The organism is Streptomyces sp. NPDC090127, from assembly GCF_044746945.1.
In the GTDB taxonomy this organism is placed as follows: Bacteria; Actinomycetota; Actinomycetes; order Streptomycetales; family Streptomycetaceae; genus Streptomyces.
The window spans coordinates 1085793-1143463 of the sequence record NZ_JBIVDE010000001.1; the positions used below are offsets into that span (position 1 = coordinate 1085793).

Sequence of the window (57671 nt, forward strand, 5' to 3'; positions counted from 1 at the left end):
AAGCCGTCGGCGGCCTGGTCGGCGAAGGTCTCCTCGTCGATCAGCTCGTTCTTCAGGTTCGAGATCTTGGCGTTGAAGGACTTCGGGGGGAACTTCTTCGGGTCGAGGTCCAGATCGCGGCAGACCAGCGCCATCAGGCGCTTGGAGTCGGCGGCGTCGTAGATCGAGAAGGACGACGTGAAGCCGAGCCGCTTGCTCTCGCGACGCAGGATGCGGACGCACGCGCTGTGGAAGGTCATGACCCACATGGCGTTGGCGCGCGGGCCGACGAGCTGCTCGACGCGCTCCTTCATCTCGCCGGCGGCCTTGTTGGTGAAGGTGATCGCCAGTATCTGGCCGGGGTGGACGTGCCGGGTGGCCAGGAGGTGGGCGATGCGGTGGGTGAGCACCCGGGTCTTGCCGGAGCCGGCGCCCGCGACGATGAGCAGCGGGGCGCCGCTGTGGACGACGGCGGCGCGCTGCTCTTCGTTCAGCCCGTCCAGGAGCGCGGCGGCGTCCACGACGGGGCGGGCCGCTCCGTCGCGGTAGTACGCGTCACGGGCCGGCGGCGCGTCGAAGCGCCCCTCGAAGAGGTCGTGCGGGACCTCCTCCGCGGCCGGATCGCCGTGGGGGTGGTGCCCGTCGTCCTCGGGCGGGGGCGGAGGCTCCTCCGAGGAGTGGTTCTGGAGGCTCGCCAGGAAGCTGTCGTCAAAGAGGCTGCTCATCGCCTATCGAGTCTAGGCCGCCGCACTGACAGCCCGCTGCCACCTCCGGAAGTGAGGCGATACTTACGGAGGGTGATATTCCGCTTCAGGTCACGAAAATGTATCGGGCATATCGAACATCGGCCTTCCCACCCGCACCGTGGGTTGGCTAGCGTGCTCGCCCAGGCAGCCCGTCCTCTCCGGCGGCGAAACGCGCCGAGCGGGCCGCCCACGCCGAACCCGGCCCTGCCTCACGGTGGTTGACGCCGGTCGCCCCCTCGGTGGCCACGGAAGGAGATGCCGGTCTTGGCGTCCCATCGCAAGCCGCGCACCACACGTCCGCACTCCCCCGCCGTCGGGGTCACGACGGCCGCCCTCGCCGGGGTCACCCTGCTGACCACGCAGAGCGCCCAGGCCGCGCCCGCCGCCCCGCCGAAGCCCACGGTGGAGGAGGTCCAGAAGAAGGTGGACGACCTCTACCGGCAGGCCGGCACGGCGACGCAGCAGTACAACCGGGCCAAGGAGTCCACCGACGAGCAGCGCCGCGAGGTGGACCGGCTGCTCGACGACGTGGCCCGGCGCACGGACGACATCAACGAGTCGCGGCGGGCGCTCGGCTCCTACGCGGCGGCGCAGTACCGGGCGGGGGCCGTCGGCCCGACCGCCGCACTGATCTTCGCGGACAGCCCGCAGGCGTACTTCGACCAGACGCATCTCATGGACCGGCTCACCGACCGCCAGCGCAGCGCGGTGGCGGAGTACGAGGGCAAGCGGGTCGCGGCGGCGAAGCAGCGGGCGGAGGCGACGAGGAGCCTGGACTCCCTGACCGAGTCGCAGGCCACGCTGCGCACCACCAAGCAGACCGTCCAGCGGAAGCTGGGCGAGGCGCGGACGCTGCTGGCCCGGCTGACGGCCGAGGAGAAGCGGCGGCTCGCGGAGCTGGAGCGCCGGCGGGAGGCCGAGGCGCGGCGCAAGGCGGAGGCGCGGGCCAAGGTGGAGGCCGAGGCCAGGGCCGAGGCCGCGGAGGCCGAGCGGCGGAGGCAGGAGGAGGCCCGGCAGAAGCAGCCGGCCGAGCCGGTCCAGCCGCCGGCCGAGGGTGGCTCGGGCAGCGGCTCGACGTACGCGGCGAAGGCGGAGAAGGCGCTGGCCTTCGCCCGGGCCCAGATCGGCAAGCCGTACGTGTGGGGCGCGACGGGGCCGTCGTCCTACGACTGCTCGGGCCTGACCCAGGGCGCCTGGAAGGCCGCGGGCGTCGACCTGCCCCGCACCACCTGGGACCAGGTGGAGGTGGGGACCCGGGTCGCCACGGCCGATCTGCTCCCCGGCGACCTCGTCTTCTTCTACGACGACATCAGCCACGTCGGCCTGTACATCGGCGGCGGAAAGATGATCCACGCGCCGAAGCCGGGCGCGAACGTGCGCGAGGAGTCGATCTACTACATGCCGATCTACGGCAGCGTGCGCCCGGCGTAGCGTCCGTGGGTCCCGCCGTACGGGCGGGAGCAGGTCGTCCACCTGGAAGCCGGAGCCACAGGTCGCCGTTCGGCTCGCGGGCGACGATGTCGGCCGTGCCGTCGCCGCCCGGATCACCCGGGCCGGCGAGCTGCGTGTCGGAGCCGGCGGTGCTCAGGTCCAGAGGGTCGCGATGAAGATGTTCGCGATCGTCAGGCCGCCGACGGCGCCGAAGAGGCCCTTGTCGACCGTCTCCTCGTCCCGCTTCACGTAGACGAGCGCGAGGATGACGACGAGGACGGCCAGCTTGATGCCGACCTTCACGTTGTTGACCGTCTGGTCGTCCGCCTGGTTGAGGCCGACCAGCGCGACGCCGGTGACCAGCATCGTGAGCGCGCCGTGCAGCATGGCGGGGCTGAAGCGGGCCGTACCCGCGCCCATGGCCTTCATCTGGGTGAGGAACCCGCCGAGCAGCGAGGCGATCCCGATGATGTGCAGGGCGACGAAGACATTGATGAGTACGTCCATGGGGCGGAGCCTAACCGGGGCATAGCACCCGCGTTCGGCCGGGTCCAGCGCATCGGGTCCTTCGGTCAGGCCCGCGCCGCAATGCGGCGTCCTCCCGTCCCCGCGGCCGGACGGGAACGGTCCTCAAGCGTCAACTGACGCCAATAGCGGTCAACTCCCCGCCGCCGCGTGACGGTCAGGTTTAGCGTCCTCCCCCAGGTGGCCGGCTCCCCACCACCGTCGGTCCGTCCGGCGGCAGTCGGTCGCCCCCGCCGAGAATCCGGCGGCGGGCCGTCTCCCCTGTGCGGCCCGTCGCCGGACCCGGTGGGCATCGACCCCTCAGGGAGAGGATGTGACCCGCCCTCGTGGCAGCGCACCGGAAGCCCAAGCACGTACCCCTCGGCGGCCAGGCGGCACGGACCGCCGCCACGCTCGCCCTCGCCTCCGCGGCGACGGCGACCGTCTTCGAGGGCTCCGGGCACGCCGAGCCCCGGCTCACGCCGGCGCAGGTGAAGGCGAAGGTGGACCGGCTGTACCAGGAGGCCGAGGTGGCCACCGAGAAGTACAACGGCGCCAAGGTGAAGGCGGACGCGGAGCGGAGCGCGCTCGACCGGCTGCGGGACGAGTCGGCGCGCAGGACCGACCGGCTCAACACCGCGCGCAACGGGCTCGGCTCCATCGCCACCGCGCAGTACCGGGCCGGCGGTCTGGACCCCGCCGTGCGGCTCGCGCTCACCTCCGACCCGGAGCAGTACCTGGCGCGCGCCGCGATCGCCGAGAAGGCCGGGGAGCGACAGGCCGCGACGATCGCCTCGGTACGGCGTGAGCTGACCGGGATCAGGCAGCTGCGGGCCGAGGCTGACGGGCGGCTGACGCAACTGCGCGGGCACGAGGCCGATCTGCGGGAGCAGAAGGCGGCCGTGCAGGGCAAGCTCGCCGAGGCGCGCTCGCTCCTTGCCCGGCTGACCGCGGCGGAGCGGGCGCGGTACGAGGCGGCGGCGGCCGGCTCGGGGCGGAGCGGCTCCGGCGCCTCCGGGGCCGTCACCGGGGCCGCCACCGGCGCGAGCGGGGCCGGGAGCCGTGCCGACCGGGCATCGGTGCCGCGCGGCCCGGTCTCGGCGCCGAACAGCCGCGCCGCGCAGGCGATCTCCTTCGCCCGGGACCAGATCGGCAAGCCGTACGTATGGGGCGCCACGGGGCCGTCGTCCTACGACTGCTCCGGGCTGACGCAGGCCGCCTGGCGCGCGGCCGGGGTGGCGCTGCCCCGGACGACGTACACGCAGATCAACGCCGGGCAGCGGGTCTCCCGCTCTCAACTGGCCCCGGGTGACCTGGTGTTCTTCTACTCCGAGATCAGCCATGTCGGGCTGTACATCGGCGGCGGCCAGATGATCCACGCGCCCCGGCCGGGAGCTCCGGTGCGGGTCGCGCCGATCGACGAGATGCCCTTCGCGGGGGCGACCCGGGTGGGATGACGCCCGCGGAGGGTTGACCTTTGGATAGTGGCGCTATCTACTATAGGTAGCGCCACTATCCATGCGTGGAGAGGACAAGCCGTGCCCACCCTCCCCTGGACCGTTCCGCAACAGGCCCACCCCGGCACGGAGGCCCAGGTCATGGCCTCCCGCTTCGAGGTGCGCTCCCTGGCGGACGTCCCCCGGTTCTTCCTGAAGTCCCTCGCCGCCTGGCGGCAGGTGCGGTCGGCGCCCGGTGCGCTGGGCGCCTCGCTCATCGCCCAGCCCCTGAAGCGGACCTTCTACACCCTCTCGGCGTGGGAGGACCGCGACGCCCTCTACGCCTACGCCCGCACCGAGCCGCACCGCTCGATCATGGCCGGACTGCGCTCCACCATGCGCGACTCCACCTTCACCTTCTGGGAGGTGCCGGTGGAGCGGCTGCCGATCGGCTGGGACGAGGCCAAACGCCGCCTCGCGACCGAGGCGGCGGCGAACCCCGGCCACCAGGACTAGCGCGCCTGGGGACGGGGCGTCGGCGCTGAGCCCGGTCCGGCCTCGGCCGCATCGGTCCTCAGCCCCGTCGGTCCTCAGCCCGGTCGGGCCTCAGCCGCGTCGGTCCTCGGCCCGGTCAGGCCTCAACCGCGTCGATCCTCAGCCCCGTCGGCCCTCAGCCCGATCGGGCCTCAGCCGCGTCGGTCCTCGGCCCGCGGCCTCAGACCAGTCGGCGGGCGGTCGCCCAGCGCGTCAGCTCGTGCCGGTTGGACAGCTGGAGCTTCCGCAGCACCGCCGACACATGGGACTCGACCGTCTTCACCGAGATGTAGAGCTGCTTGGCGATCTCCTTGTACGCGTATCCACGGGCGATCAGCCGCAGCACCTCGCGCTCGCGCTGGGTCAGCCGGTCCAGGTCCTCGTCCACCGGCGGCGCGTCGGTGGAGGCGAAGGCGTCGAGCACGAAACCGGCCAGCCGGGGCGAGAACACCGCGTCGCCCTCCTGGACGCGGAAGATCGAGTCGACCAGATCGGTGCCCGTGATCGTCTTCGTGACGTACCCGCGGGCGCCGCCCCGGATCACGCCGATCACGTCCTCCGCGGCGTCCGAGACCGAGAGGGCCAGGAACCGGACCGGGTCCTCGCTCGCCGACATCAGGTTCGTACAGCGCCGCAGCACCTCCACCCCGCCGCCGCCCGGCAGGTGCACGTCGAGCAGGACGACCTCGGGCCGGGTCGCGGTGATCACCGTGACCGCCTGGTCGACATCGGCGGCCTCGCCGACCACCTCCACCCCGGTGACATCGGTCCGCCCGATCTCGGCCTGCACTCCCGTACGGAACATGCGGTGGTCGTCGACGAGCACGACCCGCACCCGACGCTCCGCACTCGGTTCCGCCGTCGTCCCGGTACCGGTCTCGTCGCTCATCCGTCCGCCCTCTCCATCTCAAGCTCCACTTCGGTGCCCCCGCCCGGCACGGACCGCAGCCGGGCCGAACCGCCGTTGCGCTGCATCCGGCCGATGATCGATTCTCGTACGCCCATCCGGTCGTCGGGCACCGCGTCGAGGTCGAAGCCGGGGCCGCGGTCCCGCACGGAGACGAAGACCGTACGGCCCTCGACCTCCGCGTACACCTGAACGGCCCCTCCCTCGCCACCGTACTTGGCGGCGTTGACCATCGCCTCGCGTGCGGCCTGCATCTGTGCGGCCAGTTTCTCGTCGAGCGGGCAGTCGCCCACGACCACGACCTCCAGGGGGACGCCGTGCTTGTCCTCGACCTCGGCGGCGGCCCGCTTGACGGCCTCCGCGAGGGTCTCGGGTTCCTCCCCCTCGTCCTTGCCGGTGCCCTCCGGCCGGTACAGCCAGTTCCGCAGCTCCCGCTCCTGTGCGCGGGCGAGCCGGCGCACCTCGCCCGGCTCCTCCGCGTTGCGCTGGATCAGCGTGAGCGTGTGCAGGACGGAGTCGTGGACATGGGCCGCGACCTCGGCGCGCTCCTGGGCGCGGATGCGCATGGTCCGCTCCTCGGAGAGGTCCTGCGACATCCGGACCAGCCACGGTCCGGCGAGCAGCGCTATGCCGGTGAGCACGGCTATCGCGGCGGTCAGCGCCGTGCCCAGCTGGGCCGCCGAGCCCCGGACGACCATGAAGACCGTCAGTCCCATGCCGACGAGAGCGACGCCCGCGAAGCCGCGGGCGAGTTGCAGGGTGCGCCGGCGGCGGCCGGCCTCGGTCCAGCTGGCTCGGCGGGCGTTGTCCGCCTGGCGCCAGACGAGGACCACGCCGACGCCGATGAGGAGGGTGGGCCAGACATAGCGGTCCGTCCGGTTGCCCCAGTCGATGTTGGCCGCGAAGACCACGGCGCCGAGGGCGAGCGCGATGAGCGCGAAGACCTGGCCCCGGTCGGGCTTGCGCAGTCGGCGCCTGCCGTCCGCGGTGGTCTCGAAGACCGGGCGGGGGGCGCCTCGGCCGCCGACGCCGAGCGGGACGACGATCCAGAACACCGCGTACAGCAGGGCGCCGAGACCGTCGGCGAGAAGCAGGCCCACGAACAGCACGCGGACCCAGACCACGGGCAGTCCGAGATGTCCGGCCAGGCCGCGCGCGACACCGCCGAGCCACCGTCCGTCGGCGCTCCGGTAGAGCTTGCGCACGGGCGGTTCGTCGGTGTCGGCGACACGGGCGGCTGCTGGCATGCACCGATCGTCACACGTCCGGCCCGGGCGGCACATCAGGGTCGGTCCCTGAGATCGCCCCTAGGAAGCGGCCCCTAGGAGGCTCTCGGGGTGGAGCGCCCCCGGAATATCAGGGTCGGGCCAGGGTCGATCCCGGTGCCGTGGCGGGGCGGCGCCGGTCACCATGGACGCATGACGAGTTCGACGCCTTCCTCGCACGAGGCCCCGCCGCCGGCGGAGGCCCCACCGGTCCCGCCCCTGCGCCGCTCGCGGCAGCAACGGGTGGTGGCCGGTGTGTGCGGCGGCCTCGGCCGGCACTTCGACCTCGATCCGGTGATCTTCCGGATCGCGATCGGCGTGCTGTCCGTGACCGGCGGCCTCGGGCTGATCTTCTACGGCTTCGCGTGGCTGCTCGTCCCGGCCGTGGGCGAGGAGGAGAACGAAGGCCGCAGGCTGCTCTCCGGCCGTGTCGATGGGGCCGCGCTCGCGGCGGTGCTGATGGCCCTGGTGGGCTGCGGCATCTTCCTGTCGATGCTGCACAACGGCGGGATGCTCGCGTTCGCGATGATGCTGTCGATAGCGGTGTGCGGCGCGGCGGTCTGGTCCCAGCGGCGCGCGCAGGTCACCTCCGGCGACACGGAGGGGCGTGCGGACGCGGCGACGGCGGCCACCGTCGCGGACGCCCCGCCCGAGGCGAAGGCTCCGCCGCTGGTGGAGTTCCCGTCCTGGTGGAAGGACCCCATAGTCAAGGACGGCTCGACGGGCAGGATCGCCGTCGGCTATCTCTGGGGCCCGCACGGCGCGGACGCGGAGGGCCGGCTGCCGAGCGGCGAGGTCCCGGTGCCCGGCAGCCAGTGGGGCACGGGCGGGGAGGCGGCCGAGCGGCCGGCGGCGTCGACGGTCCGGCGCGGCCCGCGCTCCATCGGCGGCCCGGTCTTCCTCCTCGCGCTGCTCGCGGGCGGCCTCGGCACGGGACTGTCCTGGGAGACCCAGCCGTTCGGCACGAGCCTGCAGATCGGTCTTGTCGCCGCGCTGGTGGTGTTGGGCCTCGGGCTGGTGGTGAGCAGCTTCCTCGGCCGGACCGGGTTCGGCACGATCTTCCTGACCGTGGTCACGGCGGGGCTGCTCGCGGTGGCGGCGGCGCTGCCCAAGGAGATCTCGACGGAGTGGGCCCGTACGACCTGGAATCCGGCGTCGGTCGCCGCCGTCCAGCCCCGGTACGAACTGGGGACGGGCGTCGGCACGCTCGACCTGTCCGGGCTCGCGGTCCCCGCGGGGACGACGGTCGGCACGGAGGCGGAGGTCGGGGCGGGAAAGCTGGAGGTGATCGTGCCGAAGAACGTGACGGTGAAGCTGCGGGCCCAGGTGGGTCTGGGAGATGTGCAGCTGCCGCAGCAGCGCCCGGAGGACATCGACATCGCTCCCGACCTCGACGAGAGCCGGACGCTGCTCCCCGTTCCTGGCACCACGCCCGGCGGGACGGTGGAGCTCTCACTGGAGATCGGACTCGGACAGGTGGAGGTCACGCGTGCTGCTTCATGAGTTCCGACCGGGCCGGCTGATCGCCGGGGCGACCGCCCTCGCGCTCGCCGTGCTGTACGCGGGGGACGCCGCGAAGGCCTGGGAGACCCCCTGGTTCGAGGTCCTCCCGATCCTCTTCGGTGGACTGCTCGTGGCCGCCGTCGCGACGTGGGTGGCCTATCGGGTGCGCCGTCGCGCGGCACGGAGAGCGTCGAGCGAGAAGAGCGAGGCGCCGGCGAGTACGAGCGGGAGCCAGGCCATGAGATAGGCGAGATCGTTCCCGTAGTAGTACGGGGTGGCCTGCCAGCTCACCGTCAGCCAGAGGCTCAGCGAGATCAGCGCCCCACCGAGCGCGGCCAGCCGGGCGAACAGGCCGACCAGGGTCCCGATGCCGACGGCCAGTTCGCCGAGGGCGATGGCGTAGCCGAAGCCGACGGGGTTCTTCAGGGCCAGGTCGACGAGGGCGGGGACGGCCGAGCTGTCCCGGACGCCGCGCATCATCTCGCCGATCGACCCGCTGCCGGTGTCGGACATGAAGGCGGAGTCGGTGAGCTTGTCGAGACCGGCGTAGATGAAGGTGATGCCGAGGAAGAGGCGCAGCGGCAGCAGCGCGTACCGCGTCCCGGCCTCCTTCCACGCGGCGAACGGACCGGTCGTGCCCGAAGCCGCGGGGCTCCAGGCGGCCCTCGTCGTTCTCCTGTTGCGCTGTGACATCGTCGGCCTGCCTCTCCACGCCACTGTCCGCAGGAACCGATTGTCTCCGGACACCCGTGATGTGGATACGTGGAGGACGCCGCGCGTGTTCAGTCGACGACGTCGATGGTGACCCGATTGGTCTCCACGCCCGAGGCGGTCACCACCCACACCTCGACCCGCCCCGGCTCCACGTCGACCGGGAGCGGAACGGTCAGGACCGAATCCGTGGGATTGGCGAAACCGCCCGGGACAGGGACCAGCGGGACGTGGGCGTGGACGGCGCCGACGCGCACGACCAGTCGGGTCAACGGGTCCGGGCCGGAAGCCCCGGGCGGGACGAAGCCCGCGCCCCGGATCTCGATGTCGTCGCCCAGGCGGATCGGGGCGTCCAGGTCGCCGGCCTCGCGGGAGCGGACGACGGAGAGGATCGTGGGCCGGCCGCCCTGGGTGCAGGTGGCGGCGAGGTAGCCGGCCGCCGCGACGGCGACGAGGAGCACCAGGGTCCAGGGGACCTCGGGCAGCCTCTCCGGGGCGCGCCCGAGGCGCACGGCGGCGAGGACGAGGACGGCGGCGGAGACCAGGACGTAGGCGACGTCGGTGAGGGCGGCGCGGCCGTTGTCGTCGCACAGCAGGTCGGCGGCGCGGGGCCGGTCGGCGCGCACCTTCTGCAGCCGCTGCCCGAGAACCCGGCCCCACACGATCCGACGGGCGGCGACGGCGACCGCCGCGGTCAGCGCGAAGACCGTCAGCAGCCCGGCGCCCTGCCCGAGTCCGAACGCGGCCCCGGACCCGAGTCCGAACGCGGACCCCAACCCGGACCCGGCCCCGGCCCCGGCCCCCGACCCGAACCCCGATCCCGACCCGAACCCCGACCCGAACCCCGACCCGAACCCCGATCCCGACCCGGCCCCCGACCCCGACGCCGACCCGAACCCCGATCCCGCACCCGCCCCCGCGCCGGACGCCGGCCCGAGGCCAGCCAGGCGTAGGGCGAGGAAGAGCACGGTGTAGACGGCGAAGAGCAGCCAGCCGGCGGCCACGGCGCGGGAGGTGGAGAGGCGGTTGTCCTCCCCGATCAGCGGGGCGAGGACCCCGCCCCGTGCCCGGTGCGCGTGGGCGGCCCAGGTGAGCGGGACCGCGAGGGCGAGCGCGGCGACCAGTCCCGCGGTGCGCGCGCCCGACCAGCCGGAGCCGATCGCGGTGAGCGCCTGCCCGAGCAGCAGCGCGACGACCCCGCCCCAGACGATCCCCAGGGTCGCCCACCGGACCCGCCGCAGCCAGGACTCGCCCGCGCCCCGCCCACGGGCCGCGACCGCCCGGGCCGACTGGGCGAGCGCGTCCGAGACCCACTGCCGGGAGGCGCCGGGCGAATGCGCGACGGCGGCCGGCACGCCCTCGCCGACGGCGAGTTCGTCGCGACGGGCGAGGAAGGCGGCGACCGCACGCCGGTGACCCGCCCGACCGCTCTCCGCGCACCCCGCGTGGTCATGGCACTGTCTCGCCTCTTGCACCGCCACGGCGTTCACTTCCCGATCCGTCCGTCGACCATCCGTCAACTGACCGTTGAGTCCTGGGAATTGTGTCGCACCCAGAAGCGTCCCGTGCGCCTCGTGCGCCCCGCGCGGGGGTGATTGAACCGTCATCACATTGACGTAAAGACAGCTGAGGACACCGTGTTACGACAGAAGTTCGGGCTCCGTGCGGCTGATCCTGCGCCACAGCGGCTGGTAGTTGACCCAGGCGGCGAGGTCGGTGCCGAGCTGCTCACGGGTGGCGACCGCGTCCTTGTGCCCGATCGGCACCGGCTTGCCCGCCGCCCGCGCGGTCAGCTGCACCTGCGCGCACCGCTCCATGGCGATGAACCACCAGGCGGCCGCGTCGACCGAGGTCCCGACGGTCAGCAGTCCGTGGTTGCGCAGCACGATCCCCTTGTACGGGCCGAGGGCGGTGGCGATCCGCCGCCCCTCCTCGCGGTCGACGGCGACACCGGTGTACGCGTCGTAGAGCGCGTGATCCTGGTAGAAGGCGCAGGCCTCCTGCGTGATCGGCTCGATCAGCTCGCCGAGCGCGGCCAGCGCCCGCCCGTGGAGGGAGTGGCTGTGCGCGACGGCGACGACGTCCGGCCGGGCCCGGTGCACCTCGGCGTGGACGGCGAAGGCGGCCTGGTTGACGTGTTCGCCGCCCTGGACCACCTGCCCGTCGCCGTTGACGAGGACGAGGTCGCTCGCGGTCAGCTCGGCGAAGGGGGCGCCGAAGGGGTTGACCCAGAAACAGTCGGCGTACTGGGGGTCCCGCGCGGTCACATGACCGGCGACACCCTCCTCGTACCCGAACCGGCCGAAGAGCCGGAGCGCGCCCGCGAGCCTGCGCTTGCGGTACGCCCGCTCCTCCTCGACGGCCCCGTGCACGGGAGGCATCGCGACGTGCAACCGCTCGACGGGTACCGGCGCGGGCGCGGAGGCGGGTACGGGTACGGACGCGGGCGCGGACGCGGGTACGGGTACGGGCGCGGGGGTGGACGCGGGTACGGGTACGGGCGTGGGGACGAGGTCAGGTACGGGTGCGGGTGTCTCGCTCATGCGCGGGAAGGTAACGCCGGGCCCCGCAACTGACCAGACCGATCACACGCCGAGCCGCCGAAGACGACGAAACCGCCGCCCCGGACGCCGAAGACGACGAAACCGCCGCCCCCGGAGTGCGGGGGCGGCGGTCTCACACGCCGACGGGAGCGACTACTCCCACTCGATGGTGCCCGGCGGCTTGCTCGTCACGTCGAGCACCACGCGGTTCACGTCGGCGACCTCGTTGGTGATCCGCGTCGAGATCTTCGCGAGCACGTCGTACGGCATACGCGTCCAGTCCGCCGTCATCGCGTCCTCGGAGGAGACCGGGCGCAGGACGATCGGGTGGCCGTAGGTCCGGCCGTCGCCCTGCACGCCCACGGAGCGCACGTCGGCGAGCAGGACCACCGGGCACTGCCAGATCTCGCGGTCGAGACCGGCGGCCGTCAGCTCCTCGCGGGCGATGGCGTCGGCGTCGCGCAGCAGGTCCAGGCGCTCCTTGGTGACCTCGCCGACGATACGGATGCCAAGGCCGGGGCCGGGGAACGGCTGGCGCTGGACGATCTCCTCCGGCAGGCCGAGCTCCTGGCCGACCATCCGGACCTCGTCCTTGAACAGTTGGCGCAGCGGCTCGACGAGCTCGAACTCCAGGTCCTCGGGGAGGCCGCCCACGTTGTGGTGGGACTTGATGTTCGCCGTGCCGGTGCCGCCGCCGGACTCGACGATGTCCGGGTAGAGCGTGCCCTGGACGAGGAACGCGACGTCCTCGCCGGCGCCCGCCGACTCCGCGACGATCTCGGCCTGCGCCTGCTCGAAGACGCGGATGAACTCGCGCCCGATGATCTTCCGCTTCTCCTCGGGGTCGGAGACCCCGGCGAGGGCGCCGAGGAAGCGCTCCTGCGCGTCGACGACCTTCAGCTGCACGCCGGTCGCGGCGACGAAGTCCTTCTCGACCTGCTCGGTCTCGCCCTTGCGCATCAGACCGTGGTCGACGTACACGCAGGTCAGCTGCGAGCCGATGGCCTTCTGCACGAGCGCGGCGGCCACGGCGGAGTCGACGCCGCCGGACAGACCGCAGATGGCGCGCTTGTCGCCGACCTGCTCGCGGATGGCCGCCACCTGCTCGTCGATGACGTTGCCGGTGGTCCAGGACGGCTCGATGCCGGCGCCCCGGTAGAGGAAGTGCTCCAGGATCTGCTGGCCGTGCGTGGAGTGCAGCACCTCGGGGTGGTACTGGACGCCGTACAGCTTCTTCTCGTCGTTCTCGAAGGCGGCGACCGGCACGACGTCCGTGGACGCGGTGACGGCGAAGCCCTCGGGGGCGGCGGAGCAGGCGTCGCCGTGCGACATCCACACGGACTGCTCGGTCGGGGTGCCCTCGAAGAGGGTCGATCCGGCCTTGGAGACGTGCAGCGGCGTACGGCCGTACTCGCGGGCGCCCGTGTTGTCGACGGTGCCACCGAGGGTGGTCGCCATCAGCTGGAAGCCGTAACACATGCCGAAGACGGGCACGCCGGCCTCGAAGAGCGCGCGGTCGAGGCGCGGTGCGTTCTCCGCGTACACGGAGGACGGGCCGCCGGAGAGGATGATCGCCTTGGGCTTCTTGGCCAGCATCTCGGCCACCGGCATGGTGGACGGGACGATCTCGCTGTAGACCCGCGCCTCACGGACGCGACGGGCGATGAGCTGGGCGTACTGAGCGCCGAAGTCGACAACGAGGACTACGTCCGGGTTGGAGACGTCGGGCGCGGCAGCGGGAGTCGCTGATGACACTACGGCGGCCTTCCGGCGGTAGGGAGGGGGTTCCCCCGAAGGGGCTATTTGTCGATTCTACCGGCGCGCCGGTAGCACTTTTCGTCTCACCATCCGAACCCGGTTTGTCCGGGGCCCCGTGGCAGGGGCCATACTGTCCGCATGCGCAAGCTCACGACCTTCGTCTTTACCTATGGCACCGGCCCGTCCGGCTGCCATGGTCGTGCTGCTTGAGCTACTGACAAGCGACTTCCCAGGCGCCCCGGGCCGACAAGGCCCGGGGCGTTCTGTCGTTTCCGGGCCAGGTCGGTCCAGGGCGTCCCACCCCCGCAGAGGAGCCCACCGTGACCACCACCACCCCGACCGAGAAGACCGGCGCCCGCACCGACGAGGCCGCCACGCTCATCGGCGGCGCGCGCGAGCGGATCGACGCGCTCGACGACCGGATCATCGGCCTGATCCAGGAACGGATGGCCGTCTCGGCCGTGATCCAGGAGGCCAGGATCGGCTCGGGCGGTCGCCGGGTGAACCTCGCGCGCGAGATGGAGGTGCTCGGCCACTACCGGGACGCGCTGGGCAAGCCGGGCACGGCGCTGGCGATGACGATGCTGGAGCTCTGCCGGGGCCGGATCTGAGGGGCCCTGCGGAGGGCGGCGGTACGGACCTGAGTTCGGGCCCGCTCTCACCCGTACGGCGCGTGACCGGCTCCCGCACCCCTTCGTTGGTCCCGGTGTCCGTGCCAGCCAGGGGCGGGCCCGAAAAAACCACGCGTGGCTTCGTTGGGGCGTGTGACGTACCGCAAGTACGTCGTGGGACCTCGCCCCAGCGCGCGTGACCGGACGGCAGGGGACAGCAGCCCGGTCACCCGAAAGGGCGGTCGGCCCCGGGGACGCCCGGGGCCGACCGCAACCGGTCCAGAGTCCAGAGTCCAGACGTATCCCCGCCCCGCCGTCCCGCTCGCCTCCCCACCCCACATGCCCCTCGCGGCGCACCCCCCGGCGCCGCTTCCCCTCGGCACCGCCGCTGCCCTGACACCGGTGCCGACCGCCAAGGGCCCCGCGCCGCGACCGGAATCGCGCCGCGGGGCCCTTGCGCATGCCCGGCGCCGGGCCATCCACCCCTCATGTGACGCGCGTCACACGACAATTCCGCTTCCGCCCTACAACCAATCCCCCCGGCCGCCGGTCATGTATGCGGCACCACCCAGAAGCTGGGGAGGCGCTGCACTCGGAGGGGGGTGCAGCGCCTCTTCCGTTTCTCCGGACGGCGGCCGGCTCACACCTTCTTCGGCGGGACCGTCGGGATCCCCAGGAACGGCAGCTTCAGCGCGCCGAAGGCGTCCGCCGGGACCGTCGGGGACTTCGGGGCGACGGCCGGGAGGCGGACGTACGCCTCCCCCTGGGCGGGGCGCTGGTCCTCCTCCCCCTTGTTCGGCCAGAAGGACATCGCCCGCTCGGCCTGCGCCGTGATCGTCAGCGACGGGTTGACGCCGAGGTTGGCGGAGACCGCCGCACCGTCGACGACCGAGATGCCCGGGTGGCCGAAGAGCCGGTGGTACGGGTCGATCACGCCGGACTCCGCGTCCGCGCCGATCGGGCAGCCGCCGAGGAAGTGTGCGGTGAGCGGGGTGCCCATCAGCTCGCCGATGTTGGAGCCGGCGAACCCGTTGATCTCCTCGGCGAGCAGGGACGCCGCCCGGGTCGCCTCGGGGATCTGGTTCGGGTTCGGCGCGCCGTGCCCCTGCCGGGCCGTGAGCAGGCCCTTCCCGACGCCCCCGGGCTTGCGGTAGGTGGTCAGGGAGTTGTCCAGGGACTGCATGACCAGACCGATGATCGTCCGCTCGGACCAGCGGCGGTTGGAGAGCGCCCGCAGGGCGAGGGCGGGGTGCTTGACCATCTCCAGGAGCCAGTTCCGTACGCGATGGGCGCCGTACGGCACCTGGAGGACCGTCATGCCGCCCATGGCGTTCGAGCCCTTGCCGTAACGGACCGGCTCGATGTGGGTGTTCGCGTCCGGGTGGATCGAGGAGGTGATCGCGACCCCGCGCGTGAAGTCGACCTTCGCCGCGCCGTGCTTCTTGCGGTAGCGCCGGTCGGTGGTCTGCGAGCCGACCAGGGCCTCCGAATTGGTCCGGGTCAGCTCGCCGAGCCGGGCCGAGAGGTGGGGCAGCAGGCCGGAGTCCTTCATCCGGTGAAGCAGGGTCTGTGTGCCGTACGTACCGGCCGCGACGACCACCCGCCGGGCCGTGAACGTACGGCCCTTGCCCTTCTTCCTGTTGTCCGTGGGGAGCGTCCTGACGGCGTACCCGCCTCGCGAGTCCTCCGTCAGGGCGACGACCGAGGTCATGGGGTGGACGACGGCGCCGGCCTGCTCGGCGAGGTGGAGGTAGTTCTCGTTGAGGGTGTTCTTGGCGCCGTGGCGACAGCCCGTCATGCACTCGCCGCACTCGCTGCACGCCCTGCGGGAGGGCCCCACGCCGCCGAAGTACGGGTCCGCGACCTCCGCGCCCGGCTTGGCCTTCACCGTCCCGTCGGCGTCCTGACCGTCGCCGAAGAAGACCCCGACCGGCGCCATGTGGAAGGTGTCGCCGATGCCCATGGCCTGCGCGGTCGCCTTGAGGTGGACGTCCGAAGGGGTCATCGTCGGGTTGATGCGGACTCCCAACATCCGCTTGGCCTGGTCGTAGTACGGCGCCAACTCCTCCTGCCAGTCCGTGATGTCCTTCCACTGCGGGTCGTCGAAGAACGGCGCGGGCGGTACGTAGAGGGTGTTGGCGTAGTTCAGCGAGCCGCCGCCCACGCCCGCGCCGGCCAGGACCATGACGTTGCCCAGCAGGTGGATGCGCTGGATGCCGTAGAGGCCGAGGGCGGGGGCCCAGAGGAAGTTCTTCAGATCCCAGGAGTTCTTGGGCAGATCGGCGCGGGTGAAGCGGCGGCCGGCCTCCAGGACGCCGACCCGGTAGCCCTTCTCGGTCAGGCGCAGGGCCGTGACCGAGCCGCCGAAGCCGGAGCCGACGACGACGACGTCGTAGTCGTACGCGTCGGAGACGTCCTGATTCTGGGCAGGGGGTACCGCGGTCATGGCTCTCCTCGTACGAACGGGGACGGAAGCGGGAAGGGACGGACGGGCGGGCGGGCCGGCGGGTGAGGCCGGCTCTCGGGCGGGTGGACCGGCGGGTGAGGCCGGTTCTCGGGCGGGCGGGGTGTCAGCGCAGGCGCAGGGCCTTCATCGCCTTCAGGGACAGGCTCATGAACGCGGCGTACTTCTCGTCGTCCATGCCGAAGGACGGCGCGAGCGGCATCAGCCGCTGCTGGGCCACGGTCTGGGCCTCGGTGAACTTGAGGATGCCCTCCGAGCCGTGGCGCCGACCGAGCCCGGAGTCCTTCATGCCGCCCATCGGCGCCTGGACGCTGCCGTACGCCGGGGCGTACCCCTCGTTGATGTTGACGGTGCCGGTGCGCAGCCGGGCGGCGACGGCGTGACCGCGCCGGGAGTCCTTCGTCCAGACCGAGGAGTTGAGGCCGTACGGCGTGCCGTTGGCGAGCTCGACGACCTCGTCCTCGTCCTGGAAGCGGTAGATCGAGACGACCGGGCCGAAGGTCTCCTCGGTGCAGACGGCCATCGGGGCCTCGACGCCGTCGAGGATGGTCGGCTCGTAGAAGAGCGGGCCGATGTCGGGGCGGGCGACACCGCCCGCCACGAGCCTGGCGCCCTTGGCGACGGCCTCGTCGACGTGCTGGGTGACCGTCTCCAGCTGGCGCGCGCCGACGAGGGAGCCCATGTCGGCGCCGTAGGAGAGGGAGTTGCCGAGTCGCATCGCCTTCGTACGGGCGGCGAAGCGGGCGACGAAGTCGTCGGCGATCGACTCGTGGACGTACAGCCGCTCGATGGAGATGCAGAGCTGCCCGGCACTGGAGAAGCAGGCGCGGACGGCTCCGGCGGCCGCCTTCTCGACGTCGGCGTCCTTCAGGACCAGCATGGCGTTCTTGCCGCCGAGTTCGAGGGAGACGCCGACGAGCCGGGCGGCGGCGCCCTGGGCGACCTCGCGGCCGGTGCGGGTGGAGCCGGTGAAGGAGACGTAGTCGGCGTGCTTGACGACCTCGGGGCCGACGACCGGGCCCTCGCCGATGACGACCTGGAAGACCTCGGCGGGCAGCCCGGCCTCGATGAGCAGGTCACGGGCCCAGAGCGCGGTGAGGGCGGTCTCGGTGTCCGGCTTCATGACGACCGCGTTGCCCGCGACGAAGGCCGGCAGCGCGTCGCCGACCGACAGCTCCAGGGGGTAGTTCCAGGGCGCGATCTGACCGACGACCCCGCGCGGCTGGCGCAGCTCGGTGACCTTGGTGAGGGTCGGTACCACGCCGGTGTGGTGCTTGGGGCGCAGGTAGGAGGGGGCCTTGCGGCCGTAGTGGCGGGCGGCGACGGCGACCGCCAGGACCTCCTCGTGGGCGTGCAGCCGGGCCTTGCCGGTCTCCAGCTGGATGAGGTCGAGGACCTCGCCCTGGCGCTGGAGGACCAGGTCGTGGAAGCGGAGCAGCACGGCGGCGCGGGCCTTGGCGGGGGTCGCGGCCCAGGCTCCCTGGGCGGCGCGGGCGCGCGCGAAGGCCTCGGCGACGTCCTCGGGGGTGGACTCGGGCAGGTCCGCCAGCTTCTCCCCGGTGAAGGGGGTGTGGTTCGCGGTCCGGCCGGAGCCGGCGACGCCACGGGTGAGCTGGGCGACCACCTCGGGCGTGACCACGTCGGCGGCGGTGCGGGCACCGGCCGGCGAGGGCGCGAGGGGGTTCGTGCCGGCGGCGTGGGCGGCCGGGGCGGTGCGTGCCTGCGAGTCCGTCATGAGGGCGAGGGTAGGCCGCGAAACGGCCTTTGGGTACCCGTCGGTAACGCGTTTTCACCGGGTACGCACAATCACGCCAGCGATCACTGGCATATAAGCCCTGATCAGGGGCTTACGGTCGACTCTCCGGGGGCTCGCCAGTGCCGCGTGACGATGTCGAACTGCTCCCGGGTGGTCTCCCAGCTCGACTCCGGCGAGGCCATGTAGAGGGCGTACTCGGTGCCGTCGTCCCCGAAGTACATCTGGTCGATCGCGTGTCTCGGCCCGGGGAAGCTCTTCCTCTCCTCCCAGGTGAACTCCCACAGCGCGGAACGGACCTGGTCGCGGTAGGTGTTCTGGTGCAGCTTGATCCGCTTGTAGTCCATCCGCGCCTGCACGGTCTTCTCCAGGTCCAGCGCGTGCATGTAGGAGTTCTCGAAGTCGGGCGTGGGGTCGATGCTGATCCGGATGCGGTGGCGTCCGTTGTCCGGCGTGTAGTCGATGTTGTCGCCGTCCGTCATCCGCTTCCAGCCGTCGGGGACGAGCAGGCTGAAGCCCTCGGGATCCTGCACCCGGTGCCAGCCGGCCGGGACGGCGGGCGGGTTCTGCCGCGCCACGGTGGGATCCGTGCTGCGGCCCCCGAGGTCCCCGCCCTGCGCGCCGTCGGAGTAGTTCATGGCGGCGAAGACGGCTCCGCCGGCGACCAGACCGGCGAGGACGGCCGCGAGGACCGCCGTACGCCAGCGACCCTTGCCCTTGGGCTCGGGCCGGTCCGCGCCCGGTACGACGGTGGCGGGTCCTGAGCCGCCCCCGGCGGTGGTGCCGGAGGGGGAGGCGGTGCGACCGGAAGGGGAGGCGGCGGGATCCGGGTCGGCCGGGAGCGGGGTGGTGGCGGACGTCAGCTCCTCCGGCACGACCCGCTGCGTCGGCACGTACGCCTGCGCCGCCTGCGGGGTACGGCCCTCCATGGCGTCGAGCAGCATGCGCTCCGCCTCGTCGGCGCCCGGCCGGTCCGCCGGGTCCTTGCGGAGCAGCGCCACGATGACCGGGGCCAGCGAGCCGGCCTTCTCCGGGTGCTGCGGCTCCTCGGTCACGACCGCCTGCATCGTGCTGATCGGCGAGGTCCGCCGGAACGGCGAGGTGCCCTGCACGGCCGTGTACAGCGTCGCGCCCAGTGACCAGAGGTCGGACGCCGGGCCGGGGTCGCCGCCCCGTACCCGCTCCGGCGCCAGGTAGTCGATGGAGCCGACGAGTTCGCCCGTCCGGGTGATCGTCGAGTCGCCCTCGATCGCCGCGATGCCGAAGTCGGTGAGCAGGACCCGCCCGTCGCGGGCCAGCAGGACGTTGCCGGGCTTGACGTCCCGGTGCAGCACCCCGGCGGCGTGGGCGGCCCGCAGGGCCCCGAGGACGTGCAATCCGATCCGGGCCGCCTCACAGGGCTCGATCGTCCCGGCCTCCTTCGCGGCGTCCGCGAGCGAGGGCCCGTCGACGTACTGCATGACGATCCACGGGCGGGCGTCGTGCTCCAGGACGTCGTGGACGGTGACGACGCCCGGGTGGGTGATCCGCGCGGCCGCGCGGGCCTCCTTCTGTGTACGGGCGTGCAGCACCAGCCGGTCGGCCTCGGCCACGAACCGACCCGCCGTCAACTCCTTGACCGCCACCACTCGGTGGAGCACCTCGTCGTGCGCTCGCCAGACCTTGCCCATGCCGCCGCGACCGATGGTCTCGCCCAGCCTGTACCGTCCGGCCAGCAGCAGCCCCGTGCCCGTGTCCGTGCCCTGAGAATGTTCCACAGTCCCCCGCCCGTTCCTTCTGATGCCAGGTTACGGAGGGGGAGACGGGGGACGGAACCTCGGGGCGGGCAAAGGAACCGCACTGTGACCGGCAGGGCGCCCGATCGGGCGCACGCCGGGTGCCTTTGGGGCGCCCATGGGACGGTTGTCGGGTGTCCTTCCAGGCGCACGCCGGGTGCCTTTGGGGCATGCACGGGACCGTTGTCGGGTGTCCTTCCAGGCGCACGTCAGCGGGTGGCGCGGTACGCCTTCACCGCCTGGTCGTAGAGCTCGGACACCTTGTCGCGTTCGCTCTCCGGGCCGATGACCTGCACCACGTGGTAGCGGCCGTCCTCGATCAGGGCGAGGTTGCGGACGAAGACCTCACGTCCCGTGGTGTCCTGCCACGTGAACTGCCCCACCGCCATGACCTGCTGCCCCACCTCGATCCGCCGCAGCCCCGAGGCGCTGGACCAGGAGGAGTCACGCCACGGCTGGAGCTCGCGCTCCTTGGTGCGCTGGTACGCCATCGGGTCCGAGCCGTCGGCCTGCACAGTGTCCCGGCCGGGGACGACGATCAGGACGAAATCGCCCCCTGTGTATCGGACTTGCCCGGCGTCGTTGATCGGGCTGCGCCGCCAGCCCTCGGCGACACCGACCTCGAACCCCTCCGGATCCTTGCGGAGGGTGTAGCCGGCCGCCAGGGCGGGGGAGCTGGGGGTGGAGGCCGGCGGGGTGGTCTTCGCGGAACTCGGCTTGGAGCTGGGCTCGCCGCTCGGCTGGGAGCTGGGCGGCGCACTCGACCCGGCGCTCGGTCCGGCGCTCGGTCCGTTCGTCGGGGAGACCGTCCGCCCTCCGGTCGGCTGGGCGTTGTCGCCGTCCTTGGGCATGAACAGCACCGCGTACGCGACGGCTCCGACGAGCAGGAGCAGGACGAGCAGGACGAGGGTCAGGCCGAGGGAGCGCGGGGAACGGGCGCCCGCGCCGGCTCCGCGCGGGGCCCGGGACGGACGCGGAGCACGCGGGGCGCGCTGCGGAAGCTCGTCGTGGAAGTGCTCCTGCGGGAACTCCTGGCGATGGTCCCGCCGCTGGTCGCGCTTCTGATCCCGATTCTGGCCGTACCCCTGCTCCCGCGTCCGGTCCTGCGTCCGGGCGGGCTCGTACCGCTCCTGCTGCCGTACCGCCTGGGCCTCGTCGCGGCCGGAGACCTCCTGGCGCCCGCCGCCCTTGCGGTGGCGATGACGGCCGCCGGCCGCCGCGCCCCCTCGGCGCCTGCGCACCAGCTCGCCACGGCGCCGCACGATCGGCAGCTTGGTCGCGTCCACGGACGGCAGCGGTATGACACCCACGCCCGCGTCCGGCTCCGGAGCGGAGCGGACGAGGGAGCGCAGCCAGCCGCTCAGCTCCTCGACGTCGGGCCGCTCGGTGGGGTCCTGGCGCAGCAGGGACTCGACGACGGGCCGCAGCGGGCCGCACTCCTCGGCGAAGGCAGGGGGTTCGGCGCAGACCAGCTGGACGAGCTCGGCCGCGTTCTCCTCGGGGTACGGGGCGTGGCCCTGTACGGCGCGGTAGAGGAGGGCGCCGAGCGCCCAGAGGTCGGTGGAGGGGCCGATGGGCGGGGCCAGCCGCCAGTTCTCGTGGACCGGCCCCGCCTGCTCGGGCGCCCAGCGCTCGGTGACCGCGCCGACGACGGCGATCCGTGCCTGGCGGGCCCGTTCGGCGGCGAGGCGGGTGGCGGGGCCTCGGTAGACGGGCCCGGGCTCGTCGCCCGGCTCCCCGGCTCCGTCCCAGCCGCCGGAGGCCGGTTCGGGCGCGCGTGCGGGGTCCGGAGCCTGGGCGGGGGTGTATCCGGCCGGGAGCGCGGGCAGCGCGGGTCCGCCACCGCCCGCGGGGACGGGGCGGGAGGCGTCGCGCGAGGCGTGCGGGCCGTCGCTCCAGGTCCCGGCGAGCATGGCGCGGGGCGGGCCGCCGCCCTCGCTGCCGTATCCCTTGCGGTACGGCGCCGGGTACGCGTCGTCGGGGTCGTCGGGGTCGTCCTCGTCGTCGTCCGCGGCCTGGGACCACCAGTGCGGCTCAGGACCGAGCCCCTGCGCGGGCACGGGGGCGGGGGCGGGGGCGGGGGCGGGGCCCAACGGGAGCGGGGCGAACGGGGACCCGGCCTCGGGGGCGGGGTCCTGAGCGGTGCGGGAGGCGGACGGGGACCCGGCCTGGGAGGCGGGGTCCTGAGCGGCGCGGGAGGCGGACGGGGACCCGGCCTGGGAGGCGGGGTCCTGAGCGGCGCGGGAGGCGGGGCGTGGAGCGGGCTCGGGGGTCGGGCGCTGCACCGGTACGGCGCCGGTCTCGCCGATGTGCGCGGCGGCGCGCGCTCCCGCCCGGTACGCGGCGATGGCGCCCGCGCGGGCGGCCCGTACGTCGGCGGCCGACGGGGGTGTCCCGGCCGGCAGCGCGGGCCGAGCGACCGGCTCGCCCGCACCCGCCGCCTCCCCGCGGTGGTCGGCGGGCCGCGGCCGGCCGGAGCCGTCGCCGCCGGCCTCGTGGCTCCCGTAGGCCTCGACGGGGCCGCGGCGGTCACCGTCGCCGGCGGAGGTCGCGGCGCCACCGCCGTCGCCGAAGGTGTAGGCCGCGTTGCCGCCGTCGTAGGCCGCGTCGCCGCCGTAAGCCCCTTCGCCGTAGACCGCGTCGCCGCCGCCGTAGACCGCGTCGCCGCCGCCGTAGACCGCGTCGCCGCCGCCGTAGACCGCGTCGCCGCCGTAAGCACCGTCGCCCCCGTCGCCGTAGGCCGCGTCGTCTCCGTAGGCGTCGTCGCCGTCGCCCGCGTAGGCCGCGTACGCCGCCTCACCGTCGTCGTCGCCGTAGGCCGCGTCGCTTCCGTCAGCCCCGTCGCCTCCGATGCCGTCCGCGTAGGCCCCGGCTCCGGCACCGTCGCCGCTGCCGTCCTCCGGGGACCCTTCGCCCCCGTAGGCGCCGTAGCCCCCGTCGTTCTCGCCCGCGGCCTCGCCTCCGTAGGCCTGCTCCTCGTCGTCGGCGGACGGCACCGGCGCGTACCCGCACAGGGCCTCTTCCGCCGCGCCCGCCGCGAGCCCGGTCAGGACCACGCGGCCGTCGTCACAGACGACGACGGTTCGGGTGGTGATGTTCCGGTGGGTCCAGCCGTGGGCGTGCAGCGCGCGCAGGGCGGTGAGGACGTCCGAACCGATCTCGGCCGCGCGGTACGGGCTCAGCGGGCCCTCGGCGAGGAGCGCCGCGAGCGGCCTGGCGGCGACCAGTTCACTCACTATCCACAGCGAACCGGCCTCCGCGAACACGTCGAAGACCTGGTCGAGCCGCGGGTGGTCCGGGATCTGCGCGGCCGCCTGGGCCGCCTCGACCGCGCGGCGCACCGCCGGGTCGGCGGGCCGCCGGGTCGCCCGGCCGGAACTCGCCCCGTGCGGGGCGTATCCGGTGCCGTCCTCGTCGACGACCTCAGCGTCGATCACCTCGGGCAAGGGCACCTGGTGGACCAGGACTTCCTGCCCGCTGTACGTGTCGAAGGCGCGGGTCTCGACGAGTTCGTACGCGTCCTGCGGCGGTACGGGCAGGCGATAGCGGTCGGCGAGCACCCTTCCCGCGTAGTCGTCCACGACGCCTCCCCACCGAGCGCGCTGTCCCCCGGGTCGCACGGAACCCGTCAGCTCATGAATCGCACAGACCGCACGAAACCGTCAAATTCGATCCTGGACCGCACAGTTGGCGATGGTTTTCGGCTGCGTACGGTCCACGAGGTCTCACGATACGTGGCGCCGGTCAGTCCTTGGGGCTGAACGTGGCGAACGCCGTGTCCCGCAGCGTCTTGCACGCGGGGCCGTCCCACTCCTCCGACTTGCAGGTGACCATGATCGAGTAGCCGTGGGTGGCGTCGACCTTGAAGCCCCTGTTGAGTATCCGGACGCGCATGCCCTTCTCCGTGCGCTCGAACTCCCAGTCGGCGACCGTCGGGTACCCCTTGTACGCGACGGGCTTGATGTCGATGTGCCGGTAGCGGTTGCTGGAGGCGGAGACGGCGACCACGGCCGCCCGCCACGCGGCGGCCGCGTCGTCCTTCGGGCTGTCGTTGTAGTCGACCTGAACGCGCGGGTACCCGCCGCCGGCGTTGAAGATCCCGCCCGAGTTCTGCCCCGCTATGGCGTTGAGTCCGAACGAGGACGGCATCGCCATGGCGAAGTGGAACCGGCTGTTCGTCACCATCGTGTACCCGGGCGGCAGCTGGGACCCGGGCGCGCCGGTGTTCGGCTTCCCGGACGGCGTACCGCTCTGCCCGCCCGAGTTCCCACCGGAGTCCCCGCCCGAGACGGACCCCGGGTCGGTCGCGTCCTCGCCGCCCTGCTGACCGGGGTCGCTCGGGGTCTGGCCCTTGCCCTGGGTGTCGGTGCCCCCGTTGCCCGCGGTGGCGCCCGCGGAGTCCGCCTTGTCGGAGCCCTTGCCGTTCCCGCTCTCGTCACCGCCGCCGAGCGCGACGGCCAGGATGGTGCCGAGCAGGGCGAGGACCACGATCCCCGCGATGATGACGAGCGTCCGGCGCGGGACGACGTCGGTGAGCGAGGCCCGCGGCTGCGCCGGCCGGTTCGCCCCCTGGATCGGCGCCGGCTTGGGCCGCTGCTCGGACCGCGACGTGACGGCCGCGTTCCGTACGGACTTCAGCGCACCGCGCACCCGCTCGGCGCCCGCGTCCGGGGTCTTCTCCCGGGCGGCGGGATGCGCCGGCGGCACCGGGGGAACGGGGGGCAGCGGCACGACCCTGGTGGCCTCGGGCGACGGCTCCGGCTCCAGGACCGGCGCGGGTGCGTCGAGCACGGCGCGCAGCAGCACGCGCGCTCCGGCGTCGTCGAGCCGCTGGGCGGGGTCCTTGGCGAGCAGGCCGTAGATGACCTTCTCCAGCAACGGCCCGGCGTTCTTCGGCGGGTCGACGGGCTCGGTCATCACGGCGGTGAGCGTCGCGATCGCGGAACCCTTGTCGTACGGCGGGCTGCCCTCGACGCTCGCGTACAGCAGTCCGCCCAGCGACCACATGTCGGCGGCGGGGCCGGGCTTGTGGCCGCGGGCCCGCTCGGGCGAGATGTAGGAGGGCGCGCCGACGAGCATGCCGGTGGAGGTGATCGACGGGTCGCCCTCGACCTGCGCGATACCGAAGTCGGTGAGGACGACCCGGCCGTCCTCGGCGATCAGGACGTTGGACGGCTTCACGTCGCGGTGCAGGATGCCCTGACGGTGCGCGGAACGGAGCACGTCGAGGATGGCGAGGCCGACCTCGGCGGCGCGGTGCGGGGTGAGCGTGCCGTCCTCACGGACGGCGTCGGCGAGGGACTTGCCCTCGATCAGCTCCATGACGATCCACGGCCGGTCGTCCTCGTCGACGACGTCGTAGACCGTCACGGCGCCGTTGTTACGGATCCGGGCGATGGCCTTCGCCTCGCGCAGGGTCCGGGTGATGAGGCGACGCTTCTCGTCCTCGTCGATGCTGTTGGGGAAGCGGAGCTCCTTGACGGCCACGGTCCGGCCCAGGGTCTCGTCGACCGCGCGCCACACCGTGCCCATGCCGCCGCGCCCGAGCACGCCGTCGAGCCGGTACCGGCCGGAGAGCAGCCGCCCTTCGGCAGCCACGCCACCGCCGGCCGCCGCCCCGGACTTCCGGAGCCCCGACTCGCCACCCCGCCCGGCGGGCCGCGCGTCGGCCGGCGCGGAGCCGGCCGGCGCGGAGCCGGCCGGCCCGGCGTCGGACGGTTCGGCGTCGGACGGTTCGGTGGCCTTCGCCCGCGCCGTCTCCTTCGCCCTGCTCCTGACCAGCGGCACGTCAGGCACGGCGTCCGACTCAGCGTCAGGCTTCTCACCCGATTCCGCGGCCGGCTTCACGCCGGATTCCGCGACCGGCTTCACGCCCGACGCCCCGCCCGGCGCGTCGGCCTCGGCCTTCGGCTCGGGCGTCTGCTCCGCACCGCCGGGCGAGGCCTCGGCCGCCCCGGCGCCCGTCTCCGTGCCGGGGTCCGTCTCCGCGCCCGTGTCCGTGCCGGACTTCGCGTCCGGCTCCGCCTCACGTGCCGCGGGAACCACGCCCCGGTCGCCGTCGGTCCCGGCACCCGCGCCGGCGTCCCGCCGAGGGTCCCGCGCCGTGTCCCGCGACTGCTCCGCCTCCGACATGCGTCCCCTCTGCGATCCCTGATCTTCGCCCGCGTCGGCCGCTTCCCGCGCGATGCGGTAACCCGCCCTGGAAGAGAGCCCATTGTCTCTCACCCCGGGACCGTTCCCGCTCCCGGGTCCGCACTCCGGGAGGGCGGCCCCGCAGGAAAGCGCTCCCACTCCGGCGCCCGACGCGGACGCTCCCCCCACGGGTTCCGCACCCGTACGAACAGGATGCCGCACCCTGCCCCCAACGTCCCGCCCCCGGAGCCGAGTTCGTCCCGGACCGCCCGATCGGATCAGATGGGCACGATGTCCGGGGCCCCCAGCCGCGCCGCGTCCGCCGTCAGGTCGTCCGGCTGCCGCTGCGACTCGCGCTCCGCCTCCACCCTCTTCTCGTAGTGCTCCACCTCCTTGTCGATCTGGTGCTCGTCCCAGCCGAGCACCGGCGCCATCAGCTCGGCGCACTCCCGTGCGCACCGCGTCCCGCGGTCGAAGGTCTCGATCGAGATCCGGGTGCGCCGGGTCAGGACGTCGTCCAGATGCCGGGCGCCCTCGTGGGAGGCGGCGTAGACGATTTCGGCGCGCAGATAGTCGTCGGCCCCCGTCAACGGCTCGGCGAGGCCGGGGTCGGCGGCGATGAGCTCCAGGAGCTCCTCCGCCATCGACCCGAACCTGTTGAGCAGATGCTCGACGCGCACGACATGGAGGCCGGTCCGGGCGGCGATCCTGGCCCGGGCGTTCCACAGGGCCCGGTACCCCTCGGCGCCCAGGAGCGGCACGTCCTCGGTGACGCAGGCGGCGACCCGCTGGTCGAGCGCGTGCACGGCCTCGTCCACGGCGTCCTTGGCCATCACCCGGTAGGTGGTGTACTTGCCGCCGGCCACCACGACCAGGCCGGGGACCGGGTGCGCGACGGTGTGTTCGCGCGAGAGCTTGCTCGTGGCGTCCGACTCGCCGGCCAGCAGGGGCCGCAGGCCCGCGTAGACGCCCTGGACGTCGTCCCTGGTGAGCGGCGTCGCCAGGACGCTGTTCACGTGCTCCAGGAGATAGTCGATGTCGGCGCTGGAGGCGGCCGGATGGGCCTTGTCCAGGTCCCAGTCGGTGTCGGTGGTGCCCACGATCCAGTGCCGCCCCCACGGGATCACGAACAGCACGGACTTCTCGGTCCGCAGGATCAGTCCGGTGTTCGAGTGAATCCGGTCCTTGGGGACGACCAGGTGGATGCCCTTCGAGGCGCGGACGTGGAACTGCCCCCGCTCCCCGATGAGCGCCTGGGTGTCGTCCGTCCACACCCCGGTCGCGTTCACGAGCTGCTTCGCGCGGATCTCGTACTCGCCGCCCGCCTCGACGTCCTGGACCCGGGCGCCCACCACCCGTTCGCCCTCGCGCAGGAAGCCGACGACCCGCGCGCGGCTGGCGACCTGCGCGCCGTAGCTCGCGGCCGTGCGGACGAGCGTGGCGACGAAGCGGGCGTCGTCCATCTGGGCGTCGTAGTACTGCAACGCGCCGACCAGGGCGTCCTTCTTCAGGCAGGGCGCCACCCGCAGGGCGTTGCGCCGGGAGAGGTGACGGTGCACCGGGAGTCCGCGGCCGTGGCCCGAGGAGAGGGACATCGCGTCGTACAACGCGACGCCCGAACCCGCGTACAGCCGCTCCCAGCCCTTGTGCTGCAACGGGTAGAGGAAGGGGACGGGCTTCACGAGATGGGGGGCGAGCCGCTCCAGGAGGAGCCCGCGCTCCTTCAGCGCCTCCCGCACGAGGGCGAAGTCCAGCATCTCCAGATAGCGCAGGCCACCGTGGATCAGCTTGCTCGACCGGCTGGAGGTGCCGGACGCCCAGTCGCGCGCCTCGACGAGTCCGGTCGAGAGTCCTCTCGTGACCGCGTCGAGGGCCGTCCCGGCGCCGACCACTCCGGCGCCCACGACCAGCACGTCCAGTTCCCGCTCGGCCATCGTCGCGAGCGCCTCGGCGCGCTCGGCCGGTCCCAGTGTCGCTGTCCTCACCGCTGCCTCCCGTCGTCCCCCCGCGTGATCGGGCTCACAGACTTGATTCTGTCCCGCGCCTCCGACTTCAGCCACCGCCTGTGGATAACACTCGGCGACCTTTGACCCAGCAATACGGCATATCGGTCATATTTACGCTTAGTCTGACATTGCGCTCGCCCCATTCTGTCCACCGGGCTTGCGCGTCTCGTCCCCTCCGGCTACTGGGAAGGACGGCCCACCCCCATGCCCGCTGATCTCGCCGTCATCGGCCTCGGCCACATCGGACTCCCCCTCGCCCAGGCCGCGATCGCCGCGGGCATCGACACCATCGGCTACGACACCGACCCCCGGCCCGTCGCCGAACTCGCCGCCGGCCGCCCGCCCGTCGACGGCTCGCTCACCGCGTCGGAGATCCGCCGGATGCTCTCGGGCGGCTTCCGGCCCACCACCAACCCCGCCGAACTCGGCCGTGTCCGCACGGCCGTCATCTGCGCCCCGACCCCGCTCGGGCCGGACGGGACCCTCGACCTCACCGCCCTGGTCGACGCCGCCCGCGCCCTCGCCGCCCGCCTGCGCCCCCACACGACGGTGCTGCTCGAATCGCCCGTCCACCCCGGCACCACCGAGGGGGTGCTGCGGGAACTCCTGGAGGAGGGCTCCGGGCTGCGCGCCGGCCGCGACTTCCACCTCGCGTACTCCCCCGGCCGGCTCGACCCCGGCAACCGCGCGCACGGCTTCGCGGGCACCCCCAAGGTCATCGGCGGCCTCACCCCCGCCTGCACGGAGTCCGCCGCCACGTTCTACGGCCGGCTCACCGACAAGGTGGTACGCGCGCGTGGCCCGCGCGAGGCCGAGACGGTCAAGCTCCTGGAGACCAACTTCCGGCACGTCAACATCGCCCTGGTCAACGAGATGTCGGTGCTCTGCCACGACCTCGGCGTCGACCTCTGGGACGTCATCCGCTGCGCCGAGACCAAGCCCTTCGGCTTCCAGGCCTTCCGCCCCGGCCCCGGCGTGGGCGGCCACGGCGTCCCCGTCGACACCATCGGCCCGCACCGACCGCTCCGTATGGTCGAGCTGGCGACCCAGGTCAACGACCGCATGCCGAGTTACGTCGTCCAGCGCTGCGCGACCCTGCTCAACGAGCACGGCAAGTCGGCCCGCGGCGCGCGGGTGCTTCTGCTGGGCATCACGTACAAACCCGATCTGGCCGACCGCGAGAACTCCCCGGCCGAGGAGATCGCGTGCCGTCTGATGGACCTCGGCGCCGCGGTCAGCTACCACGACCCGTACGTCCCCGACTGGCGCGTCCGCGACCTCCCGGTCCCCCGCGCCGACTCCCTCTACGAGGCCGCCGCCCACGCCGACCTGACGGTCCTTCTCCAGCACCACCGGACGTACGACCTCCAAGGCCTGTCGGTCAAGGCGCAGCTCCTCCTCGACACCCGGGGCGCCACCCCGGCGGGCGCGGCCCACCGGCTCTGACCCCGCGAAACACCCAGGCACGCTGTCGGAGCGGGCTGCTACTCTCCGGGCTCTTCTCTCGCACATCCGTGCGTGTACGTGTCCCTGGGGGGATCAGCACCATGTCTCAGCCCGTTCCGCCGCCCGGCAACCCGTTCGCCGACGGCGCCGCGCCCACCCCGTACGCCCCCGCCCCGGCCCCCGCGCCCGCGCGCGACAGCCTCGGCCTCGGCCTCGCGGCCGGCGTCGCCGCCACCGTCGTCGGAGCGCTCGCCTACGGCGGCGTCATGCGCGCCCTCGCCGAGGAGGACGGCAGCTACACCCAGATCGGTGTGCTCGCCCTCGCGCTCGGCGCGCTGGTCGGCTTCGCGCTCGGCAAGGTCGGCGGCCGCAACCCGATCCTGCCGATCGTCGGCGTCCCCCTCGCCCTGCTCGGCGTCTTCGCCGGCCAGCTCTTCGGCTTCGCCCTGATGGCCAGCTGGTGGGCGGGCCTGGACGGCATGCCCATCGGGGTCACGGAGCTGCTCACCAGCGAGTTCTCGGTCCTCTTCGAGGGCTGGAAGGCCGAGCTGGGCTTCATGGACGTGCTCTTCTTCGCCATCGCCGGCTACGAGGGCTTCGCCATCACCAAGAAGGTCGCCGGCTGACCTCGCCGGCACACGGCCGAGGCCCCCGCGCCCGACCCGACGGCATGACGAGGGCCCCGCACCCGACCCGCCACACGGCCGAGGGCCCCGCACCGGACCCGGCACACGGACGAGGGCCCCGCACCGGCTGGTGCGGGGCCCTCGTCACGCCGTCGGGAGGTCAGCCCCGACAGAGGGGTCAGCGCTTGTGCTGCGAGTCCGCGACCGTGACCTCGACGCGCTGGAACTCCTTGAGCTCGCTGTAGCCCGTCGTCGCCATCGCGCGGCGCAGGGCGCCGAAGAAGTTCATCGAGCCGTCCGGGGAGTGCGACGGACCGGTGAGGATCTCCTCGGTCGTGCCCACGATGCCCAGGTCGACCAGCTTGCCGCGCGGCACGTCCTCGTGGACGGCCTCCATGCCCCAGTGGTGGCCCTTGCCCGGCGCGTCCGTGGCGCGGGCCAGCGGGGAGCCGATCATGACCGAGTCGGCACCGCAGGCGATCGCCTTCGGCAGGTCGCCCGACCAGCCCACACCGCCGTCGGCGATGACGTGGACGTACCGGCCGCCGGACTCGTCCATGTAGTCGCGGCGGGCCGCGGCCACGTCGGCGACCGCGGTCGCCATCGGGACCTGGATGCCGAGCACGTTGCGCGTGGTGTGCGCAGCGCCGCCGCCGAAGCCGACCAGGACACCCGCCGCGCCGGTGCGCATCAGGTGCAGGGCCGCGGTGTACGTGGCGCAGCCGCCGACGATGACCGGGACGTCGAGCTCGTAGATGAACTGCTTGAGGTTCAGCGGCTCGGCCGCGCCCGAGACGTGCTCGGCGGAGACCGTCGTGCCGCGGATGACGAAGATGTCCACGCCGGCGTCGACGACCGCCTTGGAGAACTGGGCGGTGCGCTGCGGGGAGAGCGCGGCGGCGGTGACGACACCCGAGTCGCGCACCTCCTTGATGCGCTGCCCGATCAGCTCCTCCTTGATCGGAGCCGCGTAGATCTCCTGCAGACGACGGGTCGCGGTCGCCTCGTCCATCTCGGCGATCTCGTCGAGCAGCGGCTGCGGGTCCTCGTACCGGGTCCACAGGCCCTCGAGGTTCAGGACGCCGAGGCCGCCCAGCTCCCCGATGCGGATGGCGGTCTGCGGCGACACGACCGAGTCCATGGGGGCGGCCAGGAAGGGGAGCTCGAAGCGGTAGGCGTCGATCTGCCAGGCGATCGAGACCTCCTTCGGGTCCCGGGTGCGCCGGCTCGGTACGACGGCGATGTCGTCGAACGCGTACGCCCTGCGGCCGCGCTTGCCGCGCCCGATCTCGATCTCAGTCACGATGTGTGGCCTTTCCCTCTACGTCTGCGCCTACCAGTATCCCCGACACACGCGCGTGGGGCGGTTCCGGCCACATGCCGGAACCGCCCCACGCGTCGCGCTGCGTTACTTCCTGCTGTAGTTCGGTGCCTCGACCGTCATCTGGATGTCGTGCGGGTGGCTCTCCTTGAGGCCCGCGGAGGTGATCCGGACGAAGCGGCCCTTGGACTCCATCTCGTCGATGGTGGCCGCGCCGACGTAGCCCATGGTCTGCCGCAGACCGCCGACGAGCTGGTGCAGCACGTTGGCGAGGGGACCGCGGTAGGGCACCTGGCCCTCGATGCCCTCGGGCACGAGCTTGTCGTCGGAGGCGACCTCGCCCTGGAAGTAGCGGTCCTTCGAGTACGACCGGGCCTGGCCGCGGGACTGCATGGCGCCGAGCGAGCCCATGCCCCGGTAGGACTTGAACTGCTTGCCGTTGATGAACTGGAGCTCGCCGGGCGACTCCTCGCAGCCCGCGAGCAGGCTGCCGAGCATCACCGTGCTGGCACCGGCGGCCAGCGCCTTGCCGATGTCGCCCGAGTACTGCAGGCCGCCGTCGCCGATGACCGGGACCCCGGCCGCGCGGGCCGCGAGCGCCGCCTCGTAGATGGCGGTGACCTGCGGGACACCGATTCCGGCGACCACGCGCGTGGTGCAGATCGAGCCGGGGCCGACACCGACCTTGACGCCGTCGACACCGGCGTCGATGAGCGCCTGGGCGCCGTCACGGGTCGCCACGTTGCCGCCGATCACGTCGACGTTCACGCTGGACTTGATCTTCGCCATCCAGCTGAGGGCGTTGCTGTTGTGGCCGTGGGAGGTGTCCACGACCAGGAAGTCCACACCGGCGGCGGCCAGCGCCTGGGCCCGCTCCAGGGCCTCCGGGCTGGCGCCCACCGCGGCGCCGACGATCAGCCGGCCCTCGGCGTCCTTGGCCGCGTGCGGGTACTGCTCGGCCTTGACGAAGTCCTTGACGGTGATGAGGCCCTTGAGCACACCGGCGTCGTCGACCAGGGGAAGCTTCTCGATCTTGTGGCGGCGCAGCAGCTCCATGGCGTCCACGCCACTGATGCCGACCTTGCCGGTCACGAGCGGCATGGGCGTCATGACCTCACGGACCTGACGGCTGCGCTCGGACTCGAAGGCCATGTCGCGGTTGGTGACGATGCCGAGCAGCTTGCCCGCGCCGTCGGTGACCGGGACACCGCTGATCCGGAACTTCGCGCAGAGCGCGTCCGCCTCGGCGAGCGTGGCGTCCGGGTTCACCGTGATCGGGTCGGTGACCATGCCGGACTCGGAGCGCTTCACGAGGTCGACCTGGTTGACCTGGTCCTCGACGGACAGGTTGCGGTGCAGCACGCCGACGCCGCCCTGCCGCGCCATGGCGATGGCCATGCGGGACTCGGTGACCTTGTCCATCGCGGCGGAGAGCAGGGGGATGTTCACCCGGACGTTGCGCGAGATACGGGACGAGGTGTCGACCGCGTTCGGCAGCACTTCCGACGCGCCCGGCAGCAGCAGCACGTCGTCGTAGGTCAGCCCGAGTGTCGCGAATTTCTCGGGCACTCCGTCGACGTTGGCAGTCATGACACCTTCCCCAAATGGCCTTGATCGGTGCGGATGTCCATGCTAACGGGCCTCGACGGTGTCTCATTCCACGATCAAGATCAGAGAGCAGCTTTGGACGTTCGTACGTGTACGTGAGGGCCACCGGCCACGGTGGACCCTTACTGCTCGGCCAGGGCCCTGAGGCGGCTGAGCGCGCGGTGCTGGGCGACCCGTACCGCCCCCGGGGACATACCGAGCATCTGACCGGTCTCCTCGGCGGTCAGGCCGACGGCCACCCGGAGAACCAGCAGCTCCCGCTGGTTCTCCGGGAGGTTGGCGAGGAGCTTCTTGGCCCATTCGGCATCGTCGCTGAGCAGCGCACGCTCCTCGGGGCCGAGGGAGTCGTCGGGGCGCTCGGGCATCTCGTCGGACGGCACGGCCGTCGAGCCCGGGTGCCGCATCGCGGCGCGCTGGAGATCGGCGACCTTGTGTCCGGCGATGGCGAAGACGAAGGCCTCGAAGGGCCTGCCCGTGTCCTTGTAGCGCGGCAGCGCCATGAGGACGGCGACGCAGACTTCCTGCGCGAGGTCCTCGACGAAGTGGCGAGCATCACCGGGCAGCCGGTTCAGTCGCGTGCGGCAATAGCGCAGGGCGAGGGGGTGCACGCGCGCCAGAAGGTCGTGCGTGGCCTGTGCGTCGCCCTCGACGGCACGGTGAACGAGTGCACCGATCTCCCCTGGCCCTACGGGCATGGGGGACCCCATGGTCTCGTCGTCGCGCATCGCTCCATGGTGCCTTGACGCCTCAGAATCCGTGGCACCGCGTCCATAGTTGTGCACCGAAGCGTTATGAGCAGGTGCGCCGGAACTCATCTCCTGCGCCCTCCCCTTCCGCTCGATCGACTCGTCCCCGAGGAACTCCACACCCTCAAGGATGCGGCATCCCGCGCGGAAGTGACACAAGCCGCCGCATCGGAGGCCGGGCCGCCGCCGTGGCGGGCGCCGGACTGCCACCCCGTCCGCACGCGACGGACGGGGACGCGGCCGGTCGTCGGCGCCTAGCGGACCAGGCCCCAACGGAAGCCGAGGGCGACGGCGTGCGCCCGGTCCGACGCGCCGAGCTTCTTGAACAGCCGGCGTGCGTGTGTCTTCACCGTGTCCTCGGAGAGGAAGAGCTCGCGCCCGATCTCCGCGTTGGACCGGCCGTGGCTCATGCCTTCGAGCACCTGGATCTCACGCGCGGTGAGTGTCGGCGCCGCACCCATCTCGGCCGACCGCAGCCGACGCGGGGCGAGCCGCCAGGTCGGGTCGGCGAGGGCCTGGGTGACCGTGGCCCGCAACTCGGCGCGCGAGGCGTCCTTGTGCAGGTATCCGCGGGCACCGGCGGCGACCGCGAGCGCGACACCGTCCAGGTCCTCGGCGACGGTCAGCATGATGATGCGGGCGCCGGGGTCGGCGGACAGCAGCCGGCGGACGGTCTCCACGCCGCCCAGACCGGGCATGCGTACGTCCATCAGAATCAGGTCCGAGCGGTCCGCGCCCCAGCGGCGGAGGACTTCCTCGCCGTTGGCCGCGGTGGTCACGCGCTCGACGCCGGGCACGGTCGCGACCGCACGGCGAAGAGCCTCTCGGGCAAGCGGGGAGTCGTCGCAGACGAGGACGGATGTCATGGCCGCCCTCCGCAGCTGATGCGCGTCACCTTGAGCCTCCAGGGCTGGTACGTATCGTCACCTGTGCGGTTGACGCTCTCGGACACCTGCCCGAGCGCTTGTTCCTTCAACCGCCTCCGCACTCTCAACGACGGTCACTCGAAAGAGTTACGGGTCGGACGGCCGCCTTCGGCACTCTACGTGAGGGAGCGAACGCGGAGGAGAGCGACGCAGGTCATCCGTCCTTGTTTGGAAGCTATGCCCCATTTAGCGGGTTTTCTTCCCTTTTTGTGGTGTCTGTGGCTAGATTCGCAATGAGTCATATTTACATCTACTAAGACAGTAGTTGTACGGTCGGATCGAACCCGCGAGAGCGGGTACGCGGACCCATGGGGGTGAGGGCCCCGCCAGATCAGCCATCCACCCGCCCACCTATCCGTTCGACACGGTTTCAAGGGGACAAGCGCAATGGCAGATTTCTCCCGCCTTCCGGGACCCAACGCCGATCTTTGGGACTGGCAGCTCCTCGCGGCCTGCCGTGGAGTCGACAGCTCCCTTTTCTTCCACCCGGAGGGAGAGCGCGGCGCGGCGCGGAGTGCGCGTGAGAACTCGGCGAAAGAGGTCTGCATGCGGTGCCCGGTACGCGCGGAGTGCGCGGCACACGCACTCGCGGTACGCGAGCCCTACGGCGTGTGGGGTGGCCTCACCGAGGACGAACGCGAAGAGCTCATGGGACGCGCCCGCAACCGCCTGATCACGGCTTCCGCCACCGCCTCGCCACCGAGGGCGGCCACGGCGTCGGGGCCGGCCGGCCTGGGGCATGGCTGACTGCCGGCGCCCGAAGGCTCGAAGGAACGTTTCTGCTCGGGCGGTGACGGCCGGGGACGGTGCCGTGCCGCACGCGGCCCGGGGGCGCGCGGCACGGCAGGGCCGACGCCGGGCACCCGTGGGCTCACCCGCTACGCGCGCGTGACGCCGGGCACCCGTCGACGCACCCGCTACGCGCGCGTGACCGCCCTGCCCGCTGCTTCGGCCGCGCGGGTCAGCTCCTCCAGGGTCGCCGCGACCGCCGGGACCTGCGCCAGGTCGGGCAGCGTCAGGGCGACGATCTCGCGCTCCACGGCCGGTTCGACGACCACGGTGCGCGCCCCCTTGGGACGTACGGACTCCAGGGCCAGCTCCGGCAGGACCGCGACGCCGAGCCCGGCGCCGACGAGCCCGACGACCGCCGGGTAGTCGTCGGTCGCGAAGTCGATGCGCGGAGCGAAGCCCGCCTCCTCGCACACGTCCACCAGCTGGCGCCGGCAGCGGGGGCAGCCCGCGATCCAGGATTCCTCGGCCAGTTCGGCGATGCCCACGGCCTGCGCGTCGGCGAGCCGGTGCCCCTCGGGGACAAGGCCGACCAGCCGGTCGGCGAGCAACGGCCGGACGATCAGGTCGTCCCACTCCGCCTGCCCCGCGCCGTATCGGAAGGCCAGCGCCACGTCGCAGTCGCCCTCGCGGAGCATCTCGATCGAGCGTGGCGGCTCGGCCTCCACCAGCGAGACGCGCGTGCCCGGGTGGGCCGCGCGCAGGGCGGCGAGGGCGGTGGGGACCAGCGTCGAGCTGCCGCTGGGGAAGGAGACCAGTCGGACGCGCCCGGCGCGGAGCCCCGCGATCGCGGCGACCTCCTCCTCGGCGGCGGTGAGGCCCGCGAGGATGCCGGAGGCGTGCCGGACGAGGGCCTCGCCCGCCTGCGTGAGGCGCATCTCGCGGCCGGTCCTGATCAGCAGGGGCGTGCCCGCGGACGTCTCCAGGGCCTTCATCTGCTGGCTCACCGCGGGCTGGGTGCAGCCCAGTTCGCGCGCGGCGGCGGAGAAGGAGCCGGTCGCGGCGACGGCGCGCAGGACGCGGAGATGGCGGGCCTCGATCATACCGTCGAGCATAAGCGAAGCTTGGGCAGCGCGACGAATTCCTCTTGGCGGCTTTGAGACAGGCGTTCTAGGGTGCCGTTATGAAGCTTCTGAGCGTGAATGTCGGGGAGGCCAAGGCCTTCGACTACACGGACTCCCCCTCGGGTCTTACCGGCATCGACAAGCGTCCGGTCGAGGGACCGGTACGGGTGGCGGCGCCCGGTCCGAGCGGCGTCGGGCGGAGCGGGCTCGCCGGGGACACCGTGTGCGACCTGCGCTTCCACGGCGGGGACGACCGCGCGGTGAGCGCCTTCGCCCGGGAGGACATGGACCTCTGGGAGCGCGAGCTCGGCCGCCCGCTCGCCAACGGCTCCTTCGGGGAGAACCTCACGACGCTCGGGCTCGACGTCAATGGGGCGCTGATCGGCGAGCGCTGGCGGGTCGGTCCCGAGGTGGTCCTGGAGGTGACGGGCGGCCGCATCCCCTGCCGTACGTTCGGGGGCTTCGTCGAGGAGAAGGGCTGGGTCCGGCGCTTCACCCGGTCGACGGCAGGACCCGGCGCGCTGCTGCGGGTGATCGAGCCGGGAGCGTTCACGGTCGGCGACCCGGTGGAGGTCGTCCACCGCCCCGCCCACGACATCACGGTCTCGCTGCTGCACCGCGCGGCGACCACCGAGCGCGCGCTGCTGCCGAGCACGCTGGTGGCGGCCGAGTGGATGGAGTCCGGGCTGCTCGACGTCGCGCGCTCGTACGTGGAGAAGTACGGCGCGTCCTCCTGACCTCCGGGGCGAGCTCCTGATCTCCGGCGCGTCCTCCTGACCTCCTGGGCGAGCTCCTGACCTCCTGGGAGGCCCCTCCCCTCCGGCGGAGGGCTCCTGACCTCCGGTGCGGTCGCGCGGGGCACTAACGTTGCCGCGTATGACGACTGCACTGATTACGGGCGCGACGGCGGGGATCGGGGCCGCGTTCGCGCGGAGGCTGGCGGCGGACGGACACGATGTCGTGCTCGTGGCCCGCGATGTGACGCGGCTGCGGGAGCAGGCGACCGAACTGCACGACCGGCACGGCATCGAGGCCGAGGTCCTTGCCGCGGACCTGTCTCAGGAGAAGGGGATCGCGGCCGTGGAGGCCCGGCTCTCGGACCCGAAGCAGCCGGTGGACCTGCTGGTGAACAACGCCGGGTTCGGCAACAAGGGCCGGTTCCTGGAAGTCTCCATGGCCGACGAGTTGAAGATGCTGACCGTGCACTGCGAGGCGGTGCTCCGGCTGACGTCCGCGGCGGCGGAGTCCATGCGCACCCGGGGCCGGGGCGGAGTCGTCAACGTGGCCTCGGTCGCCGCCTTCGTGCCGCGCGGCACGTACGGCGCGTCGAAGGCCTGGGTCGTGCAGTTCACGCAGGGCGCGGCGCGGGACCTGGCGGGCAGCGGGGTACGGCTCATGGCGCTGTGCCCGGGCTTCGTACGCACGGAGTTCCACGAGCGGGCCGGGATGGGGACGGACAACATCCCGGGCTGGATGTGGCTCGACGCGGACAAGCTGGTGGCCGAGGCGCTGAACGACCTGGCACGCGGCAAGTCGCTGTCCATCCCCGACCCGCGCTACAAGGCGCTGATGGGCGTGGTGAAGCTGGCGCCCCGCGGGCTGCTCGGCGGGGTCTCCTCCAAGGCGGGGCGCAAGTACGGGCCGAAGTGACCGGCCGTCACGGCCGTGGTGAGTGTCCGCGAGCCAGGCCGGACGTTCCGGACACGACCTGGTCGACGCCCGCCTCCTCGTACGCCCCGAGGTCGAGTTCCGTCGTGGTGCCGTCCTGCCAGGTCACGTGGATCGTGCGGGCGGTGATCCGGACGGTCGCGAGGGTGGCGACGGGGGCCGGGTCGGGTTCGGCGGTGAGGGAGGCCAGGGCCACGAAGAGCGCGGCGGGGCCGATGGTCGTGGCGTGCAGGGCGGCCGTGCGGCTGGTCGGGCCGCCCTGGAGCGTGGCGCCCGTGGCGAGTGCGACGGTCTCGGTGGCGGCCGGGTAGCCGTGGACGGCGTGGAGTTGGGCGGTCGGGCCGTCCGGCGTGGTGGCCCAGCCCGTCTGGCGTACGGGAGTTCCGTCGGGGGCGCCCAGGACGAGGTGGGCGCGGACCTCGGCGCGGCCGTGGGCGAGGGTCGCGGAGAGGACCCGGACCCCTGGGAGCGGGGTGTGGCGGGAGGCCGCCCAGCCGGGGCCGGTGCCCAGGGGGGTCGCGGGGCCGCGCCGGGTGACACGGCCGTCGACGACCAGGGCGAAGTGGTTGTCGGCGGGGTCGGGCGCGGCCGTCGGTCCGGTACGCGTGGAGTACGCGAAGCGGGCGTAGCCCGCGTCGTCGTCGCCGGCCGGAGCGCTCGCCACCTGGTTGCTGCCGTGGTTGTGGAGGCGTACGAGTCCGTCGGCGGCCGTGGTCTGGAGGAGCAGCGCGGCCGGGGCGACGGGGCGCACGGTGTCGGCGCGTTCGGCGGGGAGCGGTTCCTCGGGGTCGGTCCAGGCCGGGTGGTCCGGGGGCAGCAGGAGGCCGAGGAAGCCCTTGGACGCCCAGTAGGGGGAGGCGGGCCCCGAGTAGCTCTGGACGATCGGCGGGTGGGGGCCGTGCCAGCCGAGCGTGAGCAGGCCGCGCTCGTCGCACGCGCCCCGGTCGAGGAAGTACCGCAGGGCGCCGGAGGCGAGGCGACGGGTGGCGCCGGGGGTGAGCGGGGTGTGGCCGGTGAGGGCGCCGAGCCAGGGCGCGGCGGCCGCGGCGAAGCGGTAGGTGAGGGAGCGGCCGTACGGGAGCGGGGCGCCGGTCGCGTCGAAGAGGTGGGCGTGGTCGGCGAGGTGGGCGTGCAGCCGGGGGCCGTAGCGGGACAGGAGGTCCCGGTCGCCGGAGAGGTGGGCGTGCAGGACGGGGTAGAAGTGCAGGGCCCAGCCGTTGTAGTGGTCGAAGGCGCGGTTGTCGCCGTCGCTGTACCAGCCGTCGCCGAGGTACCAGGTCTCGATCCGGTCGAGGGAGCGGGCGATCGTGGCGGCCGCGCGGTCCGTCTCGATGCCGGCGTCCTGGAGGAATCCGGCGACGGTGAGGCCGAAGAGCCACCAGTTGTTGTCGACCGGGGAGGGCGCGAGGGCGGGTAGCAGCCAGTCGACGGCGCGCTGCTGGGTGCGGTCGTCGAGGGTGTCCCAGAGCCAGGGGCGGGTCAGCCGCAGGCCGAGCGCGACGGAGGCGGATTCGACCACGGCCTGTCGTACGTCGGTCAGCGGGGACCAGGAGTCGGGGCCGTCCGTGCCCGGGTCCTCGGTGCCGGCGGCCAGGCCCTCCGCATAGCGGGGCAGGTGGCCGTGCGGGTCCCCGCCCCGGGCGCCGGCGACGCGGAGGGCCGCGAGCAGGAACGTACGGGCATGGCCTTCGAGGCCGTCGGAGCGGGCGCCGGACCAGCTGGGGCGGGGGCCGGGCAGGTCGAAGCGGCCGTGGCGGGGCGAGGCGTACGGCCGTACGGCGAGGAGGAGTCGGTCGGCGGCGTCCTCCCAGTGAGCGCGGGTCCAGCCGGTGAACGGGCTGAGCTCACGGTTCTCGGGCGGCGTGGGCATGATGCTCCCTGCGGCGGACAGCGTCGACGCCGGAATCATCGGCAGCTGCCGATCGAACGTCAATGGGATCCGAGCGAATGATCGAAACTCTTGCCGTTCGATCATTCTGGCGTAGGCTCGGATTCCGGCCGAGCACGCACCGCCCGCAGGCCTGGAGACCGCCCCACCGCGAGGAGACGCACCGTGCGCGAGAGTGCCGCCGAACGACACGACCGACTCCTGGCCCTGGTGCGCGAACGCGGCAGCGCCCGCGTCGCCGAACTGGCCGACCGGCTCAACGTCTCGCCCGTGACCGCCCGCCGCGACGTCGAGGCGCTGGCCGCCAAGGGGCTGCTGGACCGGGTGCACGGCCAGGTCTCCTGGCCCGAGCGGCACGGCGACGCGGGAGGCGCGGGGGGCCGGCGGGCCGGCGAGGGCCTGGTCCTCGGGCTGCTCGCGCCTTCCGCCACGTACTACTTCGCCGAGGTCATCCGGGGCGCGCACGAGGCGGCGGCACGAGCGGGGGCGCGGCTGATCCTGCGGATCTCGGACTACCGCCCCGAGGAGGACCGCGCCCGCACCGAGAGCCTGCTCGCGGCGGGCGCCGAAGGGGTGCTCGTCGCGCCCGGCTGGCGGGGCCCGGAGGACCGGTCGGCGTACGGCGACCGGCTCGCCGAACTCCCCGTGCCCGCCGTGCTCCTGGAGCGCCGCGCCGAACCCGGCAGCCCGCTGGACGCGCTGGACCGGGTGGTCTCCGACCACGGCCACGGCGTCCTGCTCGCCCTGCGCCACCTGCTCGCCCTCGACCGCGGCACCCCGCTGCTCGTCGCGCGCGGGGACAGCCCGACCGCCCTCGCGGTGCGCGCCGGGTACGCGGAGGCGCTGGCCACGCTGGGCCTGACGGCGCCGGGGCCGGTCATCGACTCCGTACCGGCGGACCAGGATCCGGCGGGGTTCGAGCGGGCGGTGCGCGCCCTGTACGAGGCGGTGGACTCGGGGCGGGCGAGCGCGGCGCTGGTCCACAACGACGTGGACGCGATCGAGGTGGTGCAGCGGCTGGCGGAGCTGGGGCTGAAGGTGCCGGAGGACCTGGCCCTGATCGCGTACGACGACGAGGTCGCCGCGCTCGCCGACACCCCGCTCACGGCGGTCGCCCCGCCGAAGCGTCAGGTGGGGCGGCAGGCGATGGAGTTGCTGGTGGAGCGGCTGACGGAGAACCCGGCGGAGGAGTCGGCGCGCCGCCATCTGAGCCTGCTGCCCCGGCTGCGCGTCCGGTCCTCGTGCGGGGCGGCTCCGGGCGGGGCCGGCTGACGCGACCTCGGCCCGGGCTCCGGCTCTCGCCGCCGCCGATCGATACGATCTCCTTCCGATCAATCAATCTTTCGATCTTGACTTCGGTCATGGACGGTCACAGGATCGAGCCACGATGTCCACCACGCACCGAGCCATCGCCAGTCGCCCGACGCTCCTCCTCTCCATGGGCCCGGGCGTCGACAGCCACCTCCTCACCGACGACCACCGCGCGCGCCTCGCCGCGCTCACCCACACCGACCCGCACCTCGTCGCCCACGACCTGGCCGCGCCGGGCCCCCCGCTCGCGGAGGCCCTGGCCTCGGCCGAACTGCTCCTCACCTGCTGGGGCGCGCCCCCGCTGACCGCCGACGTCCTGGCCCGCGCCCCGCGCCTCAGGGCGGTCGTCCACGCGGCCGGTTCGGTGAAGCACCACATCACCGAGGCCTGTTGGGAGCGGGGACTCGCCGTCACGTCCACGGCCGCCGCCAACGCCCTGCCCGTCGCCGAGTACACGCTCGCCGCGATCCTCTTCGCGGGGAAGGGGGTCCTGCCCTCGGCCCAGTGGTACGGGGAGGGCCACCCGGGCGGCGCGTGGACGACCGAGTCTGCGGCATGGGGCAACTACCGCCGTACGGTCGGGCTCGTCGGCGCCTCCCGGATCGGCCGCCGGGTCGTGGAACTCCTGCGCCCCTTCGACTTCGAGGTGCTGCTCCACGACCCGTACGTGACGGCCGACGAGGCGCGCGAGCTCGGCGTGCGGCTCGTGGACCTGGACGACCTGTGCGCCCACAGCACGATCGTCTCGGTCCACGCGCCCCAGCTGCCGTCCACGTACCGGATGATCGGTCCCCGGCAGCTGGCCCTGATGCCGGACGGCGCGACCCTGATCAACACCTCGCGCGGCACCCTGGTCGACGAGCCGACACTGCTCCTCCACCTCACGGCCGGCCGCCTGCACGCGATCCTGGACGTCACCGACCCGGAGGTCCCGTCCCCCGACTCCCCCCTCTGGACGCTCCCGAACGTGCTGCTGACCCCGCACATGGCGGGCTCGCTCGGCAACGAACTGCACCGTATGGCGGACCAGGCGCTCGGGGAGGTGGAACGGTACGCACGGGGCGAGCCGTTCACCGATCCGGTACGCCCGTCAGACCTGACGCGCTCGGCGTAGGGCGTCCACGACGACGGGGACGGCACGGGGTTCGAGGCGCAGCACGGACGGCAGCACGTTCACGAGCGCCTCGTGCCGTAACAGCCGCGCCATCATCAGGCGCCCGCGCGCGGGCTCGACCCCGAGCGCGAGAGAGGCCCAGGAACGCAGTTCGTCCACGCTGGTGGGGTCGTCGGGCCTGCCGAAGCCGCGCGCGCACTCCGCCGCCCGGTCGTGCCGCCCCGCCGCCGTCAGGGCACGCACCAGGCTCCCGACGAGATGATCCCGCTTCGCCGGGTCGGTCGCGCCCCGGGCGAGCGTGCGGGCTCTGTCGTCCTCCCCCGCCTCGGCCAAGGCGGTCACGACGCGCGTCAGGTACCAGATCGGGGCGTCCTCCCAGGCGACGACGGCGGCGAGCATCGCGGCGCCCGCCTCCTCCTCGCCCACGGCGAAGGAGGCCGCGACGAGCTCGGGACGGCCCCGCACGACGGTCCCGCCTTCGTCGTCGCGCTCGCCATGGTCACCGCGCTCGCCTGCGCCGACGTCCCCGCCTTCGTCGTCGCCCCGTACAGCACCGCCGTCACCGCCCTCGTCGTCGCCCTCCTCGGCGTGCGAGCGTGCCCTCGCGAAGGCGTCGCGGGCCCGGGCGGGCTCATCGGCCCGCGCCCAGCCGACGGCGAGCCGGGCCCAGGCCCGCACGCGCTCGTCAGGCGTGGCCGCGGCGCGCGCGAACCGCTCGGCGTCGTCCAGGTGACCGGAGTCGGCCGCCAGGCAGGCCAGCACACACCACAGATCGACCCTGCCGGTCCGATGTGCCTCGGCCACGACCGCCTCGGCGCGGGTGAACTCCTCGGCCCACCAGAGCCGTTCGACGAGGGCCCGGCAGGCCATTCCCCCCATGATGTCCGCGTCCAGGCGCCGCATCAGCTCCGTCGCCCGGTCGAACTCGCCCGCCCATGCCAGCGCCCGGGCCGCGAGAGCGGCCTCGACCGGCCACAGGGGCGCGACGGGCGCGCCGTCCTCGGCGGCGCCGAGCCCGAGCTCCGCCTCGATGTGCCGCAGCAACGAACGCGCCTCGTCGCCGCACCCGACCTCCGCGAGACACCGGGCGGTCTCCAGGACGTCGAGGCTTCCTCCCGGTCGCGCGACACGCATCCTGGCCTCCACCTCGGCGACCACGGAAGCCGCCTCCCGCACCAGCCGTCGTTCGCCACCCGCCGCCACGACCGCCGCCACCACGCCTCGTACCAGGGCGTGCTGGACCGGATCCGTGGGGGCGACCGCGCAGGCCAGCGCCCGGGCGCGGGCGAAGTCGCCGGTCCGGGCGATCGACTCGACGAGCGGTTCCAGCAGGTGGTCGGGGAAGGCCTCGTCGGCCCGCTCACGCGCCAGGGCCTCCGCCCGGTCGAGCCGGCCGGTGTCCGCCAGCGCGGCGACCAGGACCGCGAGCGCCTCACTCCGGTGGCGTACGTCGTCCATGGCGCGCGCCAGTTCCTCGGCCAGGTCGTACCTGCCCCGGCCCGCCGCCCACCGGATCTCGGCCAGTGCCACGTTCGGATCCGCCGCGTGGGTCCGGGCCACGGCCCGGGCCCGCTCGTCCTCACCCATCGACGTCAGGAGGTCGAACACCTCGGCCGGGGTGTCGGAGGCAGCGACCGCCGCGTCCGCCCGTGCCAGGTGCGCCGCCGCCTCTCCACCGCGTCCGGCCCACGACAGCTCCAGCGCGACCCGAACGCGCACCAGGGCCTCCCCCGCCGGGCCCGCCGCGGTCGCCAGCCGTTCCACCCGTTCGGCGTCCCCGGCCCGCGCGCACTCCCCGGCCACGCCGGGCAGCGCGACGGCCCGGTCGGCCGGCTCCACGAGCCCGGTCGCCAGTCGCTCCGCACGGTCGAGGCGCCCGGCCCTCGCCCAGCCGATGCTCAGCTGCGCGAGGGCCACCTCCCACTCGTCGGCCCCGCTGTAGTCGGGCAGGTCCGCGAGCGCCTCCGCGTCCTCCCACACCCGCACGGCGTCCACCGGATCGCCCCGGTCGAGGTAGACGACGCCGATGTCCACCAGCGCGAGCGCGCGCCAGTCGAGGCTCGGGATGCTGTGCGCGAGCGCCTCGGCTCGGCGGTCCTGGCCGAGCGAGGCCCAGGCCCACGGCAGCGTCCCCTGCACATTGCCGTTCCGGCCTTCCAGCTCCTCCCGGCGGATGACCAGCCGGACGACGTCGACGAGGTCCGGGACGCCCGCGCGGACGCACGCCTCTTCCGTCATCCGTATCTCTTCGAACGCCAGGACGTCCCCGCCCGTCTCCTCCATCATCCGGTCGTGGCGGGCCTCGTCGAGCGCGCACGTCAGCATGCGGTCGAGGTCTCCGGCCGTCCGCAGCATCGAGACGTACCCCCGCAGCAGGTACTCCGGCGTCCCCTCCGGCCACCCCTTCGCCCGCCACTCCTCCGCCCAGGTGTGCAGCGTTCCCCGTCGGCGGTGCAGCTCCCGCTCCCCCAGCATCTCGCGCGCGTGGACCGCGAGTTCTTCGTGGGCGAGGATGTACGACTGTCCGACGAGGGCGAAGGTGCGGCCGGGGCCGGTGCGCAGCAGATCCTTCACGCGGTACGGGACTTCCCCGGTCAGCTCGGCCAGGTCGTCCGCCGTGAGGCCGCCGCCGGCCGCGGTGAGCAGGGCCAGGACGTCGCCCGCCGTGCCGGCCGACTCCAGGAGTCGCTTCAGCTCGCGCTCCGCCTCGGCACGGATCGCGCGGGCGTACGGGGAGGGCTCCAGGAGCCTGACGATCGCGGGGTCCTGGAGCGGGTGGCCGGGCGGGACGTCCGCCGGGAGCGGGGGGTTGAGGCGCCCCGAGACGATGACCGGGAGGTCGGTCGGCAGCAGGCTCGCGATCGAGTGCGCGTCCGGGCCCGTCGTGACGCCCCGGTCCTCGTCCAGGCCGTCGACCAGGAGGACCAGGCGTTCGCCCCGCCTGGCGCAGGCCCGGGCCGCCTCCCCGTAGAGGCGGAGCAGGTGGGCCTCGCGGGTGGCCGCGGTGAGCAGGGCCGGCAGGCCTTCGCCCGCCAGCTCGGCGAGCTGCTCCAGGACCACGTCCACGTACGCCACGGCGTCGTTCTGGGCGCCCAGCCGGGCCGTGATGAAGAAGGGCACGATACGGACGCCCTGGGGCGGATGGAGGGCGAACCAGGACAGCAGCGCCGTCTTGCCCGCCCAGGCCTCCGCGCGCCACCAGGCGTACGAGGGGCCGGAGCGCCCGGTGCAGAAGTCCGTCAGCGCGGCCAACTCCGCGTCCCGGCCGACCAGTTCCTCCGGGGCGAGCCTGCGGACCTGCTGCCCGTACGCCGAGCGGACCGGCGACGCCGTGACGACCTGGTTGTGGGAGCCGGTCACCACGATGCCCGCGTCGCCCCCCACGGCGACCGACTGCTTCCCCCGCGCCTGCTGCATGACCTCATGCTGTCAGGCGTCCGGGCCCAGGGAGTGTCCGGACAGTATGCGCGGCGAGCGTGCGTGCCGGGCGTCGCGAGCCAGGCCAGACTTTCCGGACACGACCTACGATGGAAGGGACCACCCGGTCCGGGAGGCACCATGACCTTCGTACAGATAATTGACTGCAAAACCAGTCGGTTCGACGATCTGAACCGGCTCATGGACAAGTGGGTCGATCAGACCCAGGGCAAGCGGACCGCCACGCACAGCGTCATCGGCAAGGACCGCTCCGACTCGTCCCACCTCGTGGAGATCGTGGAGTTCCCCTCCTACGAGGTCGCGATGACCAACTCGCAGCTTCCGGAGACGGATCGCATCTTCCGGGAGATGATCGCGCTCTGTGACGAGATGCCGACGTTCACGGACCTCGACATCGTCCGGGACGAGCAGCTGTACAAGAGCAACGCCCGTCGGCTCTTCGAGCTCATGACCGCCGAGGGCGAGCTGCCACCGCTCGACGAGGTGCTGGCCGAGGGGTACCACGACCACGATCCGACCAACGAGCAGGACGTCATCGGCATGGACGCGGTCCGCCGTGAGGCGGAGATGTGGCGCAACGGGTTCGACCTCGCCTTCACCGTCAACGACCAGATCGCCGAGGGCGACCGGGTCTGCACGCGGTGGACCTTGATCGCGACGCACAACGGCGACTTCATGGGGCTCCAGCCCACCGGCATGAAGGTGTCCATGACCGGCACGACCATCCACCAGTTCCGGCACGACGGGAAGATCACGGAGGGGTGGTGGCAGTACGACCTGCTCGGGCTCATGGGGCAGCTGGGCGCGGTGGAGGCGTAGGCCGCCCTGGGCGCCGCGCCGTGGAGGCCGTTGGCCCTGGCGGGGTGGAGCCCGTAGCCCCTGGGCGCGGTCGAGGTCGTAGCCCCTGGGCGCGGTCGAGGTCGTAGCCCTGGGCGCCGTGGAGGCCGTAGGTCCCGGCGTCACCAAACGCCGAGGTCCGGCGCCCCCAGCGGGGCACCGGACCTCAGTGAGCGGTTACGCGCGCGTCAGTGCGAGTGGCCGTGACCGTGGCCGTGGCCACCGTCCGCCGGCTCCTCTTCCTTCTTCTCCACCACGAGGGTCTCGGTGGTGAGGAGGAGGGAGGCGATCGAGGCGGCGTTCTCCAGCGCGGAGCGCGTCACCTTCACCGGGTCGATGACGCCGGCCTTGACCAGGTCGCCGTACTCGCCGGTGGCGGCGTTGAAGCCGTTGCCCTTGTCCAGCTCCGCCACCTTCGAGGTGATGACGTAGCCCTCGAGGCCGGCGTTCTCCGCGATCCAGCGCAGCGGCTCGACGGCGGCGCGGCGGACGACCGCGACACCCGTGGCCTCGTCGCCGGTCTTGCCGAGGTTGCCCTCGAGGACCTTGACGGCGTGGACCAGAGCGGAGCCACCACCGGAGACGATGCCCTCCTCGACCGCGGCGCGGGTCGCGGAGATGGCGTCCTCCAGACGGTGCTTCTTCTCCTTCAGCTCCACCTCGGTGGCGGCGCCGACCTTGATCACGCACACGCCGCCGGCCAGCTTCGCGAGGCGCTCCTGGAGCTTCTCGCGGTCCCAGTCGGAGTCGGTGGACTCGATCTCGGCCTTGATCTGGTTGACGCGGCCCGCGACGTCCTCGGACTTGCCGCCACCGTCGACGATGGTGGTGTCGTCCTTGGTGATCGTCACGCGGCGGGCGGTGCCCAGCACGTCCAGACCGGCCTGGTCGAGCTTGAGGCCGACCTCCTCGGCGATGACGGTGGCACCGGTGAGGGTGGCCATGTCGCCGAGCATCGCCTTGCGGCGGTCGCCGAAGCCCGGGGCCTTGACGGCCACGGCGTTGAAGGTGCCACGGATCTTGTTCACGACCAGGGTCGACAGGGCCTCACCCTCGACGTCCTCGGCGATGATCAGCAGCGGCTTGGAGGAGCCGGCCTGGATGACCTTCTCCAGGAGCGGCAGCAGGTCCTGGATCGAGGAGATCTTGCCCTGGTTGATCAGGATGTAGGGGTCGTCGAGGACGGCCTCCATACGCTCCTGGTCGGTCACCATGTACGGGGACAGGTAGCCCTTGTCGAAGGCCATGCCCTCGGTGAAGTCGAGCTCCAGACCGAAGGTGTTGGACTCCTCGACGGTGATGACACCGTCCTTGCCGACCTTGTCCATCGCCTCGGCGATGAGCTCGCCGACCTGCTGGTCCTGCGCGGAGAGCGCGGCCACGGCGGCGATGTCGGACTTGTCCTCGATCGGACGGGCGGTCGCGAGCAGCTCGTCGGAGACGGCCTTGACCGCGGCGTCGATGCCCTTCTTCAGGGCGGCCGGGGAGGCACCCGCGGCGACGTTCTTCAGGCCCTCGCGGACGAGCGCCTGGGCGAGCACGGTGGCGGTGGTGGTGCCGTCACCCGCGATGTCGTTGGTCTTGGTCGCCACCTCCTTCACCAGCTGGGCACCGAGGTTCTCGTACGGGTCCTCGATCTCGACCTCGCGGGCGATCGTGACACCGTCGTTGGTGATGGTGGGAGCGCCGAACTTCTTGTCGATGACGACGTTGCGACCCTTGGGGCCGATCGTCACCTTCACCGTGTCGGCAAGCTTGTTGACGCCGCGCTCAAGGGCGCGACGGGCGTCCTCGTCGAACTTCAGGATCTTCGCCATGGGAGCGATTCAGCCCTCTCGGATTTCGTGGTGAAACTGGTGAAACGAACTGCGCCCCGGACGCCCGGTGGGGGGTCAGGGGCGCAGCTCAAAGCATCCGCTTCAGGTACTTCGGTGAATTACTTCTCGATGATCGCGAGCACGTCGCGAGCCGAGAGGACGAGGAACTCCTCGCCGTTGTACTTCACCTCGGTGCCGCCGTACTTGCTGTACAGCACGACGTCGCCGACCTGGACGTCGAGCGGCAGGCGCTCGCCGTTCTCGAAGCGACCCGGGCCCACCGCGAGGACAGCACCCTCCTGGGGCTTCTCCTTCGCGGTGTCCGGGATGACCAGGCCAGAGGCGGTGGTCTGCTCGGCGTCGAGCGGCTGGACCACGATGCGGTCCTCGAGCGGCTTGATGGCAACCTTGGAGCTGGTGGTCGTCACGATCCGACCTCCCCCTTCGGAGATCTCACGGGGCTAACTGTCTGGGGTGGCGACCAGGTGGATCCGTCGTCGCGGGTGCCGGACCTGCCCGTCGCTGTGTTGGCACTCTCCAGTGGGGAGTGCCAGACCTGAGACTATGACCGCGATTAGCACTCGGTCAAGCGGAGTGCCAATTCAGTGCGGCGCGCCGCGGCGCGGGGGGCACGTCCCTACGGGAAACGGCACGTCGGACGGGATCGTTCCGCCCCTGTTCCCGCAGCTCTCCCAGCTCCCGCAGCTCCACCGCCGCCTTCCGTCCCAGGCGTTCGATCGGGTCCACCGACGTCGCGCACCCCGAGACCCCCAGGAGCGCGCCGGCCAGCGCGAGGCCGACCGCCGACCGGCGCGCGCCGGTCACACGTAGTCCTCGAGCTTCGCGACCGCGTACCCCTTGGCCGTGATCGTCTTCATCACCCGGCGGATCATGTCCGGCATCGAGCCCTTCCAGTCCTCCTTGCCCCGGAAGTGGGTGAGCACGATGTCGCCGGGGTGCAGGTCCCGGTCCCACTCCCGCCACTCCATCCGGTCCGGGAAAGCCTCCGAGGCCCACAGCGGAACCGCCTTCACCCCGCACGACGCGGCCGCGCGCAGCGTGTCCTCGTTGTAGTTGCCGTACGGCGGCCGGAAGAGCGGGGGACGCTTCCCGTACCGCTTCTCGATGACGTCCTGCATCCCGCAGATCTCGCGCTTCTGCGCGCTGTACGAGAGCCCGGGCAGATAGCGGTGGTTGAGAGTGTGGTTGTGCAGGGAGACGCCGGCGTCCTGCATCTTCTTGAAGTAGCCGTAGTCCTCCTTGACGAGGTAGTCGCTGAGGAAGGCGCTGTAGGGGATCCTCAGCTCGCTCATCATCCGGACCAGCTCCGGATCCTTCTCCGCGCCGTCGTCGATCGTCAGGAAGACGACCTTCTGCTTCGTCGGCACGGTGGTGAAGACCGGCGGCAGCCCCTCGCCGTCCGTCTCGAAGCCCTTGCGGGTGGTGATCTTCGGCTTCACCGCGGGCGGGGCCGGCGCCTCCAGCGGCGGCCGTTCCAGGCCCCACTTCCTGGCGGCGACGACCCGTGCGGCGCGGAGTTCGCGGACCTTCTCGACGTACGAGTCGAGCGCGGCGGCCGCGCCCTCGGGCCGCTGCCGGCCGGCGTCGGGGCGCGCGGGGCCCTTCTGCCCGGCCGCGGGCGCGCCCGCGGTGCCCTCCCCGTCGGCAGAGGGACCCGCGCAGGCGGATCCGAGCGCGGCGACGACCAGTGCGGCGCCCACCGAGCGACGGATGCGCGCCGCCACTCTCTTCGGGCGAATTTCGTCCTTTTGTCTTACTAGCTGCATGGCGCCGCATCCTGTCAGCGGAGCGCCCCGCACGGCCGGAGACACCGCCGCCCGGCGCCCACCATCCCCCGGCTGGCCCACAATGGGACGGGTGACCGACCTCGCCGCCTTCACCGCCCTGCTCGCCCCCGAGGGCCAGACGCTGCTCGCCGCCCTGCGCGACTACGACCCCGCCCAGGAACTGGCCGTCGCCTCCCGGCTGCGCCGCGAGCACCCCGCCGACCTGGTCTCGGCGGCCCTCGGGCAGGCCCGGCTGCGACAGCGCGCGGTGGCGAAGTTCGGCGCCGAGGACGCGTACCGGATGTACTTCACCCCGCACGGCGTCGAGCAGTCGACGCGCGCGACGGTCGGGGCGTACCGCGCACAACGCCTGCGCGCGCTCGGCGTGCGCCGGGTGGCCGACCTCTGCGGCGGGGTCGGCGGGGACGCCCTCGCGTTCGCCCGGGCCGGGATCGCGGTCCTGGCCGTGGACCGGGACCCGCTGACGGCGGAGGTCGCCCGCGCCAACGCCGAGGCCCTCGGGCTGACCGACCTGATCGAGGTGCGGTGCGCGGACGTGACCGAGATCGACACAAGCCCGTACGACGCCGTCTTCGTGGACCCGGCGCGGCGCGGCGGCCGGGGGCGCATCTTCGACCCCGAGGCGTACTCGCCGCCGCTCTCCTGGGCGGTCGAGGCCGCCCGCAAGGCCCCGCGCGCGGCGCTGAAGATCGCGCCCGGCATCCCGCACGAGGCGGTGCCGGCGGAGGCCGAGGCGGAGTGGATCTCGGACGGCGGCGACGTCAAGGAGGCCGTGCTGTGGTTCGGCACCTCCCCCGGCGAGCGGCGCGCCACCCTCCTGCCCGCCGGCGCGAGCCTCATCGGCCGCGACCTGCCCGACCCCGCCGTGCGCCCGGTCGGCCGCTACCTCTACGAACCGGACGGCGCGGTCATCCGCGCGCACCTGGTCGCCGAGGTGGCGGAGGAGCTGTCCGGGGGCCTGGTCGACGAGACCATCGCGTACGTCACGGCGGACGCCCTCGTCCCGACGCCGTTCGCCACGGCGTACGAGATCACCGACGAACTCCCCTTCAACCTCAAGAAGTTGAAGGCCCTGCTGCGCGAGCGGGAGGTCGGCACGCTGACGGTGAAGAAGCGCGGCTCCGCGGTCGAACCGGAGGAGATCCGCCGCCGGGTCAAGCCGAAGGGACCGAACGCGGCCACAGTCTTCCTGACCCGCGTCGCGGGCGCCCCGACGACGCTGATCGGCCACCCGGCGCGGTAGCCCACGGTGCTGGAGCCCCCGCCGCCATAACCGCCGGCGCTGTAGCCCTCGGCGTTACAACCGCCGCCGCTGTAGCCCCCCGTGTCGGCACTCCCGCCCCGTAGCGGCGGGGCCGTCGGCAGTCGGGCCGTCCGTTACGCCACGAGCCGCACCGCCAGCCGGTAATGGCCGACCGCCTTCACCACGCCGGTCAGGCCGCTGACCCACAGCCCGAGCGCGGCGCCCATGAAGTAGGTCACGAGGCCGTAGCCGCCGCGCCCCGGGCCGGTCGCCTCGGCGGGCGCGGCCAGGGAGAGCCACAGGCCGACCGCGCACAGCGCGAAGGAGACCAGCAGCCAGACGACGCTCAGGACGGGCCTGCGCAGCCGGGCGTCGGCCGCGCGGTCGGCGTCCACGGCGGCCCACAGCGTCAGCCGCTCCCGCGCCTCGCGGTCCCGACGCACGCCCCGGGCGAGGAAGAAGACGGCGGGGACGACGGCGCCCAGGCCAAGGGCCACGAAGAAGCACGCGAACAGGCCCGAGATGGGGTCGAGCGACTCGTCGAGCATGATGAACCCGGAGCCGCACAGCCCCCAGCCCAGTTGGAGGGTCGCCACCCACACCAGGAAGACCGACAGCCGTGCGCCGCCCAGCAGACGGCGGTTGAGCTCGGCCATCGCCCGCGCCCGGTCGGCCAGTCGGGCCTCCCGGTCGGGCCAGCTCCGTATCTCGACCGGCGGTGGGGGTGGGGGCAGCGGTGCGCGTGACGACATACGGCCGAGACTACCGAGCCCCGACTCCCCTCCTCCTCCGCCTCACCCGCCCGCCTCTTCCGCCCGCCCGCGCAGCAGTTCGCGCTCCCGTTCGTTGCGGGTCAGGGCCGCCGCGCGCGCGAACTCCGCGCGGGCCTCCTCCGTACGGCCGAGGCGCCGCAGCAGGTCGCCCCGGACGCTCGGCAGCAAGTGGTAGCCGGACAGGGCCGGTTCCTCGGTCAGGGCGTCGACGAGGGCCAGGGCGGCCGCCGGGCCCTCGGACATGGAGACGGCCACCGCCCGGTTCAACTCGACCACCGGGGAGGGCGCGACGACCGCGAGGCGCCCGTACAGCGCGGCGATCGTCCGCCAGTCCGTCTCCTCGTACGTGCCCGCCTTCGCGTGGCAGGCGGCGATGGCGGCCTGGAGGGCGTACGGACCGTACGTCACGCCCTCGCCCGCCCGTCCCAGCGCGTCGAAGCCGCGCCGGATGAGCCGCCGGTCCCAGCGGCCGCGGTCCTGGTCGGCGATCAGCACCGGCCGCCCGTCCGGACCGGTGCGCGCCGCCGTCCGGGAGGCCTGGATCTCCAAGAGGGCGGCGAGCCCGTGGACTTCGCCCTCCTTCGGCATCAGCCCTTCGAGCACCCGGGCCAGCCGCAGCGCGTCCTCGCAGAGCGCCGGGCGCAGCAGGTCGTCGCCCGCCGTCGCCGCGTACCCCTCGTTGAAGACGAGGTAGATGACGTCCAGGACCGAGCCGAGCCGGGCCGCCCGCTCCTGCCCGTACGGCACCTCGAACTCCACGCCCGCCTTCGCCAGCGTCCGCTTCGCCCGGACGATCCGCTGCGCGACCGTCGCCTCCGGCACGAGGAAGGCGCGGGCGATCTCGTCCGTGCGCAGCCCGCCGACCAGGCGCAGGGTGAGCGCGGTCCGCGCCTCGGCGGAGAGCACCGGGTGGCAGGCGGTGAAGATCAGCCGCAGCAGATCGTCGTCGATGTCACCGGGCCCGGACGGCTCGGGGTCGTACGAGGACTCCGGCACCTCACGCCCGACCTCGGCCAGCTTGCGCGCGTACGTCTCCCGGCGCCGTACGAGATCCACGGCGCGGTTCTTCGCGGCGGCCGTCAGCCAGGCCCCCGGCCGGTCGGGTACGCCGGTTCTCGGCCACTGCTCCAGGGCCGCGACGAAGGCGTCCTGGGCGATCTCCTCGGCGATGCCGACGTCACGGACGATCCGCGCGACGGCGGCGATGATCCGCGGCGACTCCATCCGGAAGACGGTCTCGACGGCGCCGGGGGCGGGTGCGGTCATGGATCAACCATGACACCACCCGCCCCGGCCGCGTCACATCTCTTCGATCTCGCGGACCTCGCAGGTCACCTTCCACTGCGGCGGGTGGATCTCCAGGAACCGCTTCCCCCACTCGACGGCCTCGGCCAGGTCCTTGCACTGGGTGATCGAGTAGCCGCCGACGACCTCCTTGGTCTCGGTGAACGGGCCGTCGGTGTAGGAGATCGTGCCGCGCTCCCACACGACACGCTTGCCCTCCTCGGTCGGCTTGAGTCCGGCCGTCTCCAGCATCACGCCGGCCTTGGTGATCTCCTCGAAGAGCGCGCCCATGCGCTCGTCGAAGCCGGCGTCGGCCTCCTCCATCTCGAAGGCGCCCTCCTCGATGCGGATCATCGTCAGGTAGCGGGGCATCGTCGTTCTCCTTGCGTGGCGGGCGGGGTCGTTCCCCGCCTCTCACTCATACGTCGAACGGGGTCGCCCCGCATCGACACCACGAGGAGAGAAGTTCTCAGACGTAGTCCTCCAGGCGGGCCACCGTGAAGCCCTGCGCCTGGATGTGGCGGAGCATGTTCGCCGTCATCCGGGTCATCGACGTGCCCTTGAGCTCGGCCGGGCCGCGGAAGTGGGCCAGGATGATGTCGCCCGGGTGCAGCTTCCTGTCCCCGCGCTGGTACCGCATGTTCTTGATCTGCATCGACTCGCGCCACAGCACGATCGCGTCCACGCCGCACTCGGCGGCGGCCGCGCGGGTGTCCTCGTTCCAGTTGCCGTAGGGCGGCCGGAAGAGCCGGGGGGTGGTCCCGTACTCCTCCGCCAGCTTCCGCTGCTGGCCGCAGATCTCCTGGCGCTGGGCGGACCGGCCGAGGGTGCGGAGGTTCGGGTGGGTGAGGGTGTGGTTGGCGACGCCGTTGCCGAGGGCGGTGAGCGGCTTGAAGTAGCCGTAGTCGGCGCGTATGGCGGAGTCGGTGAGGAACATCGTCACCGGGACGTTCAGCTCCTCCATCATCCGAACGAACGCGGGGTCCTTCTCGGCCCCGTCGTCGATCGTGATGAAGACGACCCTGTCCTGGGTGGGTATCTCGCTGATGACCGGCACGGGCCCGCCCGGCTTCCGCGTGACCGGCTTGGTCCTCGGCGGGGCGGGCGGCGCGGCGAAGGGCTTCAGGCCCCACTTCCGGTACGCGGCGGCGGCCTCGGCGGACCCACCGGGGCGCTCGGCGGACCCACCGGGGCGCTCGTCCGGCGCGCCACCACCGGGGCGCTCGGCGGACCCGCCGGGGGCCTTGTCCTCGGCGGCGGCGGGCGGGGGCGAGGCGGCCGGTCTCGCGGGAGCGGTCCCGGAGTCCGCCCCCGCCGTGCCGCCGCACCCCGAGACGAGGAGGGCGGCGGCGGTCAGCGCCGCCCAGGTCACGATCTTCTTGTCCACACCGAGAGTCACGCCGTGGATGATGCGACCGGACGGCCGCGGGTTGCCTCAGTCCACGGACTCGAAGCGCCAGCGGTGCACCGGGCGGGTGACCAGGTCCGCCGCCGGCTCGGGCAGCTCCGGCAGCTCGGCGTCGAACGGCTCCGTCTCCCACCAGGTGAGGACGAGGACCCGGTCCTGCGGCGCGCGGAAGGCCTCGCGGCGCAGCGGCTCCACGGCGAGCTCCTGCGCCCGCGCCCACTCCAGGAGTTCGGCGCCCCGGCCCTGGACGGCCCGGGCCTCCCACATCAGCGCGATCCTCATGAGTAGAGGTTCTCCTTGCTGACCTCGTGGACGTGGTCGTGGGAGTGACCGTGACCGTGGTCGTGGTTGCCCGGCACGTGCGGGTCGGTCACCGGCAGCGAGGAGTCCGCCGACAGCTCCCAGTCGGAGGCCGGCCGGTTACGGGCGACCATCTCCGCGCCCAGGGCCGCCACCATCGCGCCGTTGTCCGTGCACAGGCCGGGCCGGGGCACCCGCAGCCGGATCCCGGCCCGCTCGCACCGCTCCTGGGCGAGCGCCCGCAGCCGCGAGTTGGCCGCGACCCCGCCGCCGATCATCAGGTGGTCGACGCCCTCGTCCTTGCAGGCCCGGACGGCCTTACGGGTGAGCACGTCGACGACGGCCTCCTGGAAGGACGCCGCCACGTCCCGTACCGGCACCTCCTCGCCCGCCGCCCGCTTGGCCTCGATCCAGCGGGCGACCGCCGTCTTCAGCCCGGAGAAGGAGAAGTCGTACGCGGGGTCCTTCGCGCCGGACAGGCCGCGCGGGAAGGCGATCGCCTTCGGGTCGCCCTCCCGGGCGAGCCGGTCGATGACCGGGCCGCCGGGAAAGCCGAGGTCGAGCACCCGGGCGATCTTGTCGAAGGCCTCGCCCGCAGCGTCGTCGATGGTCGCGCCCATCGGCCGGACGTCGGCGGTGATGTCCGGGGCGAGGAGCAGCGAGGAGTGCCCGCCGGAGACGAGCAGCGCCATCGTGGGCTCGGGCAGCGGGCCGTGCTCCAGCTGGTCGACGCAGATGTGCGAGGCGAGGTGGTTCACGCCGTACAGCGGCTTGCCCAGGGCGTACGCGTACGCCTTCGCGGCCGAGACGCCGACGAGCAGCGCTCCGGCGAGGCCGGGGCCGGCGGTCACGGCGATGCCGTCGAGGTCGCGGGCGGAGACCCCGGCCTCCTTCAGGGCGCGCTCGATGGTCGGGACCATCGCCTCCAGGTGCGCGCGGGAGGCGATCTCGGGCACGACGCCGCCGAAGCGGGCGTGGGTGTCGACGCTGGAGGCGATGGCGTCGGCGAGCAGCGTCGTCCCTCGGACGATGCCGACCCCGGTCTCGTCGCAGGAGGTCTCGATGCCGAGTACGAGCGGTTCGTCAGCAGCCATCGGAATCAGTCTCTGTTTCAGTTTCGGTCTCGGTTGCTTGGACGGTCAGACGCATCACGAGCGCGTCGACGTTGCCCGGCTGGTAGTAGCCGCGCCGGAAGCCGATCGGCTCGAAGCCGAAGCGCTCGTAGAGCTTCTGGGCGCGGGTGTTGTCCACCCGTACCTCGAGGAGCACCTCGTCGCATTCGAACGCGGTGGCGTGCTGGAGCAGGTCGGTGAGGAGCCGGGCGCCGAGCCCGGTGCCCCACTGCTCACGGACGACGGCGATCGTCTGGACGTCGCCGAGGCCACCGGCGGCGGCGAGTCCGGCATAGCCGACGAGCTTGCCCTCGGCCTCCGCGACGACGTACCTGCGGGTGGCGCGCGGGCCCCTGGCGTGGGCCAGCTCGGACCAGAACATCCCTTCGGACCAGGCGTCCTCGGGGAACAGCTCGTGTTCGAGCACGAGCACCGGCTCGATGTCCCACCAGCGCATCTCGCGCAGGGTCGCGGCGGTGGTCGCGGGGACGGCGGCGGTCACGTGGGCGTGACCACCTTGTAGTTCTTCGGCACCTGCGCGTCGGGGCGGCGCAGGTACATCGGCAGCGGGTCGAGGAAGCCCGGGTCGCCGGCGCCGGACGCGCTCGCCGCGAGCCGCTCCGCCGCGAGTGCCGCCAGCGCGGCCGCCGACTGGTGCTCGGGGTCGCGGGCGTCCGGGAAGACCTCGGGGTACAGGCGGGCACCGGCGCCGACGACGGGGAGCCCGGCGACCTGGTCGGCGATCTCGGCCGGCCGGTCGACGGCGGCGTCGGTGACGCGCGTACGCGCGTCGTCGTACCGCGCCCAGTACACCTCCTTGCGGCGCGCGTCCGTCGCGACGACGAACGGCTCCTCGATCCCGGAGGCGTGGGCGAGTCCGTCCAGGGTGCACAGGCCGTGCACGGGCACGCCGAGGGCGGAGGCGAAGGTGGCGGCGGTGACGAGCCCGACGCGCAGTCCGGTGTACGGCCCCGGGCCGACGCCGACGACGATGCCGGTGACCGCGTCGAGCTTCAGCCCGGCCTCCGTGAGGACCCGGTCGACGGCGGGCAGCAGCAGCTCCCCGTGGCGGCGGGCGTCGATCTG

At 72.9% G+C, this 57671-nt stretch carries 46 protein-coding genes (2 of these 46 cut by a window edge); 14 read left to right on the forward strand and 32 right to left on the reverse strand.

Features of this window, described 5'->3' with window-relative positions:
- Positions 1-704: the beginning of a DNA helicase PcrA gene (pcrA, locus tag ACIPPS_RS04800; RefSeq protein ID WP_401426836.1), read on the reverse strand. The gene continues 1756 nt to the left of window position 1, outside the view; only the first 704 of its 2460 coding nucleotides appear in the window; its start codon is at positions 702-704; the stop codon falls past the left edge of the window.
- A 276-nt stretch (positions 705-980) separates the two neighbouring features.
- On the opposite strand from pcrA, the gene ACIPPS_RS04805 reads away from it, so the two are divergent.
- On the forward strand, positions 981-2156 hold the full coding sequence (locus ACIPPS_RS04805) for an NlpC/P60 family protein (protein WP_401426839.1): 1176 nt from the start codon (positions 981-983) through the stop codon (positions 2154-2156).
- 153 nt (positions 2157-2309) lie between these two features.
- Here ACIPPS_RS04805 and ACIPPS_RS04810 read toward each other — a convergent pair whose 3' ends face one another.
- The gene (locus ACIPPS_RS04810; protein WP_401426841.1) at positions 2310-2663 is read right to left on the reverse strand and encodes a hypothetical protein; all 354 of its coding nucleotides are present in this window, start codon (positions 2661-2663) and stop codon (positions 2310-2312) included.
- A 344-nt stretch (positions 2664-3007) separates the two neighbouring features.
- Between ACIPPS_RS04810 and ACIPPS_RS04815 the strand changes: the two genes are divergently transcribed.
- Positions 3008-4117, forward strand: a complete 1110-nt coding sequence (locus ACIPPS_RS04815; RefSeq protein WP_401426843.1) for an NlpC/P60 family protein — start codon at positions 3008-3010, stop codon at positions 4115-4117.
- Between the two features lie 81 nt (positions 4118-4198).
- Positions 4199-4612, forward strand: a complete 414-nt coding sequence (locus tag ACIPPS_RS04820; RefSeq protein WP_401426845.1) for a DUF3291 domain-containing protein — start codon at positions 4199-4201, stop codon at positions 4610-4612.
- 199 nt (positions 4613-4811) lie between these two features.
- Here the strand turns inward: ACIPPS_RS04820 and ACIPPS_RS04825 are convergent, their stop codons facing one another.
- A complete protein-coding gene (locus ACIPPS_RS04825) occupies positions 4812-5519 on the reverse strand; it encodes a LuxR C-terminal-related transcriptional regulator (RefSeq protein WP_401426847.1) in 708 nt (235 codons plus the stop codon).
- Entirely contained in the window at positions 5516-6784 is a 1269-nt protein-coding gene (locus tag ACIPPS_RS04830; protein ID WP_401426849.1) for a PspC domain-containing protein, read from the reverse strand. The genes ACIPPS_RS04825 and ACIPPS_RS04830 overlap by 4 nt, the downstream gene beginning before the upstream one ends.
- Before the next feature lie 171 nt (positions 6785-6955).
- On the opposite strand from ACIPPS_RS04830, the gene ACIPPS_RS04835 reads away from it, so the two are divergent.
- Entirely contained in the window at positions 6956-8305 is a 1350-nt protein-coding gene (locus ACIPPS_RS04835) for a PspC domain-containing protein (protein ID WP_401426851.1), read from the forward strand.
- A 156-nt stretch (positions 8306-8461) separates the two neighbouring features.
- Here the strand turns inward: ACIPPS_RS04835 and ACIPPS_RS04840 are convergent, their stop codons facing one another.
- From ACIPPS_RS04840 to guaA, 4 genes are all read right to left on the reverse strand, one after another.
- Positions 8462-8998 (reverse strand): DoxX family protein, encoded by a 537-nt coding sequence (locus tag ACIPPS_RS04840; protein ID WP_401426853.1) that lies wholly within the window; start codon positions 8996-8998, stop codon positions 8462-8464.
- An 89-nt stretch (positions 8999-9087) separates the two neighbouring features.
- On the reverse strand, positions 9088-10497 hold the full coding sequence (locus tag ACIPPS_RS04845) for a hypothetical protein (protein WP_401426856.1): 1410 nt from the start codon (positions 10495-10497) through the stop codon (positions 9088-9090).
- Between the two features lie 159 nt (positions 10498-10656).
- Positions 10657-11559, reverse strand: coding sequence for a class II aldolase/adducin family protein (locus ACIPPS_RS04850; protein WP_401426858.1), 903 nt, complete (start codon positions 11557-11559; stop codon positions 10657-10659).
- A 153-nt stretch (positions 11560-11712) separates the two neighbouring features.
- A complete protein-coding gene (gene guaA, locus ACIPPS_RS04855) occupies positions 11713-13314 on the reverse strand; it encodes a glutamine-hydrolyzing GMP synthase (RefSeq protein ID WP_401426861.1) in 1602 nt (533 codons plus the stop codon).
- Positions 13315-13637: 323 nt separating this feature from the next.
- On the opposite strand from guaA, the gene ACIPPS_RS04860 reads away from it, so the two are divergent.
- Complete coding sequence (locus ACIPPS_RS04860) at positions 13638-13928, forward strand: chorismate mutase (RefSeq protein WP_401426863.1); 291 nt, start codon at positions 13638-13640, stop codon at positions 13926-13928.
- A gap of 640 nt (positions 13929-14568) precedes the next feature.
- Here ACIPPS_RS04860 and ACIPPS_RS04865 read toward each other — a convergent pair.
- From ACIPPS_RS04865 to ACIPPS_RS04890, 6 genes are all read right to left on the reverse strand, one after another.
- Positions 14569-16374 (reverse strand): GMC oxidoreductase, encoded by a 1806-nt coding sequence (locus tag ACIPPS_RS04865; protein ID WP_401426865.1) that lies wholly within the window; start codon positions 16372-16374, stop codon positions 14569-14571.
- Positions 16375-16498: 124 nt separating this feature from the next.
- On the reverse strand, positions 16499-18127 hold the full coding sequence (locus ACIPPS_RS04870; RefSeq protein ID WP_401426867.1) for a succinic semialdehyde dehydrogenase: 1629 nt from the start codon (positions 18125-18127) through the stop codon (positions 16499-16501).
- Positions 18128-18231: 104 nt separating this feature from the next.
- The gene (locus ACIPPS_RS04875) at positions 18232-19902 is read right to left on the reverse strand and encodes a serine/threonine-protein kinase (protein WP_401426869.1); all 1671 of its coding nucleotides are present in this window, start codon (positions 19900-19902) and stop codon (positions 18232-18234) included.
- A gap of 227 nt (positions 19903-20129) precedes the next feature.
- Positions 20130-23501 carry a serine/threonine protein kinase gene (locus ACIPPS_RS04880; RefSeq protein ID WP_401426871.1) on the reverse strand — a complete coding sequence of 1124 codons (3372 nt, stop codon included), beginning with the start codon at positions 23499-23501 and terminating at the stop codon, positions 20130-20132.
- 163 nt (positions 23502-23664) lie between these two features.
- On the reverse strand, positions 23665-26052 hold the full coding sequence (locus ACIPPS_RS04885; protein WP_401426873.1) for a protein kinase: 2388 nt from the start codon (positions 26050-26052) through the stop codon (positions 23665-23667).
- 278 nt (positions 26053-26330) lie between these two features.
- Positions 26331-28037 carry a glycerol-3-phosphate dehydrogenase/oxidase gene (locus ACIPPS_RS04890; protein WP_401426876.1) on the reverse strand — a complete coding sequence of 569 codons (1707 nt, stop codon included), beginning with the start codon at positions 28035-28037 and terminating at the stop codon, positions 26331-26333.
- Between the two features lie 225 nt (positions 28038-28262).
- Between ACIPPS_RS04890 and ACIPPS_RS04895 the strand changes: the two genes are divergently transcribed.
- The gene (locus ACIPPS_RS04895) at positions 28263-29504 is read left to right on the forward strand and encodes a nucleotide sugar dehydrogenase (RefSeq protein ID WP_401426879.1); all 1242 of its coding nucleotides are present in this window, start codon (positions 28263-28265) and stop codon (positions 29502-29504) included.
- Positions 29505-29605: 101 nt separating this feature from the next.
- On the forward strand, positions 29606-30130 hold the full coding sequence (locus ACIPPS_RS04900) for a hypothetical protein (RefSeq protein ID WP_401426881.1): 525 nt from the start codon (positions 29606-29608) through the stop codon (positions 30128-30130).
- Between the two features lie 178 nt (positions 30131-30308).
- Here the strand turns inward: ACIPPS_RS04900 and ACIPPS_RS04905 are convergent, their stop codons facing one another.
- The 4 genes from ACIPPS_RS04905 to ACIPPS_RS04920 form a co-directional block, all read right to left on the reverse strand.
- Positions 30309-31433: a GuaB3 family IMP dehydrogenase-related protein gene (locus tag ACIPPS_RS04905; protein WP_361965375.1), complete on the reverse strand. Its 1125-nt coding sequence runs from the start codon at positions 31431-31433 to the stop codon at positions 30309-30311.
- A 105-nt stretch (positions 31434-31538) separates the two neighbouring features.
- Complete coding sequence (gene guaB / locus ACIPPS_RS04910; protein ID WP_401426884.1) at positions 31539-33041, reverse strand: IMP dehydrogenase; 1503 nt, start codon at positions 33039-33041, stop codon at positions 31539-31541.
- A 140-nt stretch (positions 33042-33181) separates the two neighbouring features.
- Complete coding sequence (locus ACIPPS_RS04915; RefSeq protein ID WP_401426886.1) at positions 33182-33784, reverse strand: sigma-70 family RNA polymerase sigma factor; 603 nt, start codon at positions 33782-33784, stop codon at positions 33182-33184.
- Positions 33785-34059: 275 nt separating this feature from the next.
- Positions 34060-34671, reverse strand: coding sequence for a response regulator transcription factor (locus tag ACIPPS_RS04920; RefSeq protein ID WP_003948568.1), 612 nt, complete (start codon positions 34669-34671; stop codon positions 34060-34062).
- Between the two features lie 447 nt (positions 34672-35118).
- Here ACIPPS_RS04920 and ACIPPS_RS04925 point away from each other — a divergent pair, with 447 nt between their 5' ends.
- Positions 35119-35478, forward strand: coding sequence for a WhiB family transcriptional regulator (locus tag ACIPPS_RS04925; protein ID WP_401426888.1), 360 nt, complete (start codon positions 35119-35121; stop codon positions 35476-35478).
- Positions 35479-35648: 170 nt separating this feature from the next.
- Here the strand turns inward: ACIPPS_RS04925 and ACIPPS_RS04930 are convergent, their stop codons facing one another.
- Positions 35649-36563 (reverse strand): LysR family transcriptional regulator, encoded by a 915-nt coding sequence (locus ACIPPS_RS04930; RefSeq protein WP_401426891.1) that lies wholly within the window; start codon positions 36561-36563, stop codon positions 35649-35651.
- Positions 36564-36643: 80 nt separating this feature from the next.
- On the opposite strand from ACIPPS_RS04930, the gene ACIPPS_RS04935 reads away from it, so the two are divergent.
- Both ACIPPS_RS04935 and ACIPPS_RS04940 read left to right on the forward strand, forming a co-directional pair.
- Positions 36644-37321: an MOSC domain-containing protein gene (locus ACIPPS_RS04935; protein WP_401426893.1), complete on the forward strand. Its 678-nt coding sequence runs from the start codon at positions 36644-36646 to the stop codon at positions 37319-37321.
- Between the two features lie 139 nt (positions 37322-37460).
- Positions 37461-38234 (forward strand): SDR family NAD(P)-dependent oxidoreductase, encoded by a 774-nt coding sequence (locus ACIPPS_RS04940; protein WP_401426895.1) that lies wholly within the window; start codon positions 37461-37463, stop codon positions 38232-38234.
- Positions 38235-38241: 7 nt separating this feature from the next.
- On the opposite strand, the gene ACIPPS_RS04945 is transcribed toward ACIPPS_RS04940, so the two are convergent.
- A complete protein-coding gene (locus tag ACIPPS_RS04945) occupies positions 38242-40122 on the reverse strand; it encodes a DUF2264 domain-containing protein (protein WP_401426897.1) in 1881 nt (626 codons plus the stop codon).
- Between the two features lie 183 nt (positions 40123-40305).
- Between ACIPPS_RS04945 and ACIPPS_RS04950 the strand changes: the two genes are divergently transcribed.
- Positions 40306-41412 carry a substrate-binding domain-containing protein gene (locus tag ACIPPS_RS04950; protein ID WP_401426899.1) on the forward strand — a complete coding sequence of 369 codons (1107 nt, stop codon included), beginning with the start codon at positions 40306-40308 and terminating at the stop codon, positions 41410-41412.
- 115 nt (positions 41413-41527) lie between these two features.
- Positions 41528-42565: a hydroxyacid dehydrogenase gene (locus tag ACIPPS_RS04955; protein ID WP_401426902.1), complete on the forward strand. Its 1038-nt coding sequence runs from the start codon at positions 41528-41530 to the stop codon at positions 42563-42565.
- On the opposite strand, the gene ACIPPS_RS04960 is transcribed toward ACIPPS_RS04955, so the two are convergent.
- Positions 42542-45982 (reverse strand): hypothetical protein, encoded by a 3441-nt coding sequence (locus ACIPPS_RS04960; RefSeq protein WP_401426904.1) that lies wholly within the window; start codon positions 45980-45982, stop codon positions 42542-42544. The genes ACIPPS_RS04955 and ACIPPS_RS04960 overlap by 24 nt on opposite strands.
- A gap of 141 nt (positions 45983-46123) precedes the next feature.
- Here ACIPPS_RS04960 and ACIPPS_RS04965 point away from each other — a divergent pair, with 141 nt between their 5' ends.
- On the forward strand, positions 46124-46822 hold the full coding sequence (locus ACIPPS_RS04965; protein ID WP_401426907.1) for an ester cyclase: 699 nt from the start codon (positions 46124-46126) through the stop codon (positions 46820-46822).
- A gap of 206 nt (positions 46823-47028) precedes the next feature.
- On the opposite strand, the gene groL is transcribed toward ACIPPS_RS04965, so the two are convergent.
- The 3 genes from groL to ACIPPS_RS04980 all read right to left on the reverse strand — a co-directional run bounded on the left by groL (position 47029) and on the right by ACIPPS_RS04980 (position 50444).
- The gene (groL, locus tag ACIPPS_RS04970; protein ID WP_401426909.1) at positions 47029-48657 is read right to left on the reverse strand and encodes a chaperonin GroEL; all 1629 of its coding nucleotides are present in this window, start codon (positions 48655-48657) and stop codon (positions 47029-47031) included.
- A gap of 119 nt (positions 48658-48776) precedes the next feature.
- Positions 48777-49085 (reverse strand): co-chaperone GroES, encoded by a 309-nt coding sequence (gene groES / locus ACIPPS_RS04975; protein WP_024756677.1) that lies wholly within the window; start codon positions 49083-49085, stop codon positions 48777-48779.
- Between the two features lie 393 nt (positions 49086-49478).
- On the reverse strand, positions 49479-50444 hold the full coding sequence (locus ACIPPS_RS04980; RefSeq protein ID WP_401426912.1) for a polysaccharide deacetylase family protein: 966 nt from the start codon (positions 50442-50444) through the stop codon (positions 49479-49481).
- An 82-nt stretch (positions 50445-50526) separates the two neighbouring features.
- Here ACIPPS_RS04980 and ACIPPS_RS04985 point away from each other — a divergent pair, with 82 nt between their 5' ends.
- Positions 50527-51708, forward strand: coding sequence for an SAM-dependent methyltransferase (locus tag ACIPPS_RS04985; RefSeq protein ID WP_401426914.1), 1182 nt, complete (start codon positions 50527-50529; stop codon positions 51706-51708).
- Between the two features lie 134 nt (positions 51709-51842).
- Here ACIPPS_RS04985 and ACIPPS_RS04990 read toward each other — a convergent pair whose 3' ends face one another.
- From ACIPPS_RS04990 to tsaB, 8 genes are all read right to left on the reverse strand, one after another.
- Positions 51843-52460: a hypothetical protein gene (locus ACIPPS_RS04990; RefSeq protein WP_401426916.1), complete on the reverse strand. Its 618-nt coding sequence runs from the start codon at positions 52458-52460 to the stop codon at positions 51843-51845.
- Between the two features lie 42 nt (positions 52461-52502).
- Complete coding sequence (locus ACIPPS_RS04995; RefSeq protein ID WP_401426918.1) at positions 52503-53747, reverse strand: RNA polymerase sigma factor; 1245 nt, start codon at positions 53745-53747, stop codon at positions 52503-52505.
- Between the two features lie 33 nt (positions 53748-53780).
- Positions 53781-54137 (reverse strand): YciI family protein, encoded by a 357-nt coding sequence (locus tag ACIPPS_RS05000; protein WP_401426920.1) that lies wholly within the window; start codon positions 54135-54137, stop codon positions 53781-53783.
- Positions 54138-54234: 97 nt separating this feature from the next.
- The gene (locus ACIPPS_RS05005; RefSeq protein ID WP_401426922.1) at positions 54235-55164 is read right to left on the reverse strand and encodes a polysaccharide deacetylase family protein; all 930 of its coding nucleotides are present in this window, start codon (positions 55162-55164) and stop codon (positions 54235-54237) included.
- A gap of 36 nt (positions 55165-55200) precedes the next feature.
- Entirely contained in the window at positions 55201-55455 is a 255-nt protein-coding gene (locus ACIPPS_RS05010; protein ID WP_401426925.1) for a hypothetical protein, read from the reverse strand.
- On the reverse strand, positions 55452-56567 hold the full coding sequence (tsaD, locus tag ACIPPS_RS05015; protein WP_401426927.1) for a tRNA (adenosine(37)-N6)-threonylcarbamoyltransferase complex transferase subunit TsaD: 1116 nt from the start codon (positions 56565-56567) through the stop codon (positions 55452-55454). The genes ACIPPS_RS05010 and tsaD overlap by 4 nt, the downstream gene beginning before the upstream one ends.
- Positions 56557-57042, reverse strand: coding sequence for a ribosomal protein S18-alanine N-acetyltransferase (gene rimI / locus ACIPPS_RS05020; RefSeq protein ID WP_401427226.1), 486 nt, complete (start codon positions 57040-57042; stop codon positions 56557-56559). The genes tsaD and rimI overlap by 11 nt, the downstream gene beginning before the upstream one ends.
- Before the next feature lie 41 nt (positions 57043-57083).
- Positions 57084-57671, reverse strand: the 3' portion of a protein-coding gene (tsaB, locus tag ACIPPS_RS05025; RefSeq protein ID WP_401426929.1) for a tRNA (adenosine(37)-N6)-threonylcarbamoyltransferase complex dimerization subunit type 1 TsaB. It continues 84 nt past the right edge of the window; 588 of the gene's 672 nt are visible here — the last part of the coding sequence; the start codon falls outside the window, past its right edge — the gene reads right to left on this strand; its stop codon occupies positions 57084-57086.

Bases quoted from the DNA above. Each gene is read 5' to 3' on its own strand.
- ACIPPS_RS04930 (WP_401426891.1), bottom strand. From the start codon at position 36,563: ATGATCGAGGCCCGCCATCTCCGCGTCCTGCGCGCCGTCGCCGCGACC.
- ACIPPS_RS04830 (WP_401426849.1), bottom strand. From the start codon at position 6,784: ATGCCAGCAGCCGCCCGTGTCGCCGACACCGACGAACCGCCCGTGCGC.
- rimI (WP_401427226.1), bottom strand. From the start codon at position 57,042: ATGCGCTGGTGGGACATCGAGCCGGTGCTCGTGCTCGAACACGAGCTG.
- ACIPPS_RS04805 (WP_401426839.1), top strand. From the start codon at position 981: ATGCCGGTCTTGGCGTCCCATCGCAAGCCGCGCACCACACGTCCGCAC.
- ACIPPS_RS04920 (WP_003948568.1), bottom strand. From the start codon at position 34,671: ATGACATCCGTCCTCGTCTGCGACGACTCCCCGCTTGCCCGAGAGGCT.
- groL (WP_401426909.1), bottom strand. From the start codon at position 48,657: ATGGCGAAGATCCTGAAGTTCGACGAGGACGCCCGTCGCGCCCTTGAG.
- ACIPPS_RS04980 (WP_401426912.1), bottom strand. From the start codon at position 50,444: ATGCAGCTAGTAAGACAAAAGGACGAAATTCGCCCGAAGAGAGTGGCG.
- ACIPPS_RS04940 (WP_401426895.1), top strand. From the start codon at position 37,461: ATGACGACTGCACTGATTACGGGCGCGACGGCGGGGATCGGGGCCGCG.
- ACIPPS_RS04870 (WP_401426867.1), bottom strand. From the start codon at position 18,127: ATGACGGACTCGCAGGCACGCACCGCCCCGGCCGCCCACGCCGCCGGC.
- ACIPPS_RS04850 (WP_401426858.1), bottom strand. From the start codon at position 11,559: ATGAGCGAGACACCCGCACCCGTACCTGACCTCGTCCCCACGCCCGTA.
- ACIPPS_RS04810 (WP_401426841.1), bottom strand. From the start codon at position 2,663: ATGGACGTACTCATCAATGTCTTCGTCGCCCTGCACATCATCGGGATC.
- tsaD (WP_401426927.1), bottom strand. From the start codon at position 56,567: ATGGCTGCTGACGAACCGCTCGTACTCGGCATCGAGACCTCCTGCGAC.
- ACIPPS_RS05000 (WP_401426920.1), bottom strand. From the start codon at position 54,137: ATGCCCCGCTACCTGACGATGATCCGCATCGAGGAGGGCGCCTTCGAG.
- ACIPPS_RS04945 (WP_401426897.1), bottom strand. From the start codon at position 40,122: ATGCCCACGCCGCCCGAGAACCGTGAGCTCAGCCCGTTCACCGGCTGG.
- ACIPPS_RS04990 (WP_401426916.1), bottom strand. From the start codon at position 52,460: ATGTCGTCACGCGCACCGCTGCCCCCACCCCCACCGCCGGTCGAGATA.
- ACIPPS_RS04835 (WP_401426851.1), top strand. From the start codon at position 6,956: ATGACGAGTTCGACGCCTTCCTCGCACGAGGCCCCGCCGCCGGCGGAG.
- guaB (WP_401426884.1), bottom strand. From the start codon at position 33,041: ATGACTGCCAACGTCGACGGAGTGCCCGAGAAATTCGCGACACTCGGG.
- ACIPPS_RS04915 (WP_401426886.1), bottom strand. From the start codon at position 33,784: ATGCGCGACGACGAGACCATGGGGTCCCCCATGCCCGTAGGGCCAGGG.
- ACIPPS_RS05010 (WP_401426925.1), bottom strand. From the start codon at position 55,455: ATGAGGATCGCGCTGATGTGGGAGGCCCGGGCCGTCCAGGGCCGGGGC.
- ACIPPS_RS04825 (WP_401426847.1), bottom strand. From the start codon at position 5,519: ATGAGCGACGAGACCGGTACCGGGACGACGGCGGAACCGAGTGCGGAG.
- ACIPPS_RS04895 (WP_401426879.1), top strand. From the start codon at position 28,263: ATGCCCGCTGATCTCGCCGTCATCGGCCTCGGCCACATCGGACTCCCC.
- ACIPPS_RS04925 (WP_401426888.1), top strand. From the start codon at position 35,119: ATGGCAGATTTCTCCCGCCTTCCGGGACCCAACGCCGATCTTTGGGAC.
- ACIPPS_RS04865 (WP_401426865.1), bottom strand. From the start codon at position 16,374: ATGACCGCGGTACCCCCTGCCCAGAATCAGGACGTCTCCGACGCGTAC.
- ACIPPS_RS04900 (WP_401426881.1), top strand. From the start codon at position 29,606: ATGTCTCAGCCCGTTCCGCCGCCCGGCAACCCGTTCGCCGACGGCGCC.
- ACIPPS_RS04985 (WP_401426914.1), top strand. From the start codon at position 50,527: ATGGGACGGGTGACCGACCTCGCCGCCTTCACCGCCCTGCTCGCCCCC.
- ACIPPS_RS04955 (WP_401426902.1), top strand. From the start codon at position 41,528: ATGTCCACCACGCACCGAGCCATCGCCAGTCGCCCGACGCTCCTCCTC.
- ACIPPS_RS04840 (WP_401426853.1), bottom strand. From the start codon at position 8,998: ATGTCACAGCGCAACAGGAGAACGACGAGGGCCGCCTGGAGCCCCGCG.
- ACIPPS_RS04935 (WP_401426893.1), top strand. From the start codon at position 36,644: ATGAAGCTTCTGAGCGTGAATGTCGGGGAGGCCAAGGCCTTCGACTAC.
- ACIPPS_RS04885 (WP_401426873.1), bottom strand. From the start codon at position 26,052: ATGTCGGAGGCGGAGCAGTCGCGGGACACGGCGCGGGACCCTCGGCGG.
- ACIPPS_RS04995 (WP_401426918.1), bottom strand. From the start codon at position 53,747: ATGACCGCACCCGCCCCCGGCGCCGTCGAGACCGTCTTCCGGATGGAG.
- ACIPPS_RS04960 (WP_401426904.1), bottom strand. From the start codon at position 45,982: ATGCAGCAGGCGCGGGGGAAGCAGTCGGTCGCCGTGGGGGGCGACGCG.
- ACIPPS_RS04965 (WP_401426907.1), top strand. From the start codon at position 46,124: ATGACCTTCGTACAGATAATTGACTGCAAAACCAGTCGGTTCGACGAT.